The sequence below is a fragment of the Croceicoccus mobilis genome (assembly GCF_001661965.1).
Classification (GTDB): Bacteria; Pseudomonadota; Alphaproteobacteria; order Sphingomonadales; family Sphingomonadaceae; genus Croceicoccus; species Croceicoccus mobilis.
Genome location: NZ_LYWZ01000022.1, coordinates 341,652 through 399,322, shown reverse-complemented (window position 1 = coordinate 399,322; position 57,671 = coordinate 341,652). Strand labels below are relative to the sequence as shown.

Sequence of the window (57,671 nt, the reverse complement as noted above, 5' to 3'; positions counted from 1 at the left end):
TCCCAATGCCAGCGCCTATTCCGCATCGAAAGCCGCAGTGATCGGGCTGACCAAGTCGCTTGGCAAGGAGCTGGCGGGAAGGGGTGTTATCGCCAATGCACTGACCCCGGCCACTTTCGAAAGCCCGATCCTGTCGCAGCTTCCGCCAAGCCAGGTCGACTACATGCGGTCGAAGATCCCGATGGGTCGTCTGGGCGAAGTGGACGAAAGCGCCGCCATGATCTGCTTCATGGCCAGCGAGGAATGCAGCTTCACCACCGCTTCGACTTTCGACACTTCGGGTGGCCGGACGACGTTCTAGAAAAAACGAATAGTAATTGAGGAGAGTCATGCCAAAACGTCCACCGCTGGTCGATCCGCATGTTCATCTGTGGGACCTGTCGCATATCCGCTATCCGTGGCTGTCCCCGCCGTTCGATACCGATAATCCGAACGGCAGTGTGGAATCGATCGCCGTCGATTATCCGCTGGACGCCTATCTTGCCGACGCGTCGACATGGGATGTGCAAGGCATCGTCCATATCGATGCCGGTGCGCATGCCGGGGATGCCATCAAGGAAACCCGTTGGCTGCAGCAGATGGCGGACCAGCGCGGAATGCCGAACGGCATCGTTGCGTTCGCGATGCTGGAGGACAAGGGCGTAGAAGCCGTTCTGGAAGTGCAGGCAAGCCATGCCAACGTACGCGGCATCCGGCAGATCGTCAGCTGGCACCCTGATCCTGCACGCAGCTATGGGCCAGAGGACAGCACTCTTTCCGAAGAATGGGAACGTGGGTTCGGGCTTCTCGGCAAATACGGCCTCAGCTTCGATCTGCAGGCTTATCCGGGGCAGATGGACCATCTTGCAAAGCTGATCGGTCGGCATCCGGATACGCAGGTCATACTGAACCATACTGGGATGGCCATTCCCGAAGACAGGGATGGCTGGAATGTGTGGCGCAGCGGTATGCGTGCGCTTGCCGCATTGCCCAACGTTGCCGTCAAGATTTCCGGCATGGGGTTCACCTGGAACCCGTGGGACGAGGAGCAAGCGAGGCCCTACGTGCTCGATACGATCGAGATGTTCGGCAAGGACAGATCAATGTTCGCCAGCAATTTTCCGACCGACAAGCTGTTCGATCGGTTCGACAAATATTTCGACGCCTACGATTCCATCACCTCCGCATTCAGCGATGAAGAACGGTCCGCCCTGTTCGGCGGCAATGCCAATCGCATTTATCGGCTGGGTCTGAACCTTCAGGCATGAAACCCGTCGATCTTCGTGCCGAGCAAATCGTCGAACTTCTGGGTACGCAGTCTGCCCATCCGCGGCTGTCGTGGCGCATGTATGCCGAGCGTGACGGAGCGTTCCAGACCCGATACCGGATACGATCTGCTCCCAGCAGAGAGGCGCTGAAGTCGGGCCCATGGCTATGGGACAGCGGCAGCGTGCAATCCGGCAATAGCCTGGATATCGAGCATGCAGGCCCACCGCTTGAGACCGGCCAGCGTGTCTGGTGGCAGGTAGAAATCGGTGATGACAAGGGTCGCAGCGCCATTTCCGAGCCGGTCTGGTTCGAAGCCGGGCTGATGTCCCGTTCGGACTGGCAGGCTGACTGGATCATTGCCGAAGACGAAGACGCGGCTGCCGATCGCGCTGTCGGGATTCCCTGGTTGTGGACCGGGACATCAATGGACCCACGCCCGCATGGTTTCCGTCTGGAATTCGATGCGCCTGATGACATGGTGGGCTGCGATATACTGGTGTCTGGCAAGGATCACCTTCGCGGCGTCTGGATCAATGGCGGGGCGTGTGAAACGGAATGGCCGTTCGGCTGGGACAGCGAATTGCCGTTCTGGGGTGTGCTTGGCGAATATCACGGCGATATCCGGCCCGGTCGCAATGTCGTTTGCGCACTGGTCGAAGCTGATACCGAAGGCTTTTTCCCGGTGGATGGCGGTGCCTTTGCAGCGCTGGTCCGCGTGCATCGCGCCGATGGCACCACCGACCGGATTACTGGCCATGCGTGGCGCGTCGTGCCCGACCCGCCATGCGGCTGGCGCGATGCCGAATTCGATATGGACGATTGGCAGGTTCCGCAGCCCAGCGGATCGTGGGCACAAGGCTATCCCCGTCCAAGCGAGCCGGCGATGCTGTTGCGGCAAGAGTTCGACCTTGATGCGCCGGTCGTGTCGGCCCGGCTATATGCAACGGCCCTTGGGGCCTATGATATCTCGATCAACGGTCGTGCCGCCGAAGAGGCGATCCTTACGCCCGAGATGACAGTGGCGTCGAACCATCTTCTTTACCAATGCCACGACGTGACCGGTCTGCTGCATAAGGGCAGGAACGCAATCGGCGTGGTTGTCGGCGATGGCTGGTACGCATCGCCATTCGGCTGGCGGATCGAACGCTATGGTTTCGGTCCACCGCCGCGGCGTTTTTCGGCGATCCTGCAGGTCGATCTTGCCGACGGTCGCAGGCAGATGCTGACGACTGGTCCGGGGTGGAAATCATCGGTCTCCGCGATCCTGAAGTCGGAAATCTATGACGGGGAAACCCGCGATGCGCGGCTGGAGCAGCCTGGATGGGACCGCCCCGGTTTCGACGATGCCTCCTGGACATATGCACCGGTTGGCGTAGCGCCACAGGTGCGATTGGAGGCGCAAACTGCACCCGCGCTCAAGCGAATGGAGGAGCTACGTCCGGTTTCTATCAGCGAGCCTATGCGCGGGCACCATGTTATTGATTTCGGGCAGAACTTTTCGGGCTGGGTGCGCCTGTCTGCCAGCGGTCCGGCAGGCACGCAAATCACGATGCGTTTCGCCGAATTGCTTAATGCCGATGGCACGGCCGATCAGTCCAACCTGCGCCTGGCGCGGGCGACTGATCGTTTCATACTGGCCGGTCACGGCGACGAGTGCTTTGAGCCGAGCTTTACTTATCACGGCTTTCGCTATGTCGAGATCCAAGGCTATCCGGGCGTTCTGACGTCAGACGATGTCGCAGGGATCGTGGTCTATAGCGCCTGCCGCGAAACCGGTCGGATGGCATTCCATGATGCACCATTGCTGCAGCGGATCTGGGACAACGCGCGGTGGAGCCAGCGCAGCAATTTTTTCTCTGTACCTACGGATTGTCCGCAGCGGGACGAACGCATGGGGTGGATGGGAGACATCCAGGTCTTTCTGGATGCCGCAGCCTTCAACATGGACGTCGACCCTTTCATACGCCGCTTCCTGTTGGAGGCGAGAGCGGCGCAGCGTAAAGACGGGGCCTATCCCATCGTTGTCCCGCAGCCCCAGTCCTTCCCCAATGTTGCGACAGCAGGTTGGAGCGAGGCAGGTATCATCCTGCCCTGGCAGTTGTGGCAGCGATATGGCGACACCGCCGTTATCGACGAGAACTGGGATGCGATGCTGCGCTGGATGGACCACCTGGAGCATCACAATCCCGATCTGGTCTGGCGCCACGAACGCGGACTGGACCTTGGCGACTGGCTTTCGGTCGATGCGATCAAGCCCGATGATGAGACCACGCCGCGCGCATTGTGCGCAACGGCCTATTGGGCTTGGTCCGCCGGTCTGATGGCGCAGATGGCCAGCGTAACCGGTCGCCACGATGCAGCGGCACGTTTTGCCTCGTTACGCATTGCGATCGGTGCCGCTTATGCCGAGGAATTCGTGGCAGACGATGGCACGTGTGGAAACGGTAGCCAGACCAGCCAGGTGCTCTCGCTTGCTTTCGGGCTGATACCTGACGAGCTTCGGCACAAGGCAGCGGCTATCCTGTCTGCCGATCTGCGCCGTCGCGGCATGAAACTTTCGACAGGTTTTCTGGGGACGCCCTACCTGCTCGACGTGCTGTGCGACGAAGACTGTCTTGAGGAGATTGCGGGCCTGTTGTTGCAGACCGGCTATCCCAGCTGGGGCTATATGCCGACACAAGGCGCGACCACTGTATGGGAGCGCTGGAACGGCGATACTGGCGACCTGTCGATGAACAGCTACAACCATTATGCGTTCGGCGCGGTTGTTGGGTTCTTCTATCGCAGGCTGGCAGGGATCGCACCTGCTGCGCCGGGGTTTCGGCGGATCGCGGTGAAGCCCTTATGGCTGCCGGAAGTGGGGCGCGTTTCGGCCAGCTATGATTCCGTTATGGGCCGGATAGAGACAGCGACTGACGGCGATGCGAACGGCTTACGCAGCTTGCTGTTGTCAGTGCCCGCAAATGCGACGGCAGAAGTGGAGTTGCCTGAAGGCGATTGGAAGATCGATGGCCATCATATCGGAGACGATCCGCGTATTTCAGGTCTCTCGCTTTCAGGCGGAATTATCCGCTTCCAGCTTGCTGGTGGTCGTCACCATTTCATCCGCTGATCGAAAGGGCCCTGGACAGGACAGAGGGGCGGCTTGCGCTGACGGCACCCATGGCCAAGTTTTAGCGCCTGTCGTCAGATGACGAACGCCCCGGCCTGCCTTGGCAAGCCGGGGCGAAGTCTCGCGTCCGGGGAGTGACTACCGGTTAGAAACGGACGCGAACACCTGCGGAAACACGGCGGCCGGTCTGGCGGTATTCCTTGGTCCTGTCTTCCGAGACGGAGTAGATGAACTCCTTCGCGTTGTTCAGGTTGATGACATCGCCATAGATCGTGAAATTGTCGGTGATGTCATAGGACAGGCTGGCATCCAGCTGGCCATAGGCATCGAAATACTCCGGCTCACCGTTGCGGCCCGACGCGACCTGAAGGAAATTGTCACGATAGGTGTAGGCGAGACGGGCCTGAAAGCCGTACTTCTCGTAATAGCCGACCAGGCTGTATGAGTACTTGGACAGACCTTCGAGGCCGAAGTTCACGTTTGCCACCGCATTGGTGTATTCGGCGTTTGAGTCGGTGTAGTTGAAGCTGGTCTGGACCCCCAGGCCATCGAACGGCGCCGGCAGCCAATCAGCAAAGGACTGGCGATAGCCGATTTCGAAACCCTTCACGGTCGCGCCTTCGCCATTGTCGGGTACAGTGACCTGGAAGGTGACTTGGTCGACCAGCTGCGGCGTGGTGACAAGCGTCACGAAGGATTGGATGTCCTTGTAGAACACGGCACCCGAAAGCAGCGAGTTGCTGGCGAAGTACCATTCTGCCCCTAGTTCAACCTGCTTTGCCCGGAACGGCTGGAGATCGGGGTTGCCGCGGCGGATCGTCTCATTACCCGGATTCGTCTGGATCGACTGGCGGGGCGAGAGGTCCGACAGCGTTGGACGCGTCATCACCTTTGAAGCAGCAATGCGTAGGATGAAGTCGGGCGTCACGCCCAGCTTGACGTTGATTGAAGGCAGCCAATCGTCGTATTTACCGCGGAAGCTGACCGGGATGACATCGGATACCACGATAATGTTCTGGCCCTGGCCATTAGGCATCGCGCTCAACACCGTGCGCGATGCGCCGGATGAGGTGTACTCGGTGTTTTCGTACCGCAGGCCCGCATTGATGGCGAGGTCCATTCCGCCAAGCTCAGTCTCCCAGTCGGCCATGAGATAGCCGCCCCAGACATCCTCATCCACTTCCGAAGATGCAGAAGGGGAGAACACGGCCGGGTCGAAAGTGCGGCCGTCCTGCTCTGCGTATTGGTCCACCTGCAGGATCAGCGAGCGAGGATCATAATAAACCCAGTCGCGAACGATGTCGCCGCCATAGCCCGAGAAGAAGCCCCGGTCGGTGGAGGAGAACAGGGTTTCGGGAAGAAGCTGGTCCGATCCGCAATAGGCGCATTGCTGGCCGAACGGCATTTCGTTGGCGGTGATCGTCTTGGTGCGGTTGTTCTTGAACATCCCGCCCGAGAAGGTCAGCGAACCGAAACCGGGGTTCCATTCGCTGTCGACCTTGTACTCCATGATCTCATCATCGATGTCTGATCCGCCGCCCCAGATGTAGTAATGCGCTGTGATGCCCTGGGGATTCGTCGCGGCATTGCCGTAATTGGGGCTGGAAAAGCCATAGTCATAGATCGGGCTGCCGGTCCGGCGATCGAAGTAATGATTGATGCCTTTGCGACGGATCGTGGTGAAGTCGTTGTTTTCCTTGCCGCGACGCTCGGCCTTTGAATAGGATCCGTCAAAGCGCAGGCGGAAGGTTTCCGTCGGTGTCCAGTCGAAGTTCAGACCTAACTGGTCGGTGGTCACGTCCCGATCGCCATACTGGATGATCTGGTCGACGAAACCGCCTTCATAGCGCTGGTAGACGGCTTCGCCGCCTTCGACGACTTGTTCGACCAGCGTGCCGCCCGAAAAGTCATAGGCAAGGCCGATCTGCTGTTCGATGAACTGCGCCTTGGCGTGCAGGGCATCGATGGTGACGGTCATCGTTTCGTTTGGCCGCATCTGCGCTGAACCGTTGACGGCCCAGCGGGTCAGGTCGCGTTCGAAAAAGAACGGTGAAAGGTTAGACGGCATCGAGACATTCGTGAATGGCTCGACATCCGGGCCGATGCGTGCACCCGCGACACCGCCGGAGCTGTAATAGCCGTCAGTGCTGGAGCGCCGGACGTGACCTGCGCCAATCGTAAATTCGTCGTTCCGGTTTTTCTGTTCCGAATAGACACCCGACAGGGCAAGACCGAACGTACCAGGCTCGTTCTGCCAGCTGGCAACGGCTGAAAATTCCGGATTGATAGTATCACGAATTTCCGACCACATTGCGTTTCCGCTGGCTGCAATCGTGAAGTCTTCGCTTTGATCCAGCGGGTGGAGGGTCTTCACGTCTACTGTCGCGCCGATTGAGGAACCGTTGAGGTTGGCCTGCGGCGACTTGTAGACATCGGCGCCCGAAATGATTTCGGACGGCAGCACGTCGAATGAGAATTCGCGGCCATTATTGTCAGTGGCAAGTGTGCGACCGTTGACTGTAACCGCGTTGAACTTCGGACCGAAGCCGCGAACGGTCACGAAACGGCCTTCGCCGCGGTTCCGTTCGATGGTGACGCCGGGGATGCGCTGTAGCGATTCGGCAACGTTCTGATCGGGCAGCTTGCCCAGGTCTTCGGCGACGATCGAGTCGACGACGGAAACCGAATTTCGCTTGATATCGATTGCAGCCTGTTGTGACGCGCGGATGCCCGTAACGATGATTGCATCGCCAGCTTCAGGCTCGTTCTGATCTTGCGGCAGCTCGTTCTGTGCAACGCTGTCCTGCGCCATCGAAGGGCTCGCCATGATCATGGCTGCCGTACTTGCGGCACCCAACAAGGCCGAGCGACGGATAATGGTCTTGAACGCCATGTAACTCCCTCTCCAAGTTTTATTATTGATTTCGATCTTAATGCGTCGAAATTACACCGGTGTCAAATGACATCATACGTATGACGAATAATTTTTATCGCACCGACCGGATCGGCATCACGCAAAAGGCTGATGCGAAGACAAACACCACTGCGGCCCAGAAAATCACGCTGTAGTCGTCAGCGAATAGATTCAGCAGGATAGCGGCCATGATGGGGCTCAGGATCTGGGGAATGTTCACGGCGGTCGTCAGGATGCCCAGATCCTTGCCTTCATCGCCCAGTGCGCTTTTCGGCAGGACCTGCGTCATCAGTGCCATGTCGATGGACATGAACATTCCGTATCCCACGCCGATTATCGCGGCATAGGTCCACATACCGTCCATGTCGGGCGATATCAGCGGTGCAACCATGGCGCAGCCCATGATCAGGCTGCCCAGGATCACGAAGGGTTTCCGCCGCTGGAACCTGTCGGACAGCCATCCGGATATCAGCGAAGACGTGACAAGACAGACAAGCGTGACCATCGCCAGATTGGCGATGGCGATATTCGACGCTTCGTTTTCCAGCCCAATGTAGTCGCGCAGGATATAAAGGAGATATGCGGCAACGGCCTGATATCCCATGTAGATCAGGAAGCGACTGGCAAAGGCCCAGGCGAAATCGGGATGCTTCTTGGGAGAGATCCAGAAGCCCTTGAAAAATTCGCCCCAAATAATCGGACGGCGGGGTATGGCTTCGCTGGCAGGCTCTCGGTTGATGGCGACGAAGGCAAGGCAGGACACCAATATCGCGCTAGCGAACAGGCCATAGGCCAGCACCCGCTCACCCGCCAGATATCCGGCCACGACCGTGCCTGCCGTCAGGCCTCCGGTCATTCCCGCGCCGACCATGCCTGAGACACCGCCCCGGGCTTCAGGAGCGAAGCGATCGGCAATAAGCGTTGTCATGGCAGGTTGCATTGAGTTGTACGCGATTGCGGCCATCACCCACAGCACCATCAACGACCAGAAGCTCGTCATCCACGAAACGCCGAAGAGCGCCAGCGATCCGAAAAGCGATCCAATGGCAATCCATGGCGAGCGTTTGCCCCAGCGGCTGCGCGTACGATCGGACAAGGCGCCCGCAATCGGAGTGGCCAGGGTCGAGAAGATCGAGGTTACAGCGAACAGCAGCGCCAGATTGTTCGCTTTTGATCCCTCGTCCAGTTCCGCGATCTGGTTTGGCAGCAGGACGCCAAGGACGCCGCTGTAGAGCGCCATCAGCAGGAAGAAGTTCACCATCAGCGAAAGCTGCAGCTTCATTCGCTGCGGGCCCAACAGGTAATTGTCAGCCGGTGCCGTCGCGGTTGCCATTTATCTCTCCCATTTCGTTATTCTGAGCCAGCATCTTATTTTCGTTTAGCGGTTGCCGGCGCTAGTTGAAGACCGGCATGTCTTGGCCTGCAGTGGGGGCCGCTGCTGGCGGCCCAGCCTTCGCTGGATCTGGGGATCAGCGCATCCTCGTTCACTTCGATGCCAAGGCCCGGGCTATTGCCCAGCCTGATACCGCCGTCTTCGATCGATTGATCGACCGACAGCCCTGCAGGCCATTTCCAGTCCTGAACTTCGATGCCGATCAGATTGGGGACGGCTGCTGCCGCATGGGCGAGAGGATTCGCATCGTAAGCTACAGGCGATACGGGCAGATTGCGCGAATGGGCGGCAATCGCTACGCGCAGGAAGTGGGTGATGCCCCAGACGCTGCCTGCCTGAACGACATCCAGTGCGCCTGCTTCGAACAGCGGTGAATATTGCTCTAGCCCGGTCAGGTTCTCACCCGATGCCACTGCCGCGCGACAGGCTTTCGATACGCTGGCCAACCCGGCAGCATCCCATCGCCGTACGGGCTCTTCAATCCATGTCAGATCCAGTTGCTGTTCAATTTCGTGAAGATGACGGATCGCCTGCTTGGCGTTCCAGGATTCATTCACGTCAAGCATGAGGCCTGGACGGGAAGTGTTCTTCGACATGATGCCGCGAACCGTTTTCAGGCGGTCGATGTCGCGGCCCAGATCGGCACCGCCTTTAACCTTGACGGACGAGAAACCGCGTTCGGACCAGATTTCGTAATGCGCCGCGAATTGATCGTCCGACAGTCCGTGGCATAGCCCAGACGCATAGCCGGACACGAAACAGTCCATGGCACCCAAGGTGCGCCAAAGCGGTTCGTCCGCCATTTTCGCCTTCAGGTCCCACAGCGCCATATCGACTGCGGCAATCGCGCCGAACGTCGCGCCGGCGTGTCCGCTCTTGAACACCTGCGACAACATCGAGTCGTAGATGGTCGTAACGGCGCGCGGATCCTTGCCTTCGACGGCCCGGAAGATACGCGCAATATCGGCGTGCTGGCCAACGCCGACGCCTGTCAGTCCGACGTCCGTTTCCAGAAGAAGGACGGGAACCTCGGTAATACCGTCCTGTATAATTCCGTTTACATCGCCAACCGGACGACCCCAATCATGAGTCGTGACCAGCGAACGATAACCCGTGACTCTCATGCCTTTCGCACCCCGTAGCAGGCCTGACCGACCCCTCTGTTTGGAAACATAGTATGTATGATCTTTCGCGGTACGCAAGCCCTTGACGTGAATTTGCGCGAAAGCCAAGCGGAAAGGGACACATTTATTTCCCATCAGGGGGCAAGAATATGAGCAAGGAAACTGCCGCAACTCCTGCGCGAGCAAGACGTCGGCCACGGCTTTCGACCGCTGTGGTCGAAGACCTTGTGAATTTGATCGTGGCTGGTACCTATCCCGTCGGCACGGCCTTGCCGCCCGAGAACATGCTTTGCGAGATGTACGAGGTAAGCCGCACGGTCGTGCGTGAAGCGACGACTGCCCTGATCGAGAAAGGGCTTGTCGTGACTCAGCAGGGGCGCGGCACGATCGTCCGGGAAAACCAGGCCTGGAACATGCTTGACCCCGTGATCCTCTCTGCCCTGTTCAAGGGTGAGGACGGCTTACGTTATCTCGACAATCTTTCGCAGGTCCGCGTTCTGCTCGAATCGGAAATGGCGGCCAATGCGGCGCGAGAGGGCACTGATGAACAGCGCGCGGAACTGGCCAGCCAGATCGAGAAGCTGGAGGAACTGGTCACCATTCCATCCGCCTATGTGCACGAGGATCTGCGCTTCCACGATATCATCATGCGCATGTCTGGTGACCGACTGAGCAAGGCCATCATCGATGGCATTCAGTCAGAGGCGCTTCGCACGCATGCCTATTCCGGCAAGCTCAGCGTCGACCACGTCAAATCCACGCAAGCCGCGCATCGCAAGGTTTTCGATGCCATCATGGCGCGCGACCCCGATGCCGCAGGCGCGGCGATGCGCGAACATATCTCGGGTTCGTGGACGAAGCGGCGGACCGATTCGGTTCGGAAAATTCAGGGCTGATCGGCCAGGTCATAGATGCGCTCCATCTCGACCCAGGTCTGATCGGGTACGGATGGCAGCGACTTCTGGAAGCCGGCCATCATCCGGTCCCACTCCGCCACTTCGGGGTTGTCGGCGTCGCGGGCCTTCTTGGCTTCGGGATCGGGCGCGCGCTCGCTGTCCTGCTCCATGATCATGAACATTCGGTCCGCGACCTGCCATATCTGTAGTGACACGACGCCGTCGGCGCGAATCGCAGCCGTGACGGCGGCTGGTGGTCCGCCCGGTTCGTGCCAGCGGCGATAGGCTGCGATCATTTCAGCATCGTCGTTGAGATCGACTGCGAAACAACGTCGTTCGATAGCCATATTCTACTCCGATTTTCTGTCTGCCGTGCCGCCTTGATCCCGTTCATCCATCAAGAGCGATTGACGCACACGCGCATCCTGCTTTAAACATCATACATCTTATGAATGAAAAAGCAGGAGAGGATTGTGCCACAGCTTTTCGGCGAAGCGATAAGCCGACGCGAACTGGCCAGTCGGTCGGGGGCGCTGTCGCAGTTTGCGGGGGTGCGCCTTTCAACATTGGGAGACGGGGTAGAGCGGGGCAACCGCCAGCTCGAATTCCGCACAGGAAGCGGCCTTCGTTTCACCGTGCTGGTCGATCGCGCAATGGATATCGCCGAATGCGAACATAATGGACGCGCGGTCGGCTGGCATTCGCCTTCGGGTTTTCGCCATCCCGCTCTCCACGAATACGAAGGCGAGGGCGGCCTTGGCTGGTTCCGTTCGATGTCGGGGCTGCTGATAACCTGCGGCCTCGACCACGTTCTGTTCATGCACGACGATCAGGCCGACCATTACCATTATGGTCCGCGGGAGAAGGTATCGTCCTCGCTGCACGGCAGGATCGGGACAATCCCGGCCCGTTTGACAGGCTATGGTGAGGAATGGCGCGGTGACGAATGCGTTCTGTGGGCCGAGGGCGTGGTGCAGCAATCCACCGTGTTCGGAGAGGATCTTCACCTGATCCGTCGCATCGAGGCCGATGTCGGCGGGAACGAGATCAGGCTGCATGACCGCGTGGTCAATCACGGTTTCTATCGCACGCCGCACATGTATTGCTATCACATCAATGTGAGCCACCCGGTCGTCGCCGAAGGGTCGCGCTATGTCGCGCCGGTGCGTGATGTGATCTGGGCAGCGCATGAGGGTGACTATCAGGGGCAGGGCACTGGCTATCGCACCCTTCCGGCACCCATCCCCAATTTCCACGAACAGGTCTGGCAGCATGACATGGCCGCCAGTGCCGATGGGCGCGTCAATGTTGCCATCGTGAACGAAGCACTGGGCTTCGGCTTCGAGGTGGAGACGCTGAAAAGCCAGTTTCCGGCCATGTATGAATGGCAAAACCTGCACGCCGGTCATTATGCCATGGGGATAGAGCCTTCCACCAATCACGTGCTGGGCAAGGATTTCGCGCGCGAGCGCGGCGAGCTGATCTGGCTCGAACATGGTGACGAGCGGCGCTACGACAGTATCTTTCGCATTCTGCCTGACGATGGCACCGTGCAGGACGCCGTTCGCCGGATCGAGGGCGTGTGCCACCAGCCGGACGAAGACTACCCGAAACCTTCGGGCCATTATCCGCAGATCACTTCTGGTGCGGAGCATGTGGCATGAAGGGGCGGACCGTTCTCTACACAGGTGCCGCAGGCGGGCTGGGGTTCGAAACGACTCTGCTGATGATCGATCGCGGGGCAACCGTCATCGCCATCGATTACAACCGCGACAAGCTGGCAGCGCTGGAGCAGGCCGCACTGGGGCGCGGACCGGGTCGGCTCGTCGTCTCCGATGCCGACCTGGGCGACCTTGCCGCCTATCGCGCCGTGCTGGAGCGGCTTCTGGCCGAAACCGGCGGCTTTGACATCGTGATCAACAATGCCGGGATCTACCCGTCGAAACCGTTCGAGGACTTCACGCTCGAGGAATATCAGGCCGTCCAGCGCGTCAATGTCGATGCGGGTGTTCTGGCCGTCCAGATCGGCCTGCCGGGCATGAAGTCGCGCGGCTTTGGCCGGATCGTCAATATCTCAAGCATCACGGTTTCGGGCGGTTGGGAGAACCTTTCGCCCTATGTTGCATCCAAGATGACCCTGATCGGGCTGACCCGGGCGTGGGCGCGCGAATTCGGTCCTGCCGGCGTGACCGTCAATGCCATCGCGCCGGGCGCATTCCCGACCGATGCCGAAAAAATCCATCCCGACCCCGAAGGCTATGAACGCATGGTGCTGGACGCGCAGGCGATCAAGCGCCGCGGGCACGCGGGGGACATTGCCAATACCATCGCCTTTTTCACCAGCGACGAAGCCGGTTTCATCACCGGCCAGACGCTGCACGTGAACGGCGGATGGACCATGAACTGATTTACTGGAAAGCAGACCGATGAAAATCCTCGAAGGTATACGCGTCCTCGATTGCTCTATTGCAATGGCCGGGCCGTTCGCGGCGCAGCGCATGGGCGACATGGGCGCCGATGTGATCAAGGTGGAGCCGCCCAGCGGCGAATGGCAGCGCCACGCCTCTGCCGGCGGCGCGACAGGCAACAAGATAAATGTCTCGTTTCTCTCGCTCAACCGGAACAAGCGCTCGCTCGCCGTTGATCTGAAATCACCTGAAGGCAAGGCGCTGCTGATCGACATGGTGCGTGAAGCCGACGTGTTCCTGCAGAACTATCGGCCCGGTGTCGCCGAGCGGCTGGGAGTCGATTACGAAACGCTTTCCGCCATCAATCCGCGCCTCATCTATATTTCGATGTCGGGCTACGGCGAAGACGGACCCTATCGCGATTTTCCCGGACAGGACCTGCTGCTGCAGGGCATGTCGGGCGCGATGATGTCCACCGGGTCGGAGGGGGCACCTCCCTCTGCTGCCGGGCAGTACCTCGTCGATGCAATTGCTGCCTATTCCGCCTTCGAAGGCGCGCTGGCCGCGCTGTTCCACCGCGAGCGCACTGGCGAAGGGCAACTGGTGCAGGTCAACATGCTGGACGCGATCGCCACGATCCAGATGCAGGAGCTTTCGGTGTTCACCGTGGGCGGCAAGCCGCAGGCCCGCTCGGCCGAGCCGCATGCCCATTCCTATATTCGCGCGCCATACGGCGTGTTCGCGACCGCAGACGGCTATATCACCGTGGCCATGGCATCGCTTGGCAAGCTGGGAGAACTGTTCGAAGACGATTTCTTCGCAGGACTCGAAGACGAACGCGACAGCTGGACCATGCGCGACGAGATATTCGCACGGGTCAAGAAGCACCTCCTGAACAAAGGTAGCGAGGAATGGCTGGCGGAAATGCGGGCGCGCGATATCTGGGCTGGGCCGGTCTATGGCTACGCGGATCTCGTCAATGATCCGCAGATCAAGCACAACGGCACATTCATCGAATATGATCACCCGACCGAGGGTCGCCTGAAAGTGCCCGGCTTCCCCATCCGCTTCTCGCGCACACCCTGCGGGGTAGAACGCGGCGCGCCGTTGGTGGGTGAACACAGCCGCCAGATCATGAAGGAGGCCGGCCTGGCCGATGACGCGATCGATGCGCTGATCGAATCCGGCGTGGTGCGGCAACACGCATGACAGCTCCTGCCGACTTGACTGTGCCTGGCTATCGTGGGCTGACCTGGGATCATCCCCGCGGATATAATGCGCTGGCACGTGCGGCTGGCGGAGCGACTGGCCTGACGCTGGAATGGGACCGTCATCCTCTTGAAGGGTTCGAATCCCACCCGATCGCCGAATTGTGCGACCGATATGACCTTGTCGTTCTGGACCATCCCCATGTGGGCGAGGCGGTCGCCTCGAACTGCCTTGTGCCGGTCGAAACGCTTTTTGCCGAGGGCGAGATTGCCGGCTGGCGCGATGCGATCGCGGGGCCATCGCTTGCCAGCTATCACTATGCCGGACAGCATTGGGCCCTGCCGCTGGATGCCGCAACACAGGTCATGGCGTGGCGAAGCGGAAGCGTAGACACGATTCCGACGAGCTGGGAGCAGCTTCCCGACTTGGCCGAAACGTGCAAGGTCGCGCTCAATCTGGCGGGTCCGCATGCCATTCTCAGCTTTCAGTCCATCTGCGCTGCGCTGGGGTTTGACGCACAGCCCTTGCGGGAAGGCTTTGTCGACCGCGCGTTTGGCAGAGAGGCATTCGCCATCATGACGGCGTTAACCGGGGATGCCACGCGGACCACGGCGGACATGAACCCGATAGCCATTCTGGATGCCATGTCATCGGGCGACGGGCCGGACCTGTGCCCGCTCATCTATGGTTATGTGAACTATGCAACGCGCGGAGTGGAGTTTGGCGATGCGCCGTCCGGACCGGACGGGCGCATCGGATCGATCCTTGGCGGGACCGGCATTGGTGTTTCGCGCCGCTGCAAGATTACGCCCGCTTTGCTCGACCATATTCGCTGGCTGATGTCCGACAGGGTGCAGCGCGGCTTCATTCCCGGCCATGACGGGCAGCCTGCCTTCCGGTCCGCCTGGATCGATCCGGTGGTCAATCAGGCAACCGGCAATTTCTTCGCCGCCACGCTCCAGACATTGGAGCAGGCAACGCTGCGCCCTCGCCACGATGGCGCGATTGCCTTCCAGACATCCGCCTCCACCCTGCTACGTAGCGCACTGCTGGCAGGCGAGAGGGCCGAGCCCACGCTGGACGCGATCGAGCGGCTTTACGAACTGAACCATCCGGCCGGAGCCGAAACATGACCGATGCCCTGATTTTCGACGTGCAGGACCACGTGGCCACCATTACCTTCAACCGGGCCGAAAAGTTGAATGCGCTGACCCCTGCAATGGCAGCGGCCCTGATAGAGGCCGTGGCCGAATGTAATGTCAGTAATGCCGTGCGCTGCGTGGTAGTGACCGGTGCTGGCGAAAAGGCATTTTCCGCAGGTTCGGACATCTCGACGCTAGACAGCTATGCGACGCCGTGGGACTTTCGCAATCGCGACGATTACTGCGATGCGCTGCGCGCCTGTCGGAAGCCGGTGGTCGCAGCGATCAACGGCTATGCGCTGGGCGGCGGGCTGGAAACGGCCATGGCCGCCGATATCCGCATTGCATCTTCCAATGCCCGTTTTGCCGCACCGGAAATCAAGCTGGGATGGATCGGCGGTGGCGGCATGGCGGCAGGCCTGTCCTATTGCGCGGGATCGTCCAATGCGGCGATGATGGTCTTGACGGGCGATATGATCGATGCAGGCCTTGCCAGGGAATGGGGCATCGTAAGCGAGGTGCATGAACCCTCGGCATTGATGCCGCGCGCCATGGAAATCGCCGCCACTATCGCAAGCCGTGCTCCGATCGCGGCAGAGACTGCAAAGCTGAACCTTCGTGCCGCCCATACCATGCCGTGGGACAAGGCGATCGAGTATGAGCGCGACCTGCAGGCAATCTGCTTTGCGACAGAGGACGCGGCTGAAGGGCGCGCCGCCTTTGCCGAACGGCGTGACGCGCAGTTCCTACGGCGATAGGAGAAATCATGACCAAACCCCGTATTCTGCTGTCCCGCCGCTGGCCCGAAGCTGTCGAGCGGCGGCTGGCGCAACGCTATGACGTGACATTGAACGAAGAGGATGTGCCGCTGGGACCGGACGCGCTGGCCGATGCCATGCGGCAATTTGATGCGGTGTGCCCCACTGTCACCGATCGTCTGGAAGCATCGGCGATAGAGGGGCCGGATGTGCGCGCCCGGATCATCGGAAATTTCGGCGCGGGCATCGAACATGTCGATCTGGAAGCAGCGCGACGCGCTGGCATAACCGTTACCAACACGCCCGATGTGTTGACCGATGCGACTGCCGATATCGCAATGACCTTGCTGTTGATGGCGACGCGCCGCGCAGGCGAAGGCGAGCGCGAACTGCGTGCCGGGGAATGGACTGGCTGGAGACCGACGCATCTGCTGGGATCGTCCCTGTCGGGAAAGGTGCTGGGGCTGGTCGGCTTTGGCCGAATTGCCCGGGCCATGGCGGACAGGGCCAGGGCATTCGGCATGAGGATCGCCTATCACAGCCGCACGCCGAAGCCGGACATGCCCGAAGGCAGCTATCATGCCGAGCTGGCTGGTCTTCTGGCGGCTTCGGATGTCGTTTCCCTTCACGCGCCGGGCGGGGCGGAAACCCATCACATGATCGATGCGGCCATGCTGAAACGCATGAAGCCAGGCGCTGTCCTGTTGAACACCGGGAGAGGGACGCTGATCGACGAAGCGGCGCTGGTTGACGCGCTGCGTGATAGAAAGATTGCGGCTGCGGGCCTCGACGTTTTCGAAAACGAGCCGAACGTAAACCCCGGCCTCGTCGATCTTCCCAATGCGGTGCTGCTTCCGCACCTGGGGTCTGCCACGCTGGAAACGCGTGAAGCGATGGGCATGAAGGTTGCCGACAATCTCGATCGCTTCTTTGCTGGGCAGGAACCGCTTGACCGCGTTGCCTGACATTGTCGCCAAGGCCATCGACGATTGGCTGTCGACCGGCAAACGGCCCCTTGTGCTGGGAATCTGCGGAGCGCAGGGGAGCGGGAAATCGACACTGGCGGGCCAGCTTGAAAAGAGCCTTTCACGCAAAGGACTGAAGGTCGCTGTCCTGTCGCTGGACGATCTTTACCTGGGTACGCAAGAGCGATGCAGGCTTGCGCAGGCAATCCATCCATTGTTCGTGACACGCGGCGTCCCCGGAACACACGATGTATCGCTTGGTTTGGAAGTGATCGATGACCTGCGGGCAGGCAAGACGGTTGCTCTTCCGCGTTTCGACAAGGCCAGTGATGAACCCGTGCCTGGGGAGCTTTGGCCGGTTGTCGAGGGCGGGGTCGACATGGTCCTTTTCGAAGGCTGGTGTGTTGGTGCGACCCCCGAAGATCGAAACGAATTGACAGAGCCGGTCAACAAGCTGGAAGCCGAGGAAGACACTGAAGGACGCTGGCGAGAAGCGGTGAACGATTTTCTGTCCGGCTCTTATCAGGCGTTATTCAATCGTATCGACCGCTTGATCCTTTTGGCTGCGCCCGGTTTCGAAGTCGTCCACGAATGGCGTGTCGAGCAAGAGCGCGATCTTGCCAGCCGCTTGGCTGAGGAGGGGCGCGACCCGGGGGCGGTCATGGGCGAGGCGGAAATTGCCCGCTTCATCAGCCATTATGAACGCATCACCCGCTCAATCCTGAAATCCATGCCGTCCAGCGCCGATCTGGTCGTCAAGCTGGACAAGGCGCGCGGTATAAAAGGCTGATCCGACAGCAGGGTTGTCTTCCGCTTAAACATCATACATCATATGATAAAAATAAGCCGGGAGAAGAGCTTTTGCCTGAAGGATTTGTCGATTTCAGTCGTCGTGCTGCGCTTTATGGGCTGGGGGCCGCATTCGCGTCCAGTGCCATGCCGGTCCGCGCAGCGGGCAGCCTGTCCGCTTTTCACGATATTCGCGATTATGGCGCGGTCGGCGACGGCAAGGCGATCGATTCCATCGCCATCAATCGCGCGATAGAAGCGGCCAGTGCACGAGGGGGCGGAACTATCATCGTTCCGCCGGGCGAATATCTGTGTTTTTCGATCCGCTTGAAAAGCCATATCACTATCGTGCTGATGCCGGGTTCGATGATCGTTGCTGCCGATCCCGATATGCACGATGGGCAATACGACCTTCCCGAAGGCGTGTTCGAGGAGCAACTGGTCGATTACGGCCTGGCCCATTTCCATAACAGCCTCATCTATGGCGACGGGGTGAACGATATCGCCATTGTCGGGCAGGGCATGATCTTCGGTCCGGGCCTTGATCGCGAAGGGCCGCCGCCGCGTTGGCATGGAATAGAGGGCTGGAAGTCTCCAGCGGAACTGGGGATGAGCGCCGACGAGGCCCGTCGCGCCATACCGCTGGAAATGAAATATGAAGGGCGCGGCAACAAGGCGATCGGCCTGACGCGGTGCCGGAATATCGTCCTGGAAGATTTCAGCATTCTGCAAGGCGGACATTTTGCCTGTTACGTGCTGGGCTGCACCAATGTGCGGATAGAGGGGCTGACCGTTGACACTGATCGAGACGGGATCGACCTTGACTGCTGCCGCGATGCCAAGGTGATCAACTGCACGGTCAACGCGCCCAAGGACGATGCCATCGTGCTGAAAAGCAGCTATGCGCTGCAGGAAGCCAGATTTTGCGAGGATGTGCAGATCATCGGTTGCAAGACCAGCGGCTACCTGCTGGGCACGCTGCTGGACGGGACGTATCAGAAGTCGCCCTATATGGCGCCCGATGATGTCGGCGTACTTGGCCGGATCAAGCTGGGGACGGACTCCGTCGCCGGTTTCCGCAACATCCTCATCGCCGATTGCCTGTGCGAAAATTCGCGCGGCCTGCAGATGGGGGCGATCGATGGCGGCGTGCTGGAAGACGTGACGGTGCGCGATGTCACGCTTCGCAATCCCGTGAACCATCCGCTGTTTGTCCGTCTTTCGGCGCGCAATCGCGCTCCGCGAGGGGCGGGCGTTGCGCGGGTCCGGCGCGTCCGCTTTTCCGACATACAGGTTTCGGGCGCGCGGATGGAATATCCGTGCGGCGTGGTCGGGATTAAGGATGGCATCATCGAGGACGTCAGCTTTAGCGGCGTGCATGTCACGGCCGCAGGCGGCGGTAGCGCGTCCGATGCGGCGCGCGACGTTCCCGAACGCCGGACTTCCAGCCTTGAGCCGAGCTTCATGGGAACACTGCCTGCGCACGGGCTGTATGCGCGGCATGTTCGCAACCTTGCCGTCAACGACATGCGGGTGGAAGTGAAAAGCGCCGATGCGCGTCCGACAATCGCACTGGAAGATGTGCAGGGCGCAGTGATCGACGGATTGTATTCCATGAAAGAGGAAGACCGCGCCGTGCGTATAGCAAGCGATTGCAGGAACATCGCTGTTCGTTCGGTTTCGGTCCTGGAGGAAGTGGCATGACACGTTTGCTATCGGAATTCGCAGGCCTGTTCGCGCTAGCCATACTGGCGACTGTCGCGCTTCTTCAGCCTGCCAGCGCGCAGGAAGGCGTGCCGCTTAACGATGGGTGGCAATTCACCAAGGGCGACCCGCAAGGGGCTTCCGCTCCGTCCCATGACGACGCTGGCTGGTCCTCGATTTCGGTTCCTCACACCTATAACGCCGAAGATTCTGGAATTGGGGGGGCCAAGGCGCGTGGAGAGCCGGAAGGCGAGTATTATCGCGGGCCCGCCTGGTATCGCTTGTCGTTCGAACATGTTCCTGCACCGGGAAAGCGGCAGATCCTTCACTTCGGCGGCGCGACGCTGAAAGCCGATGTTTGGCTGAACGGCCGCAAGGTCGGAACGCATCGCGGCGGCTATGCCGCTTTTCGCTTCGACGTCACCGATGAATTGCAGGCAGGGCGTAATGTTTTGGCCGTGCGGGTGGACAACGCCAAGAACCCTGAAATTTCCCCCCTTAACGGTGACTTCAACGTGTTTGGCGGCCTTTATCGCGAAGTTCGCCTGATCGAGGTGCCTGAACTGCATCTGGACCGTATGAACCATGCCGGTCCGGCGATCCGCGCCTGGACCGAGGCGATCGGCGATGACACCGCAAAAATTGGTTCGAATGTGGCGGTGGTGAATACTCGCTCCGTCCCCGCGCAGTTCGAAATCGATACTCAGATCATCGATGCCGATGGCAAGCAGGTCGCCACGCAGCGCGAGCAATTGCAACTTGCTGCGGGTGAGAGCCGGTCGGTTGCATCCAATTTCACCGTTTCGAACCCGAAGCTGTGGCGGGGAAGGGAGGGTCCTTACCTTTACCGGATCCGCAGCCAGATCCGCGAAAGCGGAGCGCTTGTCGACAGCCAGTCGGTGCCGCTGGGCATCCGGACGGTTGCGGTTGAAAAGGACGGCACCTTCCTGCTGAACGGCAAAGCGTATCCGCTCTATGGAGTGAACATGCAGATGCCGACGCGCTTCGGCCGTGGGCCGATCGTCACCGATGGCGAGATCGACGAGGACATGCGCCTGATCGACGAGATGGGCGCCACGGGTATACGGCTTGCCCACATGCAGCATCCGCCGCGCGTCTATGAGCGGGCGGATGAACTTGGCATGCTGATCCTGACCGAGGTGCCTCTTATCGATGATCACGACCAGTCGGATGCTTTTCGCGAAAATCTTGTCCAGCAAATGGAGGAGTTGATCGCCCAGCACACCAACAATCCATCGGTTGCGCTTTGGGGTATCGGGAACGAGATTCGCGTTTCGGATGCCGCTTCGAACCGGCTTCTGGCAGAGCTGAACGAAACTGCGCATACGCTCGACCCGTATAGGCCCACGACTTACGCGCATTGCTGCCTGGACGATGATGATCCGATCGCCCAGCACAGTGATACGGTTTCGTACAACCGCTATTTCGGCTGGTACTGGACCAAATCGGAAGACATCGGCCCATGGGCGGACGAGCTTCACGCCAAAATGCCGAACCGGCCGATCGGGGTTAGCGAATATGGAGCCGGGGCGTCGATCCGCCATCAGGAAGACCCTGTCGTGAAGCGGCCTGAATCCAACGGCTATTGGCATCCGGAGCAGTACCAGACGGACTTCCACATCAAGCACTGGCTTGAACTCAAGAAACGTCCGTTCCTGTGGTCGACTTTTGTCTGGGTCGCGATCGACTTCCCGTCTTTCAAGCGGAACGAGGGGGACAGGCCCGCCATCAATGACAAGGGGCTTATTACCGAGGACCGCATCCCCAAGGATGCCTATTACTGGTATCAGGCGAACTGGGCCGAAGAGCCGATGCTGCACATCGCAAGCAGCCGCGATACGCACAAGCGAACCCAGCAGGTGAAGGCCATGGCCTTTTCCAACCTGCCAAGGGTTGAGGTGCGGTTGAATGGTGGCGAATGGACCGGCATCGATGTGGAGGACCGCATGGCGAAATGGACCATAGAGTTGGAGGAGGGCGCTAACCTGATCGAAGCCCGCGCCCGCACCCAAGATGGGAGGCTGCTGACCGACAAGGTTGGCTGGCGATATGATCTGCGGCCCTGACCGTTCGATAGTCCCGCACAAGAAAGGGGCGCGCCCTGCGAAGGACGCGCCCCTTTTTTTGGCTGATTGATCGTCAGTCGCGGGGGCCGGCCTCCGCGATCACCTGAAGGGCCTCTTCAGGCCAGTTCGCGTCGGCCACAAGATTGTTGCCGCGCGCATCATTGCCCACCCTCGGCAGCCAGCGTCCACCCGTTTTCAGCGAGTTGTGCCAGTTGCCCATCGCCCGGTTATCGGTGGAAATGCCTTGGTCGTACATTTTTCCGGCCGTGTTGACGTTCAGCCAGACGCCGTCCGTTTCGACGACATTCTCGCTTACGGTGAAGTGCTTGCTGCCTTCATCGAGATAGATGGCAATCTTTCCGTTGATGTCGAAGATATGATTGCGGCGGATGACTGCGTTGGGATTGGCCGAAAGGTTATAGATGGCGCCGCCGTCCATGTACCATTGCTTCACCCCATGGATGCGGTTGCCTTCGACCAGTGTGTCGCGCAGCGTGGTCGGTGTGTCGAAGCGCGGATTATGGACATAGCCCTGCTGGTTCTGGTCATAGTTGGGGTTGCCGCCTTCATCGTTATAGCCCCAGCCCCAGCCGGTTGCGATCGCGTCATAAGGCGCTTCGCTGATGTCGTTGTGCGCGATCGTCGCCCCATCGAAATAGGTGGTGAGGATCGCGGCATTGTCCTTGTAATCGTGGCTGACCGACTGGATGACATTGTCCTCGATCGTCAGGTCGCGATTGATCAGCGCCTGATCGGACGGGTGATGTGCATCGGTGCGTACACCGCCTGCCATAATCGCGCCGCCCGCAATGACAGCAAAGCGGTTGCGCGCAACCCGAATGTTGGAGGTGGCGAGGCCAATACCGGTTTCGTGCGCCAGCGGTTCATTGCCGATGCCAAGCGCGACCTGGCCAAGCTGGCTGAACGTATTTCCTTCGAAAGTGATGTCGCGTGCCGCTGAAACCTGGACAGCGGCGGGTATCTGGTGCCACTTCAACCGCATCGATTCAAATTCCACACAGCCCCAGCCGCACGTTTCCCAAGCGTCGTCGGGATGAAGCGGGGAGGGGTCGCTGAGGTAGGCCCCGCTCTGCTGGTTGGCGTAGCCGGTGTCGCGCGAAGGCCCGAGCCATGAGCTGTGCGAAAAACGCAGTCCGCGGAAGGTCAAGCGTTCGACAGGCGCTTCGGGCGTCCCGCTGATCGACACCAGCACTTCCAGCGTGGGCACCACGACATCCAGTTCGGCAATGTCCTCGTCCTGTCCGGTGCGCAGGTAAAGCCTGCCTTCATCGGGATCGATCACCCATTGGTGCCAGCGCGAATGCCATTGGCCGACCTTCCCGACGAACTCCAGGGCACCGCGCAGGAAGAAGCGTGATTCTTCTGGGAACAGGGGCTGGCTCGCCGTGTCATAGCCCCAAGTGTTGTTGTCCCAAGCGGGCTGCGACATGGTGAAACGCGTACCATCAATGGATTCCACGGGTGAATACCGGTCGGTAAAAATCCCGGTGGCCTCGGCCTCCACCCTGTCTGGTCGCGAAATATCGCCAAGCCAGGCATATTCGGGGTCCGTGACTTCAAAGCCGGTTGCGCTGAATTGCAGGTCGTCCAGCGGAATCTCCACGAACGGACTTTCGCCGCGAGTGCCATTGATCCAGATCTGCCGCGTATCAAGCCCCTTTGGCGTTTCTGCGACGTAAAGATGCCGGTCTTCGTCATAGGGGCGAAAACCGGTAATTTTCATGCCGGATGTGATCATGGGATTTGCGCCCGGGGCTGCGCGCCATTCGACGGAATGGCCATTCTGTCCACCATCGGCCTGGCGGAAGATCAGCGGGGCCGTAAGGCGGTAGGCGCCATCTGCCAGAAGGACGGTCACATCATCGGATGCATTGTTTGCGCGAACGATCTCCTGCGCCTTTACAAGCGATTTCAGTGGCTTTTCCGCGGTTCCGGGATTGCCGTCATTCCCGCCGGGGGAGACGTGGATCGTCACCTGCGCCAGCGCAGAGGTGGCGAAAAGCAGCCCAGCCGCGAACGGGATGGCACCTATGGCCTTGCCAATCATATCATCCTCTCCTCTTTTTATCTTTTGCGCGGTGGGGATCAGTTGACCCAGCCGCCGTCGATTACATTCACCGTGCCGGTGGTAAAGGCGCTCTCATCCGAGGCGAGATAGATGGCGAGTGCTGCCAGTTCCTCTACCCGGCCAAATCGGCCCATGGCCTGCCGGGCAGTGAACTCGGCATAGGCCTTCTCGAAATCGCCGGTGTCGTGCAGGCGCTGGATAAGCGACGGCGTTTCGACCGTGCCCGGGCAGATGGCGTTGCACCGGATCCCCTTGGTGACAAAATCAATGGCGACCGACTTCGTCAGCCCGATGACGGCGGCCTTCGTCGCGCCATAAGCAAAGCGGTTGTCCACCGCCTTGATGCTGGAACATACCGACGACATGTTGATGATCGATCCGCCGCCAAGCGCCAGCATGTTGGGAAGAACTGCGCGGATCATCCGATATTGCGCCGTGACGTTAAGGTTGCAGGAGAAGGTCCAGGCATCTTCGTTGCAGTCGAGAATGGTACCGGCGTGAACGAAACCGGCACAGTTATAAAGGACGTTGATGTCGGGCAGTCCGGCGGCAATGGCTTTGACAGCGTCCGGGTCGGTAACGTCGAGCTGGCGGCAATCGGCGCCTTCCAGCCCTTCCAGTGCCTCTGCGCGCACGTCGGTTGCGATGACCCGCGCACCTTCGCGCAGGAAAGCCTCTGCAGTGGCGCGGCCAATTCCCTGCCCGGCGGCCGTGACGAGGGCGACCTTGCCTTCAAGACGCGACATTCAATTCTTCTCCCAAATGGATCGGCCCGGCATTTCCGGGCGAATTTCGGCATGGACATGCCAGATCTGAATTCATATGATGTCGTATGTTTAATGATGGTGCAAGCGCAGACTTTTCCCTTAACCGGCGATCCGCAATCGGACTGATGGCCGCCCTCGCGGCCAGTCCGGCGGCTGCGTCACAGGCCACTGCCACCGGCGTCGTCGAAGACATTCGAGATCACGGCGCGAAAGGCGATGGCCGGTCGATAGACAGCAAGGCGATCAACGCGGCTATTCGTGCCGCTGCGTCCCGCGGTGGCGGTGTCGTTGCTGTTCCGCCGGGCCGCTACCTGTCCTTTTCGATCCGCCTTCTGGACAATATTACGCTTGCCCTGTCGCCAGGCGCCGTGATCGAGGCGGCAAATCCCGACGTGCACGGTGCCAATTACGACCCACCGGAAAACTATCTGGAGCAGCAATTCCAGGATTTTGGCATTACCCATGTGCACAACAGCCTGATTTATGCCGATGGCGCGAAGAACATCGCGGTTGTCGGGCGTGGACTGATCCATGGCCTTGGCCTTGATCGAGCGGGGCCGGGCGATCACTGGTGGCGGCGCGATCATTTCCAGTCCGCAAAAGCGCTGGGCATCACGCCACGCGAACTGGCGATTCGGAACGAGGGTGAAGCCGCTCAGGTCGGTCGCGCCAACAAGACTTTCGGCCTGATGAAATGCCGTGGCGTGCGTTTTGAAGATTTCACGATCCTGCAGGCCGGCCACTTCGGCATCATCGCGCATGGCTGTTCAAACATGCGGGTAGACGGGGTCGTGATCGACACCGATCGTGACGGCATCGATATCGATTGCTGCCGCGATGTGCGGATAACGAATTGCACCGTCAATGCGCCCAAGGACGATGCCATCGTTCTTAAAAGCAGCTATGCGCTTGGCGAAAAGGTGCTGTGCGAGGACATCCAGATCAGCGGCTGCAAGACCAGCGGATATCTGATGGGTTCGCTGCTCGACGGCACTTATCGACCGTCTGACTATCGCGCGCCGGACGATATCGGGGTGCTGGGCCGTATCAAGATGGGCACGGAAACCGTGGGCGGTTTCCGCAATGTCCAGATCAGCGACTGCATCTGCACCAACACGCGCGGCATCCTGATCGGCATCGTCGATGGCGGGGTGATGGAGGATGTGACCGTTTCGGGCATTACCTTGCGCAACCCGGTGAATCATCCGCTGTTCGTGCATCACGGCGCCCGGATGCGTGCACCCGAAGGGAATCCTGTCGGCGCAATCAGGCGGGTCCGTTTCGAAGATGTGCAGGTATCGGGCGCCGATCCACGGTTTCCCTGCGGTGTCGAAGGTATCGCTGACGGTCCGGTCGAGGATGTGACTTTCAGCGGGATCGATGTGGCCTCTGCCGGGGGAGGCACTTCGCAGGACGCTGCGCGCGATCCGGAATATCGGCGGGTGACCAGCCTAGAAGTCAGCTATCTTGCAACATTGCCGGCGCAGGGCATGTATGCTCGCCATGCGCGGCGGTTGACGGTGCGCAACTGTCGCTTCACGACCGAAAAACCGGATGCGCGACCGGCTGTCGCTTTGCGCCATGTCGATGGCGCGATCATCGACAATGTTCATTCCTCCGCTCCAGCAGGGCAAGCGGTGTCGTGCAGGGACAGCCGCAATATCGCGGTGGAAGACATGGGGAGGTTGGCCTGATGGGACCGCTAGACCTTGGTTTCGGTGCCGCGTCGATCGGCAATCTCTATCGTCCCGTAGCGGATGAGGATGCCCGCGCCGTAGTCCGCAGGGCCTGGGAAGCCGGTGTTCGTTTTTTCGATACCGCCCCTCACTACGGCTTTGGCCTCAGCGAGAAGAGGCTGGGGTCGGCACTGGCGGAGCTGGACCCGGGGCAAGAAGCCATTCTTTCAACGAAGGTCGGGCGGAGACTGGATCCCAGGCCCGATGCCGACCTGGACTCGCTTCGTCAGGCATTCGTATCCCCGGAACCGTTCGAAAGCGTCTTCGACTACAGCTATGATGCCGTCATGCGATCGCATGAGGGCAGTCTTGCACGGCTGCGGCGAAAGCGGGTCGATATTCTTTATGCCCATGACATCGGCAGCTTTGCCCATGGCGACGATCACCCGCGCCTGTTCGCCCAATTCATGGAGGGCGGCTATCGCGCCATGCGTGAATTGCGCGATGCCGGCGATGTTTCCCAGATCGGCATTGGCGTGAACGAGATCGCCGTCTGCGAAGAGATGATTCACGCAGGCGATATCGACATCATTATGCTGGCCGGACGCTACACCCTGCTTGAACAGGATCCTGCAGACAATCTTCTTCCGCTATGCGCACGAAAGGGAGTTAAGCTGGTGGTCGCGGGGCCGTATAATTCCGGGATCCTTGCCAAGGGCGTCAGGGCAGGTGGAACGCCGCCCAACTTCAATTATGAGCCTGCGCCCCCTGCGATTGTCGAAAGGGTCGGTCGGATAGAGGACATTTGCGAAGCCCATGGCGTTCCATTGGCCGCCGCGGCGCTGCAGTTCCCGCTCATGCACTCGCAAATCTCTTCCGTGGTGCCGGGCATGGGTTCCGTCCGTCAGGTCGATGCCGCGATTGATCTCATGGCCGTCACCATTCCCGACGCTCTCTGGGACGATCTTGCCAGACAGGGCCTGCTCAGGCGCGGGCTGCAAGAGGCGGGCTGACTGGCCGATCATCACCCGCAAGTCGACACCAGATCGCTGCGGAAAAGGAGAGACCAAGAAGTGACCATTAGCCGAAGGGCCGTTTTCGCCAATGCCATGGCCTTGGGGGTCTCTGGCCTTGCCAGACCTGCCTTTTCCAGAATGCACCCGCCGCGTGAAGTCGAACGATGGGGGCTGTTTGAAATCGCGCTGGACGGTCCGGGCAGCGGTAATCCATTTCGGGAGACGAGGCTTTCGATTCTCTTCGAGAATGGTGGGCAGGCCATCGAAGTACCGGGCTTCTACGACGGGGACGGGGTCTATCGTGTCCGCTTCAGCCCTCCCGAAACGGGGAAGTGGGGATGGACTAGTCAAAGCAATGCAAATGCCTTGTCCGGCCTGATCGGCGAATTCGCCGCAACAGAGCCGCAGAGGGGCAACCATGGCCCGGTCCGGGTCAGCAACGATGGGTTCCATTTCGTACACGCAGATGGCACCCCGTTCCGCCAGATCGGCACGACCTGCTATTCATGGGCGCTCCAGTCCGAGGAGAAATGTCGGCAGACGTTGGCAACGCTCGCCGAAGCGCCGTTCAACAAGATGCGCATGCTGGTGTTCCCCAATGTAGCCTCTGCCGCCACCGATCCTTTCCTGCGGACGGGAAGCGGGCCAAAGGACTGGGATCCGGCTCGTTTCAATCCTGCCTATTTCCGCCGTTTTGAGGATCGGATCCGGCGCCTTGGCGATCTTGGCATCGAGGCCGATGTCATTCTTTACCAGCCCTATGATCCCTCACGTGGCTATTCGGACATGTCTCGCGAGGATGACGAAGCGTACGTCCGTTATGTCGCCGCACGCTTTGGTGCTTTCAGAAATGTCTGGTGGTCGATGGCGAATGAGTTCGACCTCATCAAGACGAAATCGGACGAAGACTGGGACCATCTGTTCGGCATATTGGTTGACGCTGATCCGCACGACCGGCTGCGATCAATCCACAATATCCGGCGCTATTACGACCATCGCAAGCCGTGGATCACACACGCCAGTATCCAGAACGGTGCCGCCGTTGACGACAGCATCCGTGCCGAACTTCATCGTGCTTTCGCGGAAAAGCCGGTCATCTTCGACGAGGTTGTCTATGAGGGCGACATCGACAAGCGCTGGGGCAATCTGTCAGCTGAAAAGATGGTCGAGCGGTTCTGGCACGGGCTGATGGGCGGCACCTATGTTGGCCACAGCGAGACCTATGCTTCCAGCGGCAACCCCGATCATTCATGGTTGGGGCAAGGCGGTACCTTGCAAGGTGATAGCGCGCCGCGGCTCGCCTTCCTGAAACGTATCATGGAAGAGGGGCCAGCGCCCGGCATTGACGCGATCCAGCCGTGGTGGGGCTATCACGTCGCGGGCAGGAAAGGGAATTATTACCTCGTCTATTTCGGCGAGACGAGCCCGGCAAAGTGGACGATCGCCTTGCCCGCCCGAGAAGACAGCGATGCCGGTTCTTACAAGGCGGATATCATCGATAGCTGGAACATGACTGTCACCGAGGTCGAAGGCGTGATCGAGTTGTCTCGTGGCAACGAGTATGAACTACATGCACCGAAAACCGGTTCGATCGCTTTGCCGCAGCGGCCCTACATGGCGGTCAGACTTCGCCGGATCGCGGACAGCGATTGACGTGACGTAGTGAACTTAACCGGGCGGACAGCGTAATAGAATTTTCCAATGATTTGAGCGCCCTTTGCCCTGTCAAGAGTGCCATATCTTTCAAGGATTTACGCTGTTTCCGGTTCGTCAGCCTCCGCAGTTTCCGGTGTCGCTCATCTGCGCCTCGCAGTTCGCTCAATTTCACGCTTTGCTCTGTTGCCGGCCGGAATTTAAATCTCTATTTAACAATATCCTAAGCGGCAAACCATTCGCTCCGAAGGCAGAGGTCACAGGCTCGAATCCTGTCGGGTGCGCCACTCGCGAAGGTGCGCAGATTTCTGCGATTTCCGCGTTCACCCGACCGGACAATAATGGGTGCCTTTTGGATGCTTCTGGGCCGTTTTCTGTCTTTTCGCTTTGGCAATTGCCACAGTAAAACAGGCGGCGTTATCTTTAGCTTACGAACTGCAATTTTGGTTTATACCTGCCAATCCTAACAGCGGCGATGGATTTGCCTATCGAATTGCATCGGAGATGCGCCATGGTCCATCGCTTGAAGCTCGATTGAGAAACGTGCCGCAAGGCACAGCAGGCACAGCGTGATGCGGATACTCAAGCTCTTGCGAACGGGGAAATCACGCGGCCAGATCCGGCAAGACGCAACGGGTTTTTCAACGACGCGCGCATTGTCAGGTTCAAGGTAAATTACAAGCGCGATTAATCCTTGCCGTAATTGCGTAAAATAAAACGGCATTTTGGCCGAGTGACGCTCCTCGGTCAGGTGGCGCCGAAACGCTTTCGCAATGCGAAACGCTTGATCTTGCCGCTGGGTGTCAGGGGCATCTCGGCAATGAAATGGATCGAACGCGGATAGGCGTGGCGCGCGAAACGGTCCTTCACCCACTGCTGCAGTTCGACGGTCGAGGGCGCATCCGAGGTATCGGTGAGGACGACACAGGCTTCGAGCCGTTCCCCCATGACTTCGTCCGGAACGCCAAAGGCGGCGGAGGCGGCGACCTTCGGGTGATCGTTCAACACGCTTTCAACCTCCTGCGGGCCGATACGATAACCTGCCATCAGCACGATGTCGTCGTCGCGGGCATAGAAAGTGATCAGGCCGTCCGCATCCATGCGGGCAGCATCGCCGGTGAGATAATATCGACCACAGGGCGAGAATTTCTCTTGCGTGGCCTTGGGCGCGTCTAGGTATCCGGCGAACCACGCTAGGGGGCTATGGTCGAGGCTCATTGCCAGTTTACCGGTTTCGCCCGAAGGAGCAGGCTCGCCCTGCTCGTCCAGTATTACGGCATGCCATCCGGGCATCGTACGGCCCATCGACCCGGCTTTCGCCTCGTTGCGCAACAAGGGGTGGTGATGGTTGTTTACCATCATCCCTGCCTCGGTCTGGCCATAGTGGTCGTGGATGCGCGTTCCGAACGTTTCCAGCGCCCATGCATCGAGGTCCGCACCAAGTGGTTCCCCGGCGCTTGAAGCCTTGGTCACTTGCAACAAACCGGATGGCTCGCAGGTGCGTAGGGCGCGGTAGATCGTTGGCGCGGCGGCGAAATTGGTAACGCCCTCTTCGGCAAGGATAGACAAGGTGCGCTGCGGATCGAAGCCGCCGGGCAGCAGGATGGACCGCTGGCCAATCAGGAGCGGTGCGACGATTGCGTAGTAGAGGCCATAGGCCCAGCCCGGATCGGCCGCGCACCAATATGTATCGCCGGGTTCGATGAAGAGCCCGAATTCGGCATAGGCGCGAATGCTGGCCAGAGCGCGCAGCGGCAGATCGACGCCTTTCGGTTTACCGGTCGTGCCCGATGTGAAGATGCGGATCATCGGCGCGGCAGCGGGAAGGCGGGCAGCAACCGGCGCGGGCGAACGCTCGCCGATGATCGAGGCGAGGCTGGAGAACTCTCCGTGCCTGCCATTCACGAACACGGTGGTAGAGAGCCCGAGTTCCGCGATGATCGCGGGGTCGAGCTTTTCGACCTGACCGACATCGGCGATCACGGCTTTCGCCTTGCCGCCTTGCAACCGGTGCGTGACCGCAGGCGTGCTGAAGGCGGTGAAAATCGGCATGACCACGGCGCCCAGCCGCCATGCCGCGACCAGCGTGGCGACCATTTCCGGGCTCTTGCCCATCAGCACGGCCACGCAGTCGCCGTGTCCGATCCCTCGTGCTGCCAATCCGCCAGCGATCGCGGCCGATAACCTATTTAACCGGGCGTAGGTAATGTCCTCGCCTCCGATAAAGCGAAAGGCGACGTCGCCCGGCTCGTGCGAGGCGACCAGCAGTTCATGCAGCGATAGATCATCGCCATCGTAGAGCGAGACGATATGCGCCAGGCGGTCGGCAATGACGGTCGGAATATCAGGCAAGGCAGGTCTCCCTGTCGGCTCCGTTGCCAGCGAAGGCAGTCATGCGCACCAGTTCGCTCAGGCCGACATGGCTCTGTGCGCTGTAGTCCGCGTCGATACCGAGAGCGCTTTCGACCCGCATGATTGCAGCCAGGTCGCTTGCGGTGAAGTGCAGCGATATCGAGGCATGGGCAAGAACTGCCTGCCGCTCGCCACGCTGCATGACAAACGCTGCCGTACCGGCCAGCTTTCGCCCACCGACAGCGAAATTATGCCGTCCGTCGCAATGGGACCCTGGAACGCTGCGTGCCTCTCCGACAATTCCCATGGGAGCGAATAGGCGCTCCAGCAGGTCAAGCAGCTGCCGATAGGGCGCGCCAAGCGTCACATGGTCGCCGGTCAGGACAAGGGTAAGGTTTGCGACATGCGGTCCATGCGCGACACAGCGTCCGCCGGACTTTCTGAAGGCCACCGGCATCCCGGCAAGCGCAAGCGCCTCTCCAATAGCGGGGCTGTGCGCATGACGTCGCGGCACGACAAGGCAAGGCCTGTTTCGCCAAAGCCTTGCCCGCTTCATGGCTGCGCTCTCGCCTAGCGCCTGCCGCGCCATCACGATATCCTCATCGACAGCAGCCTGCGGGTCGGCCACGGTATCGTGAATAGTCGCATCAGCTACGATGCAGCGCAGCTCTGCGCCAAGAGCGTGGAACAGCGCATCGCACCGGGTCCGGTCCTTCGCGTCCATGTCGGTTACTCGATCGTGCCGATCGCGGCTCCCAGCGCGATCTCGTCGTCCTCCGCAACATGTGTGCGCAGCGTGCCCGACGCCGGTGCGGCGATCTCGTAGCTGGCCTTGTCGCGCATGACTTCGGCAATGATTGCGCCTTCGGTGACCTGCTCTCCATCGGAGAAGAGCCAGGTGCCCAGAACGGCGGTCGAGCCGTCGTCCCACAAGTCGGCGGGTACGACGACCGCGGTCATGCGCGTTCTCCGATCGACTGGCGAGCGGCGGCAAGGGTCATTTCGGCGTTCGGCAAGACGGCATGCTCCAATGCTGGCGAGAACGGGATGGGAATGTCGGGATGCGATATCCGCTGCGGCGGCGAGGCGAGGGGGATGCCTGCCTCGGCGATCGAGGCGATGACTTCTCCGGCAAGACCGCAGGACAGGTAATCGTCGTCGACCACGACCACGCGCCCGGTCTTGCGGACCGAGGCGAGGATGGTCTCCCGATCCAGGGGCGCGATCGTTCTGATGTCGATGACTTCCGCTTCGACACCGTCTTCACGCGACAGGGCATCTGCGGCTGCGAGGCAGTGGTGCACGGTGATGCCAAGGCCGACGAGCGTGATGTCGGTCCCTTCACGCGCCACGCCTGCCTTGCCGATCGGAACTTCATATTCGCCGTCGGGCACATCGGTGATCGACCCCGCAACGGTACCGAGCCAGCCCATGCCCTGCAGCGCCTTGTGGAACATGAAGACGACCGGATTTTCGTCTCGGATCGCGGCTAGCATCAATCCCTTGGCATCGTGTGCATTGGACGGGATGACGACCTTCATCCCCGGCAAGTGCCCGAACGTGGCGTACAGGCACTGCGAATGCTGTCCCGCATCGCCGTAGCCCCCGCCGACCGATGTCATCAGCACCATCGGGCACGAAACCTGTCCACCCGAAAAGTAGGCCTGTTTCGCAGCGAGGTTGTAGATCGCGTCCATGCAAACGCCGAAGAAATCGACGAACATCAATTCGACGACGGGGCGCATTCCGGCCCCTGCCATGCCGACCGCCGCGCCGATAAAGCCGGTTTCGGAAATCGGGGTGTCGAACACGCGCTCGGTGCCGAACCGTTCGAGAAGACCGCCGGTGTTGCCGAACACGCCGCCCAGCTTGCCGATGTCCTCGCCCAGCACGACGACGCCGGGGTCGCGCTCCATTTCGCTGGCAAGCGCTTCGGACATGGCCTTGGCGATCGTCTGCTTGCGGATTGCAGTGGCGGTGTTCATGCCGTGGTCCTCTCGACGAAAACGCTGGTAAAGGCGCTGGCCGGATCGGGCAGGGCCGAGCCGCGCGCAAAGGCGAATGCGGTTTCGACAGCCTGCTGCGCGTGCTTCTCGCAGGCATCCAGTTCGGCAGCATCGATCCCGTCCGCAAGCAGGCGTTCACGGTATCGCGGGATCGGGTCCATGGCTTTCAGCCGGTCCTTCTCGCCTTCGGGGCGATAAGCTTCCTGGTCCCCCATGAAGTGCCCTTCGAGGCGGCTGGTCTCGATCTCGATCAGGCTGGGTCCTTCGCCGCGGCGCGCGCGCGCGATGGCTTCTCCTGCGGCGTCGTAGATCGCGTCGGGATCGTTGCCGGCAATGTGGATGCCGGGCATGGCATAAGCGGCGGCGCGGTCGGCATTGCGGGATACGGCAGTGCACGATGCCTTTGACACCGACACGCCGTAGCCATTGTCCTCGATCACGATGACAAGCGGTGCACCCCAGACGGACGCGAGGTTCATGACTTCGTGGAATGCGCCCTGATTGGCCGCCCCCTCGCCGATGTAGGCAACTGCTACCGCGTCGCTACCTCGCAGTTTCGCGGCCATGGCTGCGCCCAATGCCGGACCCATGCCCTGTGCGATGATACCCGAACAGGCAAAGTTCACCGACGCGTCGAACAGGTGCATGTGCCCGCCGCGCCCGCCCGAAAGGCCCGTATCACGCCCGAAGATCTCTGCTGCCATGCGATCAAGGTCGACGCCCTTGGCAATCGCTGCATGGTGCGGGCGGTGAGTGGCCGTAACCGTGTCACTTTCACGCAAGTGCGCGCAGACGCCGACTGCGCACGGCTCCTGCCCATCGGACAAGTGCATTTCGCCCGGAATCGGTCCTCTTGCCATATTGAAGCGCGGTGTCTTACCTTCAAGATAAGCGGGCTTGATCGCGTCCTCGAAAGCGCGCGACTTCACCATATTCTCGTACATCCAGAGACGGTGCGGCTGATTGGTCTTGCTCATCGCGCAATGAACCCCCCATCGATCACGAGTTCGAGGCCGGTGACGAACTTTGCCTCATCGCTGGCGAGATAGACCGCGCCCCAAGCGATGTCGGACGGGTCGCCGACCTCGTTCAGCGGACACATCGCGCCCATCGCTTCCATCAGGCTGTCGCCTTCAATCAGGCCAGCAGCGACCCATTTTTCACCCGCTGCGGCCAGCATGGGCGTGTTGATGCAGCCGGGGTGGATCGAATTGCAGCGGATCGGGGTGCCGTGCGCGGCCCATTCGACGGCAAGGCTCTTAGTGAGGTGCCGCACTGCGCCTTTCGACGTGTTGTAGGCCACCTGGTCGGGAAACCCGACGATCCCTGCGACAGACGATATGTTGATGACTGATGCCCGCCCTTCGACGCGGCGCTCCATCAGGGGCTTAGCCGTACGGCAGCCGAGAAAGATGCCATCGACATTGACGGACATGACCTTGCGCCAGTCGCCAAGCGGAATGTCCTGCAGCGGCTTTTCCCACTCGATACCGGCATTGTTGACGAGGATGTCGAGCTTGCCCGACCCGGCCTTTATTTCAGCGATCGCTTTCGCCCACGATTCTTCATTCGAAACGTCGAGGTGCAGGGCGCGTTCTCCGTCCATCGGCTGAAGATCGCCGCGCCAGACTTCAGCGCCTTCGCTTTCGAAATGGGCAGCGATTGCCTGCCCTATGCCTTGTGCCGACCCTGTTACGAGGGTGGTCTTTCCCGCCAGCCTTGCAGCCATTGCCGCGCCCTTTCCACGAAACGTTCCGCTGTCTTGCGGAATCTGCATCATGGCTTTCTGCGCGATCGGTGGCTTTCGTGCTTGTCGGCGCGGGCCTCAAAACATGACGATGGGCGAACTGCCGTTACCGTTCAGCTCTGCGTCCGTGATGTCTCGCGCCATTCGCGGGGGCTGGATCCGAACTCTGCCCGAAAGCTTCGCGAGAAGTGCGAACTGTCCGAAAAGCCGTTCTTCATGGCGATCTGTGTGATTGACAGGGCGTCGAGGCCACGCGTCTCCATGTCGACACGCGCGCGGCCAAGCCGGCGTTGCCGGATCCATTCACAAACGGTCATGTCGAACTCGGCGAACAGTCTGTGCAAGTACCGCGGGCTGAAACGGAAGGCCGCCGCGATTGTCTGCGGCCCAAGGTCGGGATCGGCAAGATTGGCGATCACGTATTCCTGCACGCGGGCCAATAGCGAGCGGCGGAACGCGGTACCCGATAACGCCTCTGTCGTCGGGCGGAACGTCGCGGCCGCCATCTCCACTGTTGCGCGAAGGACAGCCGGCCTGTCACGCGCATCGATACTGTCTATAGTCGAATGCAATTGCTTGAGGTGCGACTTCAACAGCGCGCCCATCCCGCGATCACCGCGCACCTGCATGCCGCACAGGTCCTCGATCCCCGGCAGAGCCAGCTTGGCCGTGCGGTGGGGAATAAGCAGTGAGAACTGGTGGAGCGTCGACTTCGCATCGAAGAACGCGGGCCGCGTGCTGTCCCAAAGCGCGATCGAACCGGGCGTCAGCTCGCACTGGTTCGCTCCCTGGGCAAGGTGGCTATGCCCCGCTTCCAGATAGAGCAGGCAGAAGTAGGGCTGGTCACCGCGCTTGATATCGTCCGCCGTGCGGCGCCCGGCCAGCGGGTCGGCCTCTATATGCGTGAAGACATAATCGTCGAAATGCCGCCGCACGATCGAGCCGTGATACTTGTCGGCACAATCGCCCTTCAGGTCCCAATGGAAATGCGTTCGTTCGAACACTTCCTGGAAATTGCGGAATTGCTGCCTTCCCGGCAGCCCGCGTGTTGTCCACGTCTCTGCTTGCGGTTCCTGCATCGAATTTTCTCCCACTCTGACTGTAGGGGATGAAAATCACGTGCGCCAGCGGCATGAGGTCCGGGTTCGCTGTGGTCTCGAAAGCCGTTCACTCCTGCACAAAAGCGCGGAGTTTTCGGGCATTTCGCCCTGTTCACGCAAATGCTTTGCTTTGGTCGCTGGCGGTCAAGCAATGTCCCGGCCGGTATTATAGACGAAACCTGCCAAAAAGCCGCGCAGGCCGACGATAACGGCCGCGTTCGCAGGGGAGAGAATAATGAAACAGACCGGCACCGCGACGCTGAAAGCAGCCGCAGCCTTGATGTGCGCCAGCGCGTTGACGACGCCCGCTTTTGCGCAGGACGAAGACGACGCACAGGTCCAGCAACGCGGCATTGCCGAGATCGTCGTGACGGCGCAGCGCCGCGAGCAGAGCCTTCAGGACGTGCCGATTGCGGTCTCCGCACTAGGCGGTGACCAGATTGCGGAGGCGGGGCTGACCAACAGCCTAGCCATTGGCGACAATGTCCCGAACCTCGAGATCAAGACTTTCGGTGGCGTTCCGAACATCTTCATCCGAGGCGTCGGCAACAACGATTTCAATTCATCGTCCGTCGGGCCGATCTCGATCTATCGTGACGATGTCGTGGTGGCGGCGACAGGCAGTCAGATGTTTGCGCTGTTCGACGTAGACAGGATCGAGGTGCTGCGCGGGCCGCAGGGGACACTGTTCGGCAAGAACACGACGGGCGGCGCCATTCACTACATCTCCCGCCTGCCGGGCGACTACTTCGAAGGCTATGCACGGGCGGGTTACGGTAGGTTCGACCTGTTCGAGGCCGAAGGCGCGGTGACCATGCCGCTGGCCGAAGGGCTTTCGATGCGCGCATCGGGCATCGTGCGCCGCCGCGATGGCGAACGCGTTAACCTGTTCACCGGCGACAGGGCGATCGACGTGGACGAGGCGGCAGTACGGGCGATCCTGCGCTACAATCCGCATTCCGATCTCGACCTGCGCCTATCGGGCGGAACGGGGCGCGACAGGTCCGACTATTTCCACCCCAAACCGCTGGGCACAGCGGGCGGCGCGAACATCTTCGGCTATTCCGATCCCGCACCCGACGACTGGTCCGTGCTGAACTTCAATGGCGACAGCCGCAACTATTCAGACAACGCCTGGGCTTCGCTCAACGTCACGATCGGGCTAGGCGGCGGACTGACGCTCAAATCGATTACCGGATATGACGACACCGAAGTCGACAACCGCGTCGATGTGGACGGCAGCCCCCTGCGGATCGATGAAATCACGAATAAGACCGAAACCGAGCAGTTCAGCCAAGAATTCCAGTTATCTTACTCGGAAGACGGCCTCGATGCCATCGTAGGGCTCTTTTATTTCGACGAAAACCTTGAGAACGTCTCTGCGGCGGACCTCATCGGGGAGCTTACCTTTGCCCAGGGGGCAATTCCGCTGCGGACCGATGCGACGCGTGACAACAAGAGCTACGCCGTGTTCGGACAAGTCAGCTACGGTGTTACCGACCGCTTGGGCCTCACGATCGGCGGGCGTTATACCTGGGATAAAGTCGATGTAACGCATCGCGCGTTTCTGGTCCCCGGATATTTCGATGACGATGTACCCAATGGGCCTGAGATCGATCTGGTGCCCTATGCCGAGCTTTCGGATATCTTCAAGGCGTTCTCCTGGCGACTGGCTGCGGACTACGACGTTACCGATGATGTGATGGCCTACGCCTCTGTCACCAAGGGGTTCAAATCCGGCACATTCAACATTGGCATCATCACCAGTGTGGCCGAACGCACCAAGGTCGAACCCGAATATCTGACGTCCTACGAAATCGGGATTAAATCGACCCTGTTCGACCGTCGCGTGCGATTTAACGCCAGCGCGTTCTACTACGACTATACCGACCTGCAGGTACTGAGCGTGAACCAGCAGGGCAATGGCGTGCCGACGCTGGGCCTCGATAACGCGGCCGATGCGACGGTGAAGGGGCTGGAAGTCGAGATCCTTGCCGAACCGGTCGAACCGCTTTCGCTGGGGCTCAACTTCGGCCTGCTCGACGCGACATACAAGAACTACACCTCGGGCGCGGTCGATCCGGTGACCGGCCAGCCGCGCGACTTTTCGGGCAATCGCCTGCCCAATGCGCCGAAGTTCACGATGTCATCGTTCGCGGCCTATACCTTTCCGATTTCCTCGGATCTCGAGGCGGGACTGCGTGCCGAATACAACTACACCGGCAAGCGGTACTTCAACAATGGTGAGGACGAGCAAGTGTCGAGCGGCGATGGCCACGGTCTCGTCAATCTGCGCGCCAAGCTGGCCGCAAAAGACAGTGGCTGGGAACTTGCCGCATGGGCCAAGAACGTGTTCGGCGAGAAGTTCCTGATGGACGCGACCGACCTACGCGATTTCGGCTTCATCCCGCTTTACTACGGCGAACGTCCCACCTGGGGCGTTGAGGCCATCGCGCGCTTTTGATCAGCACAATATTTTCTGGAGAAGAGAGATGAGCATCGACGAATGCCTCGTGCCCAAGGAAGATCGCAAATGGCTGCAGCTGGCCGAGGGGATCGACATCCAAGTCCTTTTCAGCAGCAACGAGACAGGTCGCTGGACTGTCCTGATCAGGGGACAGAAAGGTGCCAGCTTTGCCCGCCACAAGCATTACGGAGCAGGCGAATACTACGTCGTCAAAGGGCGCATGGACTACCGCATGGGAAGCGCGGTGGAGGGCACTTATGGCTATGAACCGCTGGGAGTCGTTCATGAGGAGACGACTTTCACCGAGTACACCGAGCTTTACTTCTCTAACTTCGGACCGGTCTTGTTTCTCGATGACGACGACAACGTGATATCGATCCTGGACAACTATCTGCTGGAAAGCCTCCAAAATCCAGAAGTGCCGAGAGGCTGATTCTCAATGCCAATTGAAGCCTTCCTGGAAGCGTTTGTGTTGTCGCAAAGCCGCCATCGGGTATGGCGGGAACGATCGGCGGTCTTCAATAGAGTTTTGAGCGCACTCGAATGACCGGGTTTGGGGCGAATAGCTGACATCAGCAGAGCAGGGGAACGGAAATTCTCCAATGATCTGAGTGCCCATTATTGTCCGGTCTGGCGCGCCATTTGCTCGTCCGTCAGCCAATACGGGTCGCTCAAGATCAATCTCCTCCCGGAGCCTGGAGCCGAAGGCGTGCAAAGCACAATCACGTCGCCTCCCGCCCGTCAATGGGTACTGATTCTAGGCATTTCCTAAGTATTCTAGGCGTTAGTACGGAGAGAGAACCCTTGCTGTAATTTTCCGCGTTGTCTCTCGTGCTATCCGTCCAACGCGCATCCATGATATGCAGATTGAGCCGTGAAAGAAGTCCACACGGTTCGCACGTCGACAAAAAACATCAGCAGGTCAAAAGCGGATGGCGTTAAACCCAATCCTTTTCGGCCGAGGTCCTGCAGGACTTGAAGAAGGTCAGATTTTGATTGTCCGGCAGGTAAGCCGGTATGGCGGCCAGAAACGCTCATAGCCTGGGCTCCAAGGCCAAGCTTGCGATGCCGACGATGCTTCCGTAGAAACTGCTTATAGCTGACGCGCTATGAAAATTGCCGCTGAGAAGGGTTGCCGCCCTTCCAGCGGTTTTTCTTTGTCTTCCGGTGGTCGATACCGCCAGGAATAGTTAGCCAAAAATTTTGGGATGGCGCAGGATTCGGCCGGTCGGGTAGGGGGGGTAGCCAAAGGAAGTAATTGATTTTGATGGAAATGATGAACCGAGCAGGGCTCACCATATTTCGATTCAAGCCAATGATCTTCAGTGCCGGCATCCATCCTTGCTGCTTTTCGAGGTCGCACACGGTTGAACGCAGCGGCGTGTCCATCGAAAGGTTGCTTCATCCCGGATTCGCCGATGAACCGTGCTGTGTCAGAATTGCGGCGCTGGGCAGTAATCCCAAAAAACATTCGAAATGGATGCAATCCTCATCAAGCTTAACTTCCGTTAGCTTGCAATCACGTAACGTCGGATGTTAAGAACATTACAAGTGGACTTGTCATTCAATTGCTGGACGACTTCTCGCGATGGATTTCCGGCGCGGTTTTCTCCTGTCCGGATGGTGGCCCACATCGGTTTAACAATTGTGGGACGGGCTCTGTGCAGAAAGGGCTTCACGATGATGAAGAGGGGCAAGGCCGGCTCGCTCCGGAGGCCTCGGTCGCGATGGCGACCCTTGTCAGACGCCTGCACCGTTTCTCGCCGGGCGCGGACCTGACGCCGCTCAACCACGCGTTCCAACAGCTCAGAAGCCTCGACCGTGATGAACCGGTTTGGCGACACAAGAGCGAGGATCACCCCGTTCTCGTGCTGGAAAGCGGCTTTGCCTATTCTTTTACGCTATATCCCGACGGACGCCGACATATCGGCGACATGTTCGGGCCAGGGGCCCTGTGCGGTTTCGGTTCGGCTGCGGTCGCAGAGGAAGGGCTGAACCTTGCCTTCAAGAGCGGCTCACGCGTCACCGTGTTCGATGCCGCGCGGCTGGCAGACGCCCTGCATGAAAAGCCGGAACTGGAACTGCTATTCAAGCAGGACGGGGATGCGCGGGCCAGACGCACGGCCCAGCGTAATCGGGGGCTGATTTCCCTGCCGGCGGCAGAAAAACTCGCGCTCGTGTTGCTTGACCTGCGGGAGGAACTGTCGCTCGCCACCGATCCGGGCGAGTGGCTGCCGCTGCCGCTGACCTTGCGCGAGCTCGGCGACCTGACCGGCCTGACAGATGTGCATGTGTCGCGTACGCTCAAGAAATTGCAAACCGACGGCATGCTGGAGCGAAGGGGAAAACGGTTCCGCATGGGCGATACTGCCGCGCTGGAGTCGGCGCTCGATTACCGGCATTTCTATTACGGCTAGGCCGGATCAGGGCAGCTCCGCTTTCGGAAAGCCCGACCAGCAATCATCGTAGTCGCCTTGCAGTTCGGGGGCCGACATGGCTGTCGGGGCAGGGCGCAGCACCCAACGGCTTTCGAACATGAAGGCCAGCGTATCGTCCAGCTTCACCGGAGCCAGCTTGGCCTCCATCGCCTTTTTCGCGCTGTCGGCATCGGGTCCGTGGCCATTCATCTGGTTGTGAAGGCTCGCTCCGCCCGGTTCGAAACCGCCGCCTTCCTTCGCGTCATAGATGCCATGGATCAGCCCCATGAACTCGCTCATGACATTGCGGTGGAACCATGGCGGGCGGAACGTGTCTTCCGCGACCATCCAGCGCGGCGGGAAAATCACGAAATCGCAGTTCGCGGTGCCCGGTTGGTCGGAAGGACTGGTCAGCACGGTGAAGATCGACGGATCGGGATGGTCGAAACTGACGGTGCCGATGGTGTTGAAACGAGCGAGATCGAAGCGGCATGGCGCGCTGTTCCCATGCCAGGCGACCACGTCGAAGGGGGAATGATCGAGAACCGTGCGCCAGAGATGGCCCTGAAATTTCTGGATCAGCTCGTATTCGCCATCGCGATCCTCGAACCAGGCTACCGGCGTTTCGAAGTCGCGCGGATTGGCCAGCCCGTTGGACCCGATCGGACCAAGGTCGGGCAGGCGGAAAGGCGCGCCGTAATTCTCGCAGACATAGCCGCGCGACGGACCATCGAGCGTGACGGAAAAGCGCATCCCGCGCGGTATCAGCGCGATATGCCCGGGCGGCACGTCCATGCGGCCAAGTTCGGTAATGATGGCCAGCGCCCCCTGCTGCGGCACGATCAAAAGTTCACCGTCGGAAAACTGCGCGGCACGCCGGTTCATCGAACAATTCGCGGCATAAAGATGGACGCCGATTCCCGCACCGGTCCCGACATCCCCATTCACGGCATAGCTGGTCAGCCCATCCAGCCAGTCGGTCGGCGCGTCCGGTATGGCAAGCGGGCTCCACCGCAGCCGATTGGGGTTTACCGCTCCGCCGTGCAGAGGCGCGCTGATCAAACGGGGCGCCATGTCGAAGGGCTCGAACGGCGGATGGCTGGCAGCGGGGCGCAGGCGATAGAGCCACGACCGGCGGTTCTCGGCCCGTGGCGCGGTGAATGCCGTGGTCGAGAACTGCTCGGCATAGAGGCCGTAGGCCGGGCGCTGCGGGCTGTTGCGGCCCACGGGCAGCGCGCCTTTTACCGCCTCGGTGGCGAAATGGTTGCCGAAGCCGGTCTGGTAATTGCTCATCGCCCGCTCTCCCGGTCGGCTCAGTCGGCCTTTTCGTCCACCTTCAGCGTACCGCGGCGAACCTGGTCACGCTCCATGCTTTCGAACAGCGCCTTGAAATTGCCCTCGCCGAAACCGTCATCGCCCTTCCTCTGGATGAATTCGAAGAAGACGGGGCCGACATTCGCTTCGGCAAAGATCTGCAGGAGGAGGCGGGGGCTCCCGCTTTCGGTCGTGCCGTCGAGGAGGATGCCGCGGGCTTTCAATGCCTCGGTATCCTCGCCATGGCCGGGCAGCCGCTCGGTCAGCATCTCGTAATAGGTTTCGGGCGGGGCGGTCATGAAGGGGACGCCGGTCTTTTTCAGCGAATCCCATGCCGAAACGAGATCGTCACAGATAAAGGCGATGTGCTGGATGCCCTCGCCGTTGAATTCGCGCAGGAATTCCTCGATCTGGCCCTTGCCGCCTTCGCCTTCCTCATTCAACGGGATGCGGATCTTGCCGTCGGGTGCGGTCAGTGCCTTTGACGTCAGGCCGGTATATTCGCCCTTGATATCGAAATAGCGGATCTCGCGGAAGTTGAAGAGCTTTTCGTAATAATCGGCCCAATAGGCCATGCGGCCGCCATAGACATTATGCGTCAGGTGATCGATGCGCTCAAAGCCTGCGCCCTTGGGGTGCTTGTCGACGCCGGGCAGATATTCGAAATCAATGTCATAGATCGACAGATCGCCGTTTGCGCCGCCCTCATAGCGATCAACCAGATAGATGATGGCGTTGCCGATGCCGCGGATGGCCGGCAGGCGCAGTTCCATCGGGCCGGTTTCCAGCTGTACCGGCTCAGCCGACCGGTCGAGCAGTTCCTCATAGGCGCGGCGCGCGTCCTTCACGCGAAACGCCATGCCGCAGGCGCTGGGCCCGTGTTCGCGGCTGAAGAACCATGCAGGCGAGCCGGGTTCGTAATTGGTGATGAGGTTGATGTCGCCCTGCCGCCAGAGCTGCACGTCCTTGGACCGATGGTTGGCGACATGGGTAAAGCCCATGGCCTGGAACACAGGTTCCAGCATGCCCTTTTCGGGCGCGGAGAATTCGACGAATTCAAAGCCGTCGAGGCCGATGGGGTTTTCGAAGAGGTCGGTCATTGGGTGGCATCCTCGGTTTTGTTCAGTGAAATTCGCGTGTCGCCGGGCTGGATCTCGTCGGGCGGGAAGGGTTCTTCCTCGCGGTAAGATTGGTAGATCGGCCCGAAATCCAGATCGACGAGACCGCCCATCAGCTGGTCAAGATCGTCGATCACGAAATAGGTGCTCTGGAAGTCGTCGATCCGGTATGCGGTGCGCATGATGCGGACGGGATCGAATGCCAGCCGGATGACATCGGGGTCCGTGGTCGAAAACACGGTCTCACCCGCGGAAGAGACGATGCCTGCGCCATAGGCGCGGATCTCGCCCTCTTCCTCGATCAGGCCGAATTCGACGGTGTACCAATAGATGCGTGCCAGCATGTCGACCGCGTCCATTTCCCGCGCCCGTGCGCCCGCTGCGCCATAGGCCGCCATGAAATCGGCGAAGGTCGGGTCCAGCAGCATCGGCACATGGCCGAAGAAATCGTGGAAGACGTCGGGCTCGACCAGATAGTCGAGTTCATCCTCTTCGCGGATCCAGCGCGTGACGGGAAAGCGCCGGTTGGCCAGGTGGTCGAAGAAAACCTCGTCCGGGATGAAACCCGGAACGGCCACGATTTGCCAGCCGGTCGCCTTGGTCAGGATCGCGCTGGCATCGGCGAAATCGGGAATGCCATCCGCGCAATCCAGCCGCTTCAGCCCTTCGCGATAGGCGCGGGCTGCGTGGCGATCGGCCAAAGCGACTTGCCGCGCGTAAAGGCGGCGCCAGCGGTCATGCTCAGCCTCGCCATAGCTGGCGTGGTCCTGGGGTACGGTATAGTCGGCGCGCGCCTGCGAGTAATCGCCGCGCAGGCCGCTCGTGCTGTTTTCTGCGTCTGGCCTCTCCATACCTATTAAATACCACAGGCCCGCCCCGAGTTCCGTGCAAAGATTGCTGCCCCTCATTCGGCATGGAGTGGAATTCACCAGAAATCGTGACTATAGTGGTGAAATGTCTCGCCTTGATGTTTTCGATAAGCGCATCATTACTGCCTTGCAGGAAGACGCGCGCATGCCCATCGCTGCCGTCGCCGAGCGCGCGACCCTGTCCGCCACCCCGGTCAGCCGGCGCGTGAAAAAGCTGGAGGATGAGGGGATCATCGCCGGCTACGCGCCGGTACTCGATGCGCGCAAGCTGGGCTTTGAACTCGAAGCCTATGTGCTCATCAACCTTAAATCACATTCCGACAAGAATATCGCGCGGTTTGAAAATGCGATCCGCGACAACCCCTATGTCGTGTCGTGCCATGCGGTGACAGGCGATATGGATTACATCCTGCGCATCATCGCCCGCGATGTGGAGCATCTCTCGCAGATCACGCTCAAGACATTGGTGCGGCTGGACGGGGTGCGCGACGTCAAATCGATCATCGCGCTGGAAGCGGTGAAGGAAAGCCGCTCGCCGCCGCTGGAATAGCAGGTGCCGAGCGGCTTTCTTCATCAGCGCATCAGCAGATTGCGCGCCTGGCTGGCGATCTGCGCCAGCATGGCGGGCGCGATCGGGCTGGTGCCGCGGGCGCGTTCGATCATGGAGCGGAAGCGGCGGACCGAGCCTTCGCGTTCCGCCACCCAGCTTTCGACCGCACCGACCGGATCGGACTTGGCTTTCTTGCTGCGCGACAGGCCGCGCAGGAAATCGAGCCGCATCTGCTGGAAATCGCGTGAAAGCCCCGCGACCAGCAGGCGCTCCCATGGATCGGACGGGTCCATCAGCGCTGCCGTCGATTGCGCCCAATGCAGGCCGAGCAGCTCGCCCAGCAAGGTGAAAGCGCGGGCAAGGCTGCGCGTTTCCATGCCGCGATCCACCGCCAGATCGGCAAGGCCGACCGCACCGTCCATTTCGAACATGTGGGTAACGAGAGCTGCCTTCGCCTGCGGCACGCCCGCTTCGGTAAAACGCTCGCACAGGCGGGAGGAGCTGATGCGCGTATCTTCCGCCAGAAGCTCGGCAGTGCCTTCCCCCAGCGCGGCAATATCGCCCGACAGGCGCTTCAGCGTGGTCGACGGCGCCACCCGGCCCATGTCCGCTCGCAGCAGGTCGGCCATGTGCCCGCGCACCGCGCTGGCCAGGTGGTCGAGCAGCATGAGGCGCGCGGGTTCGGGCATCTTCGCCTGCTCGATACGTTCCCAGAGCGCATCGACGTCAAACAGGCTGACTGCCACCGCATAGGCTGCTGCGATCTGGGCGAGGGGGACGCTTTCCTCTTCAGCCAGTTCGAACGGATGCACGATGCCGAGCCGGTTGACGATGGCATTGGCAAGCTGCGTCGCGATGATTTCCCGCCGCAGGCGGTGGCCCGCGATCTGGCTCTTGAAATCGCTGCGCATCGGTTCGGGGAAGGCCGCGAAGAGCAGCCCCTCCAGACCCGGATCGTCGGGCAGATCGCTATCCTCGATCGCGGCCTGCAGCCTGAGCTTTACAGACGATAGGAGCACGGCCAGCTCGGGACGGGTCAGCCCCTTGCCTTCGCCGGCGCGGCGGCCCAGCGTCTCACTGTCGGCAAGCCCTTCGGTCCGGCGATCGAGATCGCCCGATTCCTCCAGCATTTCCATCACGCGCAAATGGCTTGCCGTGACATTGGCCGCACCGCGTTCAGCCACCGAAAGCGCTAAAGCCTGAAGCCGGTTGTCTTCCAGCACGATATCCGCGACCTCGTCGGTCATCTCGGCCAGCAGCGTGTTGCGGCGTTCTTCCGAAAGGCGACCGGCACGGCGTGCGGCGGCAAAGGCGATCTTGATGTTCACCTCGTTATCCGAACAGTCGACGCCTGCCGAATTGTCGATGAAGTCGGTGTTGATGCGTCCGCCATTCAGGCCGAACTCGATCCGCGCGGCCTGCGTGATGCCAAGGTTCGCACCTTCGCCCACGACCTTTACGCGAAGCTCGCTGGCGCTGATGCGCAGTGCGTCATTGGTCGGGTCGCCAACCTGCGCGTTCACCTCGCTCGACGCCTTTACATAGGTGCCGATGCCGCCGAACCAGAGCAGGTCGGCGGGCGCGGCGAGGATGGCCGCGATCAGGCGGTCGGGCTCGATCTCGCTTTCCTCGATGCCCAGCGCCTCTTGCGCTTCTTTCGATAGCGGCACGCGTTTCATCGTGCGGGCGAATACGCCGCCGCCCTTCGAGATCAGGGACTTGTCGTAATCGTCCCAGCTCGAATGCGGCAGATCGAACATGCGCTTGCGTTCTTTCCAGCCCTTGGCCGGGTCGGGATCGGGATCGATGAAGATATGGCGGTGGTCGAAGGCCGCGACCAGCTTGATCGCCTTCGACAGCAGCATGCCATTGCCGAACACGTCGCCCGACATGTCGCCGCAGCCCACGACGCGCACCGGCTCTGATTGCACATCGACGCCCATTTCGCGGAAGTGGCGCTGGACCGAAATCCACGCGCCGCGCGCGGTGATACCCATCGCCTTGTGGTCATAGCCGTGCGACCCGCCGCTGGCGAAGGCGTCATCCAGCCAGAAGCCCTCGTCCTCGGCAATCGCGTTGGCCACGTCGGAGAAGCGGGCCGTGCCCTTGTCGGCGGCGACCACGAAATACGGGTCGTCCCCATCGCGGCATACGACCGCATCGGGATGCACGACCTTGTCCTTGACGATATTGTCGGTGACCGAAAGCAGGGTGCGGATGAAAAGCTGATAGCTTGCCTGTCCCTCGGCTGCCCATCCGGCGCGGTCGCGCGCGGGGTCGGGCAATTGCTTGGGATAAAAACCGCCCTTCGCGCCGGTTGGCACGATGACAGCGTTCTTCACGCGCTGCGCCTTCATCAGGCCCAGGATCTCGGTGCGGAAATCGTCGCGCCTGTCCGACCAGCGCAGGCCGCCGCGTGCGACGGGGCCTGCGCGAAGATGGATGCCCTCCACCCGGCGCGAATAGGCGAAGATCTCGCGCCATGGCACGGGCTTGGGCAAACCGGGCACCTGCGAGGAATCGATCTTGAAGGCGAGCGCTTCGTCCGCCGCCGGGGCGAAAGCATTGGTGCGCAGGATCGCCTCGATCAGGCTCTGGTACAGGCGCAGCAGGCGGTCGTCGTTGATCAGATCGACCTGCAGCAAGGCGATGCGGATCTCCTCGCGCGCTTCGTCGGCGGCCTTTTCGCGGCTTCCCTTGAAGGCGGGGTCGTGCAGCGCCCGGAACAGATCGAGCAGATGGCGCGTGATGCCGGGATGGCGCGCCAGCGTGCCCACCGCCGAGGCAATGGTGTAGCCCACCACGGCCTGCCGGAAATAACGATACATGGCGCGCAGCCAGTTCGCTTCGCTTGCGCTCAAACCGGCCGAAATGACGAGGCGGTTGAACTGGTCGTTCTCGGCCGCATTGTTGAGGACGGATGCAATCGCCTGCTCGATCGGCTCGGCGCGGTCGATCAGGCTTTCCGCCACCTCTCCGCTGGGCAGGCCGAGGCCGAAGTCATGAATGATGCCAAGATCATTGCCATCAAGCGGCGTGGGAATTTCGGACACCACGCGAAAGCCGAAATTCTCCAGCGCCGGGACCGCGTCCGACAGCGGCAGCTGTCCGGTCTGCTGATAGACCTTCAGGCGCAGCGGTTCGTCCGCGCCGGCGATGACATGTTCGGGCACATACAGCCTGACCGCGCGCGCGGGCGGCGCATCGGCGATCCCCTCGCCCGTTACGGGTGACAGGTGACGCAGGCGCGAAATGTCGCGGGCCGCCTCCAGCGCGCCGTAATGCGTGCGATAGGAACTGGGAAAGGCATTGGCATAGCGCATGGCGACCGCGGCCGCCCGCGATGGATCGTCGATCTGCGCCAGCTCGCCTTCGACCGCCTCGCTCCAACCGCGCAGCATGACCTGCAGCCGGGCATCGAGATCGCCCTCGACCGGCTCGCCCTCGACCTGCCTTATGTCGAGTACGAAGCGGATCATGGCGAGATTGCCGCCCTCGATCTGCACGCTCCAGTCCAGCGTGTCGGCCCCGACTTCATCTTCCAGCATGGACTGGATATTGAGCCGGACCGAGGTCGACATCATGTCGCGCGGCAGCCAGACAAAAACGAAAAGATGCCGCGCCAGCGGCGCTTCCACGATGGTCAGGCGCGGGCGCGGCCTGTCGGCAAGGCTCGTCATCGCGGTGGCGACGCGTTCGATGTCGTGCTCGTCAAAGCCGATGAGGAGGTCGTGCGGCAGTTCGGTCAGCGCGTGGATCAGCGCCTTGCCGGTATGGGCCGCCCCATCAAAGCCCAGTGTTTCCATCAGCCGGGCAAGTTGCTGGCGCATGCGCGGCACGCGGTCAGGCGGAGAGGAAAGCGCCGCGCTCGTCCAGATGCCGGCATGGACCGACAGGGCGGCAATCGTTCCGTTTTCGATGATCGGAACGATAAAAAGATCGACCGGCACGCGGCGATGCACGCGCGATACCGCATTGGCCTTCACGATTAGCGGCGCGTGACCCCGATTGGCCTCGCCGGACTGGTCGAACCAGGCGAAGGCGCGTTCGAAGGATGCATCGGCGAGGATCGCCTTGGTGCTCTTGCGGCAGATGCCAAGGCGGTTCGTATTGCTGCCGTCACGCTTGCGCGTGACATGGCCGAGCAGCGTCAGCATGTCATCACCCAGCCAGCGCAGCAGCGCCGCGCCCTCCGGATCGGCGATGCGGGCTGCGTCCTCGGCCATGGCGACCTGCATCTTGCGCCAGTCTTCTATGGCAGCGCGCACGTCGGCCAGCGTGTTCTTGATCGCGCTCATCAATTCGCGGCGGGCGCGGGCGTCGATACGCGCGGTCTCGATATAGACCATGGATTCGCGAAGCTCGCCTTCGCCGGGTCCGCTCAGCACCTCGGCCAGCGTGCCTTTCCCGTCCCGGCGCACGGGGACGACCGGGTGCAGCAGGCGATCCACCACCAGCCCCTGCGCCGCCAGAGTCGATGCGATGGAATCGACCAGGAATGGCATGTCGTCATTGATGATGGCCAGCCGCATCAGCCGGTGCGATTCACTGGCGCTTTCCAGCTTGATCTGCGGTTCGCCCGGTGTCCTCTCGGCAGCGGCGCCCATCAGGAAGTCGGCGATCGAGGCCAGCTCGCTCTCCGCCAGCGGAACCTCACCTTTGAGCAGGGAGGCGCGAATATGTTCGCACAGCGCGCTTTGGGCCTTCGTGCTCCTGGCCTTTTTGCCCCGCGCTGATTTGCCCGCCGCGGTTTTGCCCCCAGCGGACTTGCCTCCAGCGGACTTGCCCCCAGCGGACTTGCCTTGGGCCTTGTTACCGGCCTTGGCCTCGGTTGCCATTCCATTCCTCCAAGCATTCTGCGTGTCGCCGGATCTTCGTGCCCGACCTGTCTGGTACTGGCGCGGGGCGGGACTCGTTCCCGGCCCGTGCCTTATGCCGAGCGGCTTAGCGCCTATCGCCCCGCGATACCAAGCAGGTGTGACGCTTTGTCCTACGCCCGATATCAAAGAGGAATTCGCACACGGGATCTGGCCACCGCTTCGGACAATGGCGCGGATCGTGATTCGCGAGGGGCATCCTGCTGCATTGCAGTAAATCCCCGAGCCATCACGACAAATGACAGTAAATTTCGAGGGTAAACGCCGTTATTGCGTCCCATGCCGGAACATTAACCATTCAGACAATTTCTCTTTGAAACTAAAATACTGAAAAAACGTGAAATTTTCTCAGATGAAGCAAGACGGTTCACACGCGCTCCCCGAATAACAGGGGTTGTTAGAGTTTTTCAGGGCGTAACATGCTGATCTGCCGGGGGTTTTGTTCCGAAGGTTATTAAGATTGACGATTTCCCACGCAAACCGCAAATTCAAGTCAGTCCAAGGGGATGGCGCTGAAGCGCATTTTTCGGGGGGCGCAACATTATTAGGGGGTTGCGCCATTTTACTCGGATTGACCTGCGGCATGGGGGGAAGCCGGAAATAGAGGCCGGAACCTTTACTTATCTACGGATGTGCATCGATCGGAAGATGCACAAGAGGGGAATTGAACCATGAAGACTTTCATCAAGAACTTCGTTGCTGACGAATCGGGCGCTTCGGCGGCTGAATACGCACTGATCATTGCCGTCGTCGGCGTCGGCATCGGCGCTGCGGCGCTGGTCCTGGGCGCGAACGTCGAGCAGGCTGTGGGTAACGCTGCGACTGATGTTTACGAGTGCAACACCGCTACCGGTACTGCCGGTGCTTACGATCCGGCTACAAGCACCTGCTAAGTCGGAAATAAGCAAAAACCCCGCCGTTCCAAATGGACGGCGGGGTTTTTCTTTGCCCACAATCGGGACAGTAAGCACTCTTACACTTTTCCCGGTTAAAGGTGCGTGTTAGGCAATTAATACAACAACCGCGGCTAGGGGGGCGCGCAGGGGATGATTGGCAGAAACTGGATATTCTTGCTCGTCGCCGTGGGGCTTGGCCTCATCGCGGTGGTTTTGGCGAACTCCTATTTCTCGGGCGTCGAGAAAGAGCAGGAGCGGCTTGCCGCCCAGCAGGAAGTCTCCCGCATCGTGGTCGCGACGCAGCCGATGGATTTCGGCGGGGCCATCACGACCGAAAACGTGCGGATGCAGAATTTTCCGTCCACATCGGTTCCGGCCGGCGCATTCTTCTCGGTGGAGGAGTTGATCCAGGGCGGCCATGTCGTCCTGCGCCCGATCGTTCCGGGCGAACCGATCCTTGCCGACAAGCTCAGTGGCCGCGCGGTGCTTTCCGCGAAGCTGCCTGACGGCATGCGCGCGATTTCATTCCCGGTGAATGCGACGACCCAGGTTTCGGGTTTCGTCCGCCCGGCAGATATTGTCGATATCATGATGACCCGCGGCGAGGATGAAAACCGCCGTGTCGAAGTGATCATGGAGAATGTGCAGGTTCTTGCCGTCGACCAGATCGCGAGCGAGAACGCGACCCAGCCCGGTGTGGGCGGCAATGTCACCGTGATGGTCGATCAGTTCGACGCACAGAAGCTTACGCTGGCAAGGCAGATGGGTCAGCTGAGCCTCGCCCTGCGCAATGTTGAGCATCAAGAACCGGGTCCGGGCGTCGCTGTTACGGCGCGCGATATCGGCAGTGGTTATAATCCTCGCCCGCGGGCAGCTTTCGTGTCCGCGCCTTCGCGCGGGCCGTCGGGCCCGGTCATGGCCGGTGGGGGCGCTCCCGCTCCGGCGCGGGCGGCAGGGCCGAGGATGACGGTTATCCGCGGTACCGATACGACCAATTATTCCGTCAGTGGCCTTGGGGGGAGGTGACATGATGAGGAACTATGCAATCGCGGCGGCACTCGCCTTCGCTTCATCGCTGCCTATGGCCGCACCCGCTGCTGCACAGGATTATGGGCTGCACGCCGGCGACCTTGAGGTTCCGATCAACAAGAGCCAGGTCGTCAGCAGCGATCGGGCCATCGGCCGGGCGATGATCGGTAATGCCGAGATCGCGGATGTCCTGCCGATTTCGGATCGCTCGATCTATGTGCTGGGCAAGTCGGCGGGGACGACCAGCCTGACATTGTATGACCGTTCCAATTCGGTCATCGCGATCATGGACGTGACGGTCGGGCCCGATGTCGACGGCGTGCGCAAGGAACTCGCCACGCTGCTTCCCGACGAACAGATCGAAGCACGCCTTTCGGCAGGTTCGGTCATCCTTTCGGGCGTCGTCAGCGACGCAGGCGCGGCCAATCGTGCCGTCCGGATCGCGGAAGCCTTCGCCGCCGAAAAGGTCATCAATCTGCTTTCTGTGGGTGGCAGCCAGCAGGTCATGCTCGAGGTCCGCTTTGCCGAGGTCAATCGCAACGTGGGCAGCCAGCTTGGCGCGCGCGGTTTCGGTACCAGCGACAATGGAAACTTCTCCGTTGCACTGGGCCCCGGTGCGGCGGCAGGTTCGGCTGGCGATCTGTCGGTCACGGCGCCTACAGGCGCATTCGGCATCATTCGCACCTTGTTCGATATCGGCGACCTCAATATCGAGGCTTACCTCGATACGCTGGAAGGCAAGGGCATGGCCAAGACGCTGGCAGAGCCTACGCTGGTGGCGCTTTCGGGCGAACCTGCATCGTTCCTTGCTGGCGGCGAATTCCCGATCCCGGTCGCGGGCGGTGCTGGCAACAACAGCGATGCCGTGACCGTCAGCTTCAAGACTTTCGGCGTCAGCCTTGGGTTCACGCCCACCGTGCTTGGCAATAATGTCATCAACCTTGTCGTTGAGCCTGAGGTCAGCTCGCTTGACGCATCGGCATCGGTATCGGTCAATGGCATCTCGGTGCCGGGCCTTCAGACTCGCCGTGCCAGCACCACGCTGGAGCTGCGCGACGGCGAAAGCTTCGCCATTGCGGGCCTATTGCGCGAAGACATTTCGACGTCCGTTTCGCAGATGCCGCTTCTCGGCTCGATCCCGATCCTGGGTTCCCTGTTCCGGTCGACGGAATTTCAGAAGGGTCAGACCGAACTGCTCATCGTCGTCACGCCGCGCCTGGTAAAGCCGATCCGGCCTGAACAGGTCGTGCTGCCGACAGACCGCGTCGAAGATCCCGATCCGCTCGATACGCATCTCGTGGGCGACGACTACCAGCCGGTGCCTTTGGCACCGCGCGCTCCGGCCTCGAACGCAGGGGAACCCGATTATGAATATTAAGCTGATGGTCCTTTCGCTGGCGGCGCTCTCGACCGGCGGTTGCTCCTATTACGGCAGTCAGGAAGCGGGAAAATTCGACCCAGAGGCGTTCGGCGAAGCCAATCGTCAGACCTTCGCCGCGATGGTGGTCGATCCCGATCCTCAGTATGACGAAGACATGACGACATCCGGTGAAGTCGCTTCCGGTGCGGTCGAGGCATATCGCGAAGGCGAGGTTGAACAGCCGCGCCAGTCCGGTGGCGGCATGGGTGGCGGCATGGGTGGCGGCATGGGCGGCGGTGGCGGCGGCTCGGGCGGTGGTTCGGGCGGTGGCGGCTACTAGTCTGGAAAGGGAAATGGTGTCTGGTCATGCGGGGGAAACTGCGGACATTCGGTAAGGATCAGAATGGGGCGGTCGCTGGAATTTACGCGGTCGCACTGATCGGGCTGATCGCCATCGGCGGCGTCGGTTTCGACTATGCCCGTATGGCGGGCATGGACTCCGAATTGCAGAACGCGGCTGATCAGGCCGCCCTGGCCGCGGCGACCCAGCTGGACGGCGAACTGACCGCCTGCGCCCGTGCGGACAAGGCTGCCGTGAGCCTGCTGGACAATATCACCTTGCTTTCGAATGTTGCGCCTGACGATGGCAGTCTCGCCCGCAATGCCGTTACCGTGAATTCGGGAAATGCGGCCGATGGTGATGAAGAGGATTACTGCGGGAATCGCGGATACATCACCTTCTACAGCTCTTATTCCAATCCGGCCTCCAACACGCTCGCCGGAAACGACGCGGATGCGGCAATCGTGGCCGTGTCGGTGGATTCGCGCACGGCGCGATATGCCTTTACGCCGATTGTCGGCGCAATATTCGCGCGGATGTCGGCACGGGCGGTCGCCAGCATCGGTTCCGCCATCTGCGACGTGCCGCCGCTGATGATCTGCGATCCGCAGCCCGACAGCACTCTTCCCATCACGCAGCGCCTGCTGCCGGGTTATGGCATTCAGGTGACCGGCCACGGCAACAACACGACCAAGACAGGTGGGCAGCCCGACCCGTATGATACCAGTACGCAGGTCAGTTCCTGGGCGCCCGGCGATTTCGGCTTCCTCGAAATCGGCACCGGACAGGTGCAGGACCTGATCCGCGCTCTTGCTTATGACGATCTGCCGTTCGACTGTTCGCCGGTCGGCGGAACGTCGCCTGAAACGGGTAATGCGCAGGGCCTGTATGACGCCATCAACACCCGATTCGACATCTATGATTTCCAGCAGACCACGAACGGCAACAACCCGCTAGCGGCCTGCAATTCGGGGGGGTGCCCTTCGGCGTCCAACACGGTCAAGGACCTGATCCGCGACAGCAACGGCACGACGTCGGCCAATGCCTGCAAGCTGAACAAGAACGGATGGTATCTGCCGCCCAATGAAGAGCAGTTCTGGCCGATCGCATCGACCACGACCTATAACGACATGAACGTCTATAACGACACGTCGAACACGCCGTCGATCACGGCCATGGGCCTGCCGCGCGACAACTGCCATTACGAAAGCTACCGGGGCAACACCGGGACAGATTGCGGCAGCGCAAATGATGACGATAATCGCGTCGGCAATGGCGTGTGGGGGCGCGGCGATTACTGGGCCACGAACCATCCCGGGGTTACGCCGCCCGCAGGCGCCAAGACGATGACCCGTTACCAGACCTATCTGTGGGAGCTTGGGGTCACAGGTTCTCTTCCCACCGCGGGCAAGCAGGTGGCATCACCGCTTTGCAGTACTGCGAAAAACAGCGGTATCAGCAACAGCACGCCCGAACGCCGTGTGCTGACGGTGGCAGTGGTCACAAATTGCTCGTCCTTGTCGGGCAAGTCGACCCCCGTCGAGATCGGCGAATGGATGGACATGTTCCTTGTCGAACCCATCGTCGACGACCGTGAAAACGGATCGGTAAAGGACGGCCTCTACATGGAGGTCATCAACGTCAATCAGCTGGGTTCCGGCAGCACCACGGGGGGGACTGTCCGTAAGGACAAGCCCTTCCTGATCGAATGATCGGGTTCCTGCGCCGTCTGCGCGCCGACCGGCGCGGTGTCGCAAGCGTCGAGATGGCGCTCGCCACGCCGATCGTCTTTGCGCTGATGTTCACGGCCTTTGAAGGCGGCTATTACATGTGGACCGAGCACAAGGTGATCAAAGGCGTTCGGCAGGGCGCCCGCTATGCCGCCCGCCTGCCCTTTACCGGCGTCGATTGCAGCGCGGGAACAATGGCCGGCACCACCGATATCCCGATCGACAATATCAAGAACGTTGTTCGCACGGGAAATCCCGCCGGCACGAGCATTCCCAAGGTGAGGGGGTGGGTGAATTCCAACATCACCATTTCGATCAGCTGCGACAGTGGGACGAAAACCGGCCTTTATTCCGAAGCCGGAGACGGCGCTCCGATCGTGACGGTCAGCACCGTCGTTGCCTATCCGGCGATCATCGGCCTGCTCGGCTTCGACACTCGTAACGTCAAGGTGCGCGCCCAGGCTGAAGCCGCGGTGGCAGGCGTATGATGCGGCTGCGCAACCTGACTGTCGATCAGCGCGGGGCGTCTGCGGTCGAATTTGCCTTGATCGTTCCGGTCATGATCCTGTTCCTGCTGGGCATCATCGATGTCGGACGCTTCATCTGGAACACCAACGAACTGGAAAAAGCCGTCCAGATAGGCGCCCGCTGGGCCGTCGCCACGGATATTATCCCCGGTGACGACACCGCAACCGGCCTCAAGAATTACAGCTTTGCTGTGTCAGGAGGTATCCCCCAAGGTGAAACTGTTCCCAAGAGTTCTTTTCCCGGCGTGAAATGTACCAGTACCGCTGCGGGCGCTGTTACTTGCAGTTGTAAGGTGGCCTGCGGTTTTAGTACTGCAACTAATGGCGACTCATTTGATAATCTTGTTGGCCGCATGAATCAGATTTATGCGGGCGTCGGTAATGAAAACGTCGAAGTGGACTATGACTGGTCCGGATTGGGATACTCCGGAGATCCTTTTGGCAGCGATGTCGATCCTCTGGTAACTGTCACGATCAAGGATGTGGACTTCCGTCCGATCTTTCTTGCAGGAATATTTAACTTTGGTCTGCCAGACTTAAGCTACACCCTGACAATGGAAGATGGTGTCGGCGATTTCTCGAATTAAGGTTGTTTGCAGACCATGAAAAGCGAACTCATCATCGCAAGGAACAGCGGGACCGAACTGCCCATGAAAGCCTACGTTGTCGCCACTCAGGCGCATATCGCACAGCTGGAGGGCGAGGTCGGCGGCCGTAAGACGAGCCAGCTCCACACGCACGCGCTGGCCAGTGACGAGGCTGTGCCATCATCGGTGATCGAGCAGGCCGAGATGCTGGTCCTGCAGATCGATCCATCGAGTGAGGCGTCGCTTTCCCGGTTCGAACAGGTTCGCCACTTGCGTCCTGATCTTCCTGTGCTCGCAGCTGTCGAAGACGCGAATCTTCGCCTTGTCCGCACGCTGCTGCGTCAGGGCGTGACCGATGTGGTCGCACTGCCCTTCGATTTCGAAGAACTGTTCACGCAGGTCATCGAGGCGACGGCGAGTCGCTCGACCAGCGCGATGGACCGGCTCGCCCCGATGGCGAGTGTCGTGCATGCAGTGGGCGGGGCCGGCGCTACGACGGTTCTGACGCATCTGGCCGCAGCCATTGCCGAAAACGGTGCGTGTGGATCGCGTGTCTGCATCGTCGATCTGGACTTGCAGTTTGGCGAGGTGGCAACCCAGCTTGGCCTCTCGCCGCAGCATTCCGTTCTCGACCTGCTAGAGGCGGGAGAACGGCTGGACGGCGATGTCATTCGCGATTCGGCGGTCGAGACGAGGCAGGGCAATTTCGTCATCGCCGCGCCGCCGCAGATTACTCCGCTGGAGGATGTCGATGTCGACCGCCTCTTGCGCATGCTGACGCTGGCGCGCCGTGAATTCGATTATGTGCTTGTCGATCTGCCGGTCAACTGGACGAACTGGTCGCTTTCGGCGGCACTGGCCTGTTCGGAAATGATCATGCTGACGGATCAGAGCATTCGCGGGCTTCGCCAGACCAAGCGCTGCCTCGAACTCTTCGACATGATGGATGTGCCCCGCGATAATTTGCGGCTGGTCGTCAATCGGGTCGAGAAGAAGATGTTCCAGTCGATCGGCGTCCACGAAGTGGCTGATACGCTGCATCGCCAGATCAGCGCGACGATCGCGAAGGACAAGGTCGGGCTCGATTCCGCGCAGGATCAGGGACTGCTGCTTACCGAATTGAACCGCAAGGCGCCGTTCGTGAAAGACATCCAGAAACTGGCCGACCAGATGTGTGACCGCCAGCAGGAGCAAGGCTGATGAAATGGTCGGTGAAGCGCGCAGAGGCTGATTCCCAGCCCGGTGTCTCGGACGGTGTCGGAACTGCGATGCCCGCCCTGCAGACCCTCGATGGTGAGCAGGATCTCAACAAGAAGCGCGCTCTCGACCTCAAGGTCTCGATCCACCGCGCGCTTCTGGAAAAGATCAATCTGTCGGCGCTGGACCAGATCCCGCGAGAGCAGATGCGCACCGAGATCGGCGAGATCATCGGCGA

At 60.6% G+C, this 57,671-nt stretch carries 47 protein-coding genes (2 of these 47 cut by a window edge); 29 read left to right on the top strand and 18 right to left on the bottom strand.

What is annotated here, in order from left to right:
• The 3 genes in view from A9D13_RS09385 to A9D13_RS09375 are tightly spaced (at most 28 nt apart) and all read left to right on the top strand, a layout consistent with a single transcriptional unit that may run on beyond the window.
• On the top strand, positions 1 to 301 hold the 3' end of the coding sequence (locus tag A9D13_RS09385) for an SDR family NAD(P)-dependent oxidoreductase (RefSeq protein WP_066772780.1). The gene continues 449 nt to the left of window position 1, outside the view; 301 of the gene's 750 nt are visible here — the last part of the coding sequence; the start codon falls outside the window, past its left edge; its stop codon occupies positions 299 to 301.
• Between the two features lie 28 nt (positions 302 to 329).
• Positions 330 to 1,247: an amidohydrolase family protein gene (locus A9D13_RS09380; protein WP_066772778.1), complete on the top strand. Its 918-nt coding sequence runs from the start codon at positions 330 to 332 to the stop codon at positions 1,245 to 1,247.
• Positions 1,244 to 4,360 (top strand): alpha-L-rhamnosidase, encoded by a 3,117-nt coding sequence (locus A9D13_RS09375; RefSeq protein ID WP_066772776.1) that lies wholly within the window; start codon positions 1,244 to 1,246, stop codon positions 4,358 to 4,360. The genes A9D13_RS09380 and A9D13_RS09375 overlap by 4 nt, the downstream gene beginning before the upstream one ends.
• A 145-nt stretch (positions 4,361 to 4,505) precedes the next feature.
• On the opposite strand, the gene A9D13_RS09370 is transcribed toward A9D13_RS09375, so the two are convergent.
• From A9D13_RS09370 to A9D13_RS09360, 3 genes are all read right to left on the bottom strand, one after another.
• Positions 4,506 to 7,253: a TonB-dependent receptor gene (locus tag A9D13_RS09370; protein WP_066772774.1), complete on the bottom strand. Its 2,748-nt coding sequence runs from the start codon at positions 7,251 to 7,253 to the stop codon at positions 4,506 to 4,508.
• 94 nt (positions 7,254 to 7,347) lie between these two features.
• Positions 7,348 to 8,607: an MFS transporter gene (locus A9D13_RS09365; RefSeq protein ID WP_066772772.1), complete on the bottom strand. Its 1,260-nt coding sequence runs from the start codon at positions 8,605 to 8,607 to the stop codon at positions 7,348 to 7,350.
• Between the two features lie 35 nt (positions 8,608 to 8,642).
• Positions 8,643 to 9,899: a mandelate racemase/muconate lactonizing enzyme family protein gene (locus A9D13_RS09360; RefSeq protein ID WP_229665213.1), complete on the bottom strand. Its 1,257-nt coding sequence runs from the start codon at positions 9,897 to 9,899 to the stop codon at positions 8,643 to 8,645.
• 41 nt (positions 9,900 to 9,940) lie between these two features.
• On the opposite strand from A9D13_RS09360, the gene A9D13_RS09355 reads away from it, so the two are divergent.
• A complete protein-coding gene (locus A9D13_RS09355; RefSeq protein ID WP_066772768.1) occupies positions 9,941 to 10,687 on the top strand; it encodes a FadR/GntR family transcriptional regulator in 747 nt (248 codons plus the stop codon).
• On the opposite strand, the gene A9D13_RS09350 is transcribed toward A9D13_RS09355, so the two are convergent.
• The gene (locus A9D13_RS09350; protein ID WP_066772767.1) at positions 10,678 to 11,034 is read right to left on the bottom strand and encodes an L-rhamnose mutarotase; all 357 of its coding nucleotides are present in this window, start codon (positions 11,032 to 11,034) and stop codon (positions 10,678 to 10,680) included. The two genes, A9D13_RS09355 and A9D13_RS09350, sit on opposite strands and share 10 nt — an antisense overlap.
• 126 nt (positions 11,035 to 11,160) lie before the next feature.
• On the opposite strand from A9D13_RS09350, the gene A9D13_RS09345 reads away from it, so the two are divergent.
• The 9 genes from A9D13_RS09345 to A9D13_RS09305 all read left to right on the top strand — a co-directional run bounded on the left by A9D13_RS09345 (position 11,161) and on the right by A9D13_RS09305 (position 21,749).
• Positions 11,161 to 12,351, top strand: a complete 1,191-nt coding sequence (locus tag A9D13_RS09345; protein WP_066773939.1) for an aldose 1-epimerase family protein — start codon at positions 11,161 to 11,163, stop codon at positions 12,349 to 12,351.
• Complete coding sequence (locus A9D13_RS09340) at positions 12,348 to 13,094, top strand: SDR family NAD(P)-dependent oxidoreductase (protein ID WP_066772766.1); 747 nt, start codon at positions 12,348 to 12,350, stop codon at positions 13,092 to 13,094. Before A9D13_RS09345 ends, A9D13_RS09340 begins: the two co-directional genes overlap by 4 nt.
• A 19-nt stretch (positions 13,095 to 13,113) precedes the next feature.
• Positions 13,114 to 14,304 (top strand): CaiB/BaiF CoA transferase family protein, encoded by a 1,191-nt coding sequence (locus A9D13_RS09335; protein WP_066772764.1) that lies wholly within the window; start codon positions 13,114 to 13,116, stop codon positions 14,302 to 14,304.
• Complete coding sequence (locus A9D13_RS09330) at positions 14,301 to 15,437, top strand: type 2 periplasmic-binding domain-containing protein (protein WP_066772763.1); 1,137 nt, start codon at positions 14,301 to 14,303, stop codon at positions 15,435 to 15,437. The genes A9D13_RS09335 and A9D13_RS09330 overlap by 4 nt, the downstream gene beginning before the upstream one ends.
• The gene (locus A9D13_RS09325) at positions 15,434 to 16,204 is read left to right on the top strand and encodes an enoyl-CoA hydratase/isomerase family protein (protein WP_066772761.1); all 771 of its coding nucleotides are present in this window, start codon (positions 15,434 to 15,436) and stop codon (positions 16,202 to 16,204) included. The genes A9D13_RS09330 and A9D13_RS09325 overlap by 4 nt, the downstream gene beginning before the upstream one ends.
• Positions 16,205 to 16,212: 8 nt before the next feature.
• A complete protein-coding gene (locus A9D13_RS09320; protein ID WP_066772759.1) occupies positions 16,213 to 17,169 on the top strand; it encodes a 2-hydroxyacid dehydrogenase in 957 nt (318 codons plus the stop codon).
• Entirely contained in the window at positions 17,153 to 17,959 is an 807-nt protein-coding gene (locus tag A9D13_RS09315) for an adenylyl-sulfate kinase (protein ID WP_066772754.1), read from the top strand. Before A9D13_RS09320 ends, A9D13_RS09315 begins: the two co-directional genes overlap by 17 nt.
• A gap of 71 nt (positions 17,960 to 18,030) precedes the next feature.
• A complete protein-coding gene (locus A9D13_RS09310; protein ID WP_066772752.1) occupies positions 18,031 to 19,662 on the top strand; it encodes a rhamnogalacturonidase in 1,632 nt (543 codons plus the stop codon).
• Positions 19,659 to 21,749: a glycoside hydrolase family 2 protein gene (locus A9D13_RS09305; RefSeq protein ID WP_066772750.1), complete on the top strand. Its 2,091-nt coding sequence runs from the start codon at positions 19,659 to 19,661 to the stop codon at positions 21,747 to 21,749. The genes A9D13_RS09310 and A9D13_RS09305 overlap by 4 nt, the downstream gene beginning before the upstream one ends.
• A gap of 73 nt (positions 21,750 to 21,822) precedes the next feature.
• Here the strand turns inward: A9D13_RS09305 and A9D13_RS09300 are convergent, their stop codons facing one another.
• Both A9D13_RS09300 and A9D13_RS09295 read right to left on the bottom strand, forming a co-directional pair.
• Positions 21,823 to 23,817, bottom strand: a complete 1,995-nt coding sequence (locus A9D13_RS09300; protein WP_066772748.1) for a right-handed parallel beta-helix repeat-containing protein — start codon at positions 23,815 to 23,817, stop codon at positions 21,823 to 21,825.
• A 38-nt stretch (positions 23,818 to 23,855) separates the two neighbouring features.
• Positions 23,856 to 24,584 carry an SDR family oxidoreductase gene (locus tag A9D13_RS09295; RefSeq protein WP_066772747.1) on the bottom strand — a complete coding sequence of 243 codons (729 nt, stop codon included), beginning with the start codon at positions 24,582 to 24,584 and terminating at the stop codon, positions 23,856 to 23,858.
• 146 nt (positions 24,585 to 24,730) lie between these two features.
• Here A9D13_RS09295 and A9D13_RS09290 point away from each other — a divergent pair, with 146 nt between their 5' ends.
• From A9D13_RS09290 to A9D13_RS09280, 3 genes are read left to right on the top strand one after another with little or no spacing between them, the layout of a single operon-like run.
• The gene (locus A9D13_RS09290; protein ID WP_172808137.1) at positions 24,731 to 26,299 is read left to right on the top strand and encodes a rhamnogalacturonidase; all 1,569 of its coding nucleotides are present in this window, start codon (positions 24,731 to 24,733) and stop codon (positions 26,297 to 26,299) included.
• Positions 26,299 to 27,294 (top strand): aldo/keto reductase, encoded by a 996-nt coding sequence (locus tag A9D13_RS09285; protein WP_066772744.1) that lies wholly within the window; start codon positions 26,299 to 26,301, stop codon positions 27,292 to 27,294. Before A9D13_RS09290 ends, A9D13_RS09285 begins: the two co-directional genes overlap by 1 nt.
• A 60-nt stretch (positions 27,295 to 27,354) precedes the next feature.
• Complete coding sequence (locus tag A9D13_RS09280) at positions 27,355 to 28,950, top strand: DUF5060 domain-containing protein (RefSeq protein WP_082922243.1); 1,596 nt, start codon at positions 27,355 to 27,357, stop codon at positions 28,948 to 28,950.
• 747 nt (positions 28,951 to 29,697) lie between these two features.
• Here A9D13_RS09280 and A9D13_RS09275 read toward each other — a convergent pair.
• From A9D13_RS09275 to A9D13_RS09245, 7 genes are all read right to left on the bottom strand, one after another.
• Positions 29,698 to 31,302: an AMP-binding protein gene (locus A9D13_RS09275; RefSeq protein WP_066772740.1), complete on the bottom strand. Its 1,605-nt coding sequence runs from the start codon at positions 31,300 to 31,302 to the stop codon at positions 29,698 to 29,700.
• Positions 31,295 to 32,026, bottom strand: a complete 732-nt coding sequence (locus tag A9D13_RS09270) for a lipoate--protein ligase family protein (protein ID WP_066772738.1) — start codon at positions 32,024 to 32,026, stop codon at positions 31,295 to 31,297. Before A9D13_RS09270 ends, A9D13_RS09275 begins: the two co-directional genes overlap by 8 nt.
• Positions 32,027 to 32,031: 5 nt before the next feature.
• Entirely contained in the window at positions 32,032 to 32,262 is a 231-nt protein-coding gene (locus tag A9D13_RS09265; protein ID WP_066772737.1) for a lipoyl domain-containing protein, read from the bottom strand.
• Positions 32,259 to 33,287 (bottom strand): alpha-ketoacid dehydrogenase subunit beta, encoded by a 1,029-nt coding sequence (locus tag A9D13_RS09260; protein WP_066772735.1) that lies wholly within the window; start codon positions 33,285 to 33,287, stop codon positions 32,259 to 32,261. Before A9D13_RS09260 ends, A9D13_RS09265 begins: the two co-directional genes overlap by 4 nt.
• Positions 33,284 to 34,285, bottom strand: coding sequence for a thiamine pyrophosphate-dependent dehydrogenase E1 component subunit alpha (locus A9D13_RS09255; RefSeq protein WP_066772733.1), 1,002 nt, complete (start codon positions 34,283 to 34,285; stop codon positions 33,284 to 33,286). Before A9D13_RS09255 ends, A9D13_RS09260 begins: the two co-directional genes overlap by 4 nt.
• Positions 34,282 to 35,037: an SDR family NAD(P)-dependent oxidoreductase gene (locus tag A9D13_RS09250; protein ID WP_066773938.1), complete on the bottom strand. Its 756-nt coding sequence runs from the start codon at positions 35,035 to 35,037 to the stop codon at positions 34,282 to 34,284. The genes A9D13_RS09255 and A9D13_RS09250 overlap by 4 nt, the downstream gene beginning before the upstream one ends.
• Positions 35,038 to 35,168: 131 nt before the next feature.
• Positions 35,169 to 36,134: a helix-turn-helix domain-containing protein gene (locus A9D13_RS09245; RefSeq protein ID WP_066772731.1), complete on the bottom strand. Its 966-nt coding sequence runs from the start codon at positions 36,132 to 36,134 to the stop codon at positions 35,169 to 35,171.
• A 256-nt stretch (positions 36,135 to 36,390) separates the two neighbouring features.
• Here A9D13_RS09245 and A9D13_RS09240 point away from each other — a divergent pair, with 256 nt between their 5' ends.
• Both A9D13_RS09240 and A9D13_RS09235 read left to right on the top strand, forming a co-directional pair.
• Positions 36,391 to 38,619 (top strand): TonB-dependent receptor, encoded by a 2,229-nt coding sequence (locus tag A9D13_RS09240; RefSeq protein ID WP_066772729.1) that lies wholly within the window; start codon positions 36,391 to 36,393, stop codon positions 38,617 to 38,619.
• Between the two features lie 28 nt (positions 38,620 to 38,647).
• Complete coding sequence (locus tag A9D13_RS09235) at positions 38,648 to 39,055, top strand: 2,4'-dihydroxyacetophenone dioxygenase family protein (protein ID WP_066772728.1); 408 nt, start codon at positions 38,648 to 38,650, stop codon at positions 39,053 to 39,055.
• A gap of 674 nt (positions 39,056 to 39,729) precedes the next feature.
• On the opposite strand, the gene A9D13_RS20470 is transcribed toward A9D13_RS09235, so the two are convergent.
• Complete coding sequence (locus A9D13_RS20470) at positions 39,730 to 40,011, bottom strand: hypothetical protein (protein WP_156521985.1); 282 nt, start codon at positions 40,009 to 40,011, stop codon at positions 39,730 to 39,732.
• Between the two features lie 179 nt (positions 40,012 to 40,190).
• Between A9D13_RS20470 and A9D13_RS09230 the strand changes: the two genes are divergently transcribed.
• Complete coding sequence (locus tag A9D13_RS09230) at positions 40,191 to 41,039, top strand: Crp/Fnr family transcriptional regulator (protein WP_156521984.1); 849 nt, start codon at positions 40,191 to 40,193, stop codon at positions 41,037 to 41,039.
• A 6-nt stretch (positions 41,040 to 41,045) separates the two neighbouring features.
• Here A9D13_RS09230 and hmgA read toward each other — a convergent pair whose 3' ends face one another.
• The 3 genes from hmgA to phhA are packed head-to-tail and all read right to left on the bottom strand — an operon-like array spanning position 41,046 to position 44,322.
• Positions 41,046 to 42,332, bottom strand: coding sequence for a homogentisate 1,2-dioxygenase (hmgA, locus tag A9D13_RS09225; protein WP_066772724.1), 1,287 nt, complete (start codon positions 42,330 to 42,332; stop codon positions 41,046 to 41,048).
• A 20-nt stretch (positions 42,333 to 42,352) separates the two neighbouring features.
• A complete protein-coding gene (hppD, locus tag A9D13_RS09220) occupies positions 42,353 to 43,453 on the bottom strand; it encodes a 4-hydroxyphenylpyruvate dioxygenase (RefSeq protein WP_066772723.1) in 1,101 nt (366 codons plus the stop codon).
• On the bottom strand, positions 43,450 to 44,322 hold the full coding sequence (gene phhA, locus A9D13_RS09215) for a phenylalanine 4-monooxygenase (RefSeq protein WP_066772720.1): 873 nt from the start codon (positions 44,320 to 44,322) through the stop codon (positions 43,450 to 43,452). Before phhA ends, hppD begins: the two co-directional genes overlap by 4 nt.
• 103 nt (positions 44,323 to 44,425) lie before the next feature.
• On the opposite strand from phhA, the gene A9D13_RS09210 reads away from it, so the two are divergent.
• On the top strand, positions 44,426 to 44,890 hold the full coding sequence (locus A9D13_RS09210; protein ID WP_066772718.1) for an Lrp/AsnC family transcriptional regulator: 465 nt from the start codon (positions 44,426 to 44,428) through the stop codon (positions 44,888 to 44,890).
• A gap of 23 nt (positions 44,891 to 44,913) precedes the next feature.
• Here the strand turns inward: A9D13_RS09210 and A9D13_RS09205 are convergent, their stop codons facing one another.
• Positions 44,914 to 49,728 (bottom strand): NAD-glutamate dehydrogenase domain-containing protein, encoded by a 4,815-nt coding sequence (locus A9D13_RS09205; RefSeq protein ID WP_066772710.1) that lies wholly within the window; start codon positions 49,726 to 49,728, stop codon positions 44,914 to 44,916.
• A gap of 710 nt (positions 49,729 to 50,438) precedes the next feature.
• On the opposite strand from A9D13_RS09205, the gene A9D13_RS21085 reads away from it, so the two are divergent.
• From A9D13_RS21085 to A9D13_RS09160, 9 genes are all read left to right on the top strand, one after another.
• Positions 50,439 to 50,660, top strand: a complete 222-nt coding sequence (locus tag A9D13_RS21085) for a Flp family type IVb pilin (RefSeq protein WP_066772708.1) — start codon at positions 50,439 to 50,441, stop codon at positions 50,658 to 50,660.
• Between the two features lie 153 nt (positions 50,661 to 50,813).
• The gene (gene cpaB / locus A9D13_RS09195; protein WP_066772707.1) at positions 50,814 to 51,689 is read left to right on the top strand and encodes a Flp pilus assembly protein CpaB; all 876 of its coding nucleotides are present in this window, start codon (positions 50,814 to 50,816) and stop codon (positions 51,687 to 51,689) included.
• 4 nt (positions 51,690 to 51,693) lie between these two features.
• Positions 51,694 to 53,070: a type II and III secretion system protein family protein gene (locus A9D13_RS09190; RefSeq protein WP_229665209.1), complete on the top strand. Its 1,377-nt coding sequence runs from the start codon at positions 51,694 to 51,696 to the stop codon at positions 53,068 to 53,070.
• Entirely contained in the window at positions 53,060 to 53,392 is a 333-nt protein-coding gene (locus A9D13_RS20960; protein WP_156521983.1) for a hypothetical protein, read from the top strand. The genes A9D13_RS09190 and A9D13_RS20960 overlap by 11 nt, the downstream gene beginning before the upstream one ends.
• 26 nt (positions 53,393 to 53,418) lie before the next feature.
• Entirely contained in the window at positions 53,419 to 55,104 is a 1,686-nt protein-coding gene (locus A9D13_RS09180) for a TadE/TadG family type IV pilus assembly protein (protein WP_066772701.1), read from the top strand.
• Positions 55,101 to 55,610 carry a TadE/TadG family type IV pilus assembly protein gene (locus A9D13_RS09175; protein ID WP_066772699.1) on the top strand — a complete coding sequence of 170 codons (510 nt, stop codon included), beginning with the start codon at positions 55,101 to 55,103 and terminating at the stop codon, positions 55,608 to 55,610. The genes A9D13_RS09180 and A9D13_RS09175 overlap by 4 nt, the downstream gene beginning before the upstream one ends.
• Complete coding sequence (locus A9D13_RS09170) at positions 55,610 to 56,236, top strand: TadE/TadG family type IV pilus assembly protein (RefSeq protein WP_229665207.1); 627 nt, start codon at positions 55,610 to 55,612, stop codon at positions 56,234 to 56,236. The genes A9D13_RS09175 and A9D13_RS09170 overlap by 1 nt, the downstream gene beginning before the upstream one ends.
• 15 nt (positions 56,237 to 56,251) lie before the next feature.
• Positions 56,252 to 57,436, top strand: coding sequence for a CpaE/TadZ family protein (locus A9D13_RS09165; protein ID WP_066772695.1), 1,185 nt, complete (start codon positions 56,252 to 56,254; stop codon positions 57,434 to 57,436).
• A 68-nt stretch (positions 57,437 to 57,504) separates the two neighbouring features.
• Positions 57,505 to 57,671, top strand: partial view of a TadA family conjugal transfer-associated ATPase gene (locus tag A9D13_RS09160; protein ID WP_066773936.1) — the 5' end (the start) only. The gene runs 1,153 nt beyond the window's last position; 167 of the gene's 1,320 nt are visible here — the first part of the coding sequence; it begins with the start codon at positions 57,505 to 57,507; its stop codon lies off the right edge, out of view.

Bases quoted from the DNA above. Each gene is read 5' to 3' on its own strand.
- A9D13_RS09190 (WP_229665209.1), top strand. From the start codon at position 51,694: ATGAGGAACTATGCAATCGCGGCGGCACTCGCCTTCGCTTCATCGCTG.
- A9D13_RS09210 (WP_066772718.1), top strand. From the start codon at position 44,426: ATGTCTCGCCTTGATGTTTTCGATAAGCGCATCATTACTGCCTTGCAG.
- A9D13_RS09270 (WP_066772738.1), bottom strand. From the start codon at position 32,026: ATGGACGCGAAGGACCGGACCCGGTGCGATGCGCTGTTCCACGCTCTT.
- hppD (WP_066772723.1), bottom strand. From the start codon at position 43,453: ATGACCGACCTCTTCGAAAACCCCATCGGCCTCGACGGCTTTGAATTC.
- A9D13_RS09380 (WP_066772778.1), top strand. From the start codon at position 330: ATGCCAAAACGTCCACCGCTGGTCGATCCGCATGTTCATCTGTGGGAC.
- A9D13_RS09245 (WP_066772731.1), bottom strand. From the start codon at position 36,134: ATGCAGGAACCGCAAGCAGAGACGTGGACAACACGCGGGCTGCCGGGA.
- A9D13_RS21085 (WP_066772708.1), top strand. From the start codon at position 50,439: ATGAAGACTTTCATCAAGAACTTCGTTGCTGACGAATCGGGCGCTTCG.
- A9D13_RS09240 (WP_066772729.1), top strand. From the start codon at position 36,391: ATGAAACAGACCGGCACCGCGACGCTGAAAGCAGCCGCAGCCTTGATG.
- A9D13_RS09290 (WP_172808137.1), top strand. From the start codon at position 24,731: ATGGCCGCCCTCGCGGCCAGTCCGGCGGCTGCGTCACAGGCCACTGCC.
- A9D13_RS09355 (WP_066772768.1), top strand. From the start codon at position 9,941: ATGAGCAAGGAAACTGCCGCAACTCCTGCGCGAGCAAGACGTCGGCCA.
- A9D13_RS09300 (WP_066772748.1), bottom strand. From the start codon at position 23,817: ATGATTGGCAAGGCCATAGGTGCCATCCCGTTCGCGGCTGGGCTGCTT.
- A9D13_RS09180 (WP_066772701.1), top strand. From the start codon at position 53,419: ATGCGGGGGAAACTGCGGACATTCGGTAAGGATCAGAATGGGGCGGTC.
- A9D13_RS09335 (WP_066772764.1), top strand. From the start codon at position 13,114: ATGAAAATCCTCGAAGGTATACGCGTCCTCGATTGCTCTATTGCAATG.
- A9D13_RS09260 (WP_066772735.1), bottom strand. From the start codon at position 33,287: ATGAACACCGCCACTGCAATCCGCAAGCAGACGATCGCCAAGGCCATG.
- A9D13_RS09365 (WP_066772772.1), bottom strand. From the start codon at position 8,607: ATGGCAACCGCGACGGCACCGGCTGACAATTACCTGTTGGGCCCGCAG.
- A9D13_RS09285 (WP_066772744.1), top strand. From the start codon at position 26,299: ATGGGACCGCTAGACCTTGGTTTCGGTGCCGCGTCGATCGGCAATCTC.
- A9D13_RS09265 (WP_066772737.1), bottom strand. From the start codon at position 32,262: ATGACCGCGGTCGTCGTACCCGCCGACTTGTGGGACGACGGCTCGACC.
- cpaB (WP_066772707.1), top strand. From the start codon at position 50,814: ATGATTGGCAGAAACTGGATATTCTTGCTCGTCGCCGTGGGGCTTGGC.
- A9D13_RS09305 (WP_066772750.1), top strand. From the start codon at position 19,659: ATGACACGTTTGCTATCGGAATTCGCAGGCCTGTTCGCGCTAGCCATA.
- A9D13_RS20470 (WP_156521985.1), bottom strand. From the start codon at position 40,011: ATGGACACGCCGCTGCGTTCAACCGTGTGCGACCTCGAAAAGCAGCAA.
- A9D13_RS09255 (WP_066772733.1), bottom strand. From the start codon at position 34,285: ATGAGCAAGACCAATCAGCCGCACCGTCTCTGGATGTACGAGAATATG.
- phhA (WP_066772720.1), bottom strand. From the start codon at position 44,322: ATGGAGAGGCCAGACGCAGAAAACAGCACGAGCGGCCTGCGCGGCGAT.
- A9D13_RS09250 (WP_066773938.1), bottom strand. From the start codon at position 35,037: ATGGCTGCAAGGCTGGCGGGAAAGACCACCCTCGTAACAGGGTCGGCA.
- A9D13_RS09350 (WP_066772767.1), bottom strand. From the start codon at position 11,034: ATGGCTATCGAACGACGTTGTTTCGCAGTCGATCTCAACGACGATGCT.
- A9D13_RS09330 (WP_066772763.1), top strand. From the start codon at position 14,301: ATGACAGCTCCTGCCGACTTGACTGTGCCTGGCTATCGTGGGCTGACC.
- A9D13_RS09340 (WP_066772766.1), top strand. From the start codon at position 12,348: ATGAAGGGGCGGACCGTTCTCTACACAGGTGCCGCAGGCGGGCTGGGG.
- A9D13_RS09295 (WP_066772747.1), bottom strand. From the start codon at position 24,584: ATGTCGCGTCTTGAAGGCAAGGTCGCCCTCGTCACGGCCGCCGGGCAG.
- A9D13_RS09175 (WP_066772699.1), top strand. From the start codon at position 55,101: ATGATCGGGTTCCTGCGCCGTCTGCGCGCCGACCGGCGCGGTGTCGCA.
- A9D13_RS20960 (WP_156521983.1), top strand. From the start codon at position 53,060: ATGAATATTAAGCTGATGGTCCTTTCGCTGGCGGCGCTCTCGACCGGC.
- A9D13_RS09325 (WP_066772761.1), top strand. From the start codon at position 15,434: ATGACCGATGCCCTGATTTTCGACGTGCAGGACCACGTGGCCACCATT.
- A9D13_RS09235 (WP_066772728.1), top strand. From the start codon at position 38,648: ATGAGCATCGACGAATGCCTCGTGCCCAAGGAAGATCGCAAATGGCTG.
- A9D13_RS09375 (WP_066772776.1), top strand. From the start codon at position 1,244: ATGAAACCCGTCGATCTTCGTGCCGAGCAAATCGTCGAACTTCTGGGT.
- A9D13_RS09205 (WP_066772710.1), bottom strand. From the start codon at position 49,728: ATGGCAACCGAGGCCAAGGCCGGTAACAAGGCCCAAGGCAAGTCCGCT.
- A9D13_RS09165 (WP_066772695.1), top strand. From the start codon at position 56,252: ATGAAAAGCGAACTCATCATCGCAAGGAACAGCGGGACCGAACTGCCC.
- A9D13_RS09320 (WP_066772759.1), top strand. From the start codon at position 16,213: ATGACCAAACCCCGTATTCTGCTGTCCCGCCGCTGGCCCGAAGCTGTC.
- hmgA (WP_066772724.1), bottom strand. From the start codon at position 42,332: ATGAGCAATTACCAGACCGGCTTCGGCAACCATTTCGCCACCGAGGCG.
- A9D13_RS09370 (WP_066772774.1), bottom strand. From the start codon at position 7,253: ATGGCGTTCAAGACCATTATCCGTCGCTCGGCCTTGTTGGGTGCCGCA.
- A9D13_RS09170 (WP_229665207.1), top strand. From the start codon at position 55,610: ATGCGGCTGCGCAACCTGACTGTCGATCAGCGCGGGGCGTCTGCGGTC.